The following is a 57550-nucleotide window of genomic DNA, read 5'->3' on the forward strand; positions in this document are numbered from 1 at the left end:
GGCTTGGAATTTCAAAATCGAACAGATTGGCATTTGCAGAGGCCTGATCTGTAGAAAAACTCGTTTTAGTTGTTCGTATGTATAGCACAATGCTATCCTCGACATGTGTGGGCCTGTGGCGCAGTTGGGAGCGCGCCTCAATGGCATTGAGGAGGTCGGGGGTTCGAATCCCCCCAGGTCCACCAATTCTTTTTTCTGAGGCAGCATGAGCCTTCCAATTTATTGCCCTCGTTGCGGATCATTACTTTCAAACAAATACGAAGGCGGTAAGCAGCGTCCTGCATGTGACTCACCTGGGTGTGGATACTTTCATTTCACGGATGTCTCGATTGGATGTGGTGCAGTAGTAATACATGAAGGACGAGCATTATTGATTCAACGAGGACTTGAACCTGGACGTGGTAATTGGCAAATACCAGGTGGGTATGTGGAGGACGATGAAGAGATAGCATCAGCAGTTGAGCGAGAAGTATTTGAAGAAGCTGGAATTAAGGCTAATGTCGAGAAAGTTATTGGATTTCGGCATTCAGCTAATCTAAATGGCTTGTCATCTCCGAACTTATATGTGGTATTTAGGTTGAAACATTTATCAGGAGAACCTCGTTTCGATGGCGAAGAAACAATTGATGCCGGGTATTTTTCAATGAGCGAAATAGAAAATAAGCAAGGGATACAAACTCTATCCCTGTGGGCTATCAAATTAGCTTTTACCAGTGATCGCAATATGGGGTTTGTATCGCAAGATTCCTTTTTTGAACCTAGGGCTGGAAGGACAGTATTTGGTATTGAAAGCTAAGTTGACTTAGCGACCCAGATTAAGTCATCTGAATCATTTGTTACAGGTCCCAAGTCAAAATCACCATATACCTCAAGGATGGATAGCCCAGATAAAGCAAATAAATGTTCCATTTCATATTGGAAAGAATATCGTTGGGGATAATCCCTATAAATTCTTTTATTAACTACTCCCTCTTCATCGAGGTACTCAATAATTAGCCTGATATCATTGATTTGCGTGAGTTGATCCCATTCATTCATACCCCAGACAACTATAGTGCCCCCTTCTTTGCGACTTACGTCCATCAGATGGATCGGGGTGTCGACGCTATGCTTATCGGCTAATTGTTCGATATCAGGGTTGAAGGTATCCATTACAAGTAAACCATCAGCAATCAGATGTTTGCGGATATTGTTTAAAGCTTTCTTTTGATCCACAGGATTAAGAACGCTTTGGAAAGAACGATAAGGTAAAATTATTAGCGCGAAACGTTCAGCAAGTTCTAAATCAAGTATATCTCCAGTCTGAAATATACACGTAGTAGATAATCCGAGTTTAGCGGCTTTACTATTGGCGAGTTCAATCATCTTAGGAGATACATCAATCCCTACCACATCAATACCTTGGGAAGCTATAGGGATACTGATTCGACCAGTGCCAGCACCTAATTCAAGTACAGGTCCACCTGTGGATTGTGCCTGACTAACGTAGAAAGGGATATCATGGGTTAATTCCGCGTAAACTTCATCATAAATACCAGCCCAGTCATCGTATGGAAATTCAAATGTCATTGCTTACTCACTGTAAGATATTATTGCGATGAGCCCATTCTTTGGAGCGCACGTTTGACACGTTCATCATTAGGAAGATTAGGATCGCGCTCAACGGACAGAGCTTGCCTTGCTTCAATTCCGGAGTAACCTAGTGCCATTAGCCATTGCAAAGCTGCATCGGTTTCCACGCGCGCTTCTTGAGGAATTGAGGAAAGCGGAATTTCTATTTCTTTTTCTAGCTTTTCTTTTAATTCAAGAATTATTCGTTCTGCAGTTCTTTTGCCTACTCCTTGGGCTCTCGAAATTGAAGTCGCATCGCTTGAAATAATTGAACTAGCTAATGCAGAAGGTTCGAGTGCACTTAACACTGCTAAGGCTGCCTTCGGCCCAACCTGGCTGACACCAATGAGCATTTGGAAAAGCTTTTTGCCCTGCTCGGTTGTGAATCCATACAATTGAAGATCGTCTTCTCTGACGACTAAGTGTGTCAGGAGTTTTACATTTTCTCCAATATCAGGTAAGGCTTTGATATTAGTTGCGGGAACATTTGCTTGTAAGATAAACCCATTCCCTACTCGTATAAGTACCGAATCGGCAGACTTTGATTCAATGATTCCTTCAATCCCTGAAATGATACTCAATTGCGCTCCACTAATTGCCTGTAACGGTTTTGGTAAATATGACAGAGTGCTATAGCAATAGCATCAGATGCGTCTTCAGGCATTTCTTCTTCCCCTAGTCCTAGCAAAACCCGTACAGAATGTTGTACTTGCAGCTTGGACCCCGCGCCGTAATTTGCGACTGTACTTTTTACATTTGTCGGAGCGTAACGGTATATGGACATTTCATTTTGAACAGCTAAAAGTAAAGCAATTGATTGAGCCTGACCTACTGTAACCGCGGACTTAGCACCACGAGTAGGCGCAACGAAAGGCTCTTCAATTGCGAGGACGTCTGGTTTCCATTCTTCAATGATATCGTGCAATCCTGAATATAATATTCCGAGACGGTTGGCGACTTCTTTTGAGGGCCCACCTTTTACTACACCCCAAGTCAAACATTGAAGCGCCTCGTTATTTTGGTCTATTACGCAGTAACCCAAAATCTTAGTTCCAGGATCTACCCCAAGTATCCGCATCTTGTTCCCTAAGCCAATCATATATGACTCATTTTATGGTTAAGCTACTGATCGGGGAATCTGTCGGAGTCACATATTGCCGTACTTTTCTAGCGCTTCTTCACTGAAATCTGCATTTGTGAAAACTTGCTGAATGTCCTCAAGCTCTTCGATATTGTCTAATAGACGGAGTGCTTGAGTCGCATGTGCATTCTCTAATTGCACAATAGCATTGGGAATCATGGTTACATGTGCTTGTAGAAGCTCTAATCCAGATTCTTTTATTACACTTATTATTGACTCAAGCGCGGAAGGCTCTCCGGTTATTTCTAAGAGTCCACTGTCAATTTTGAAATCTTCCGCACCTGCATCGATGGCAGATAGGGCAAGATTTTCAGATTGCTCATCAGTTAATCCTTCAACGCTGACCAAGGATTTACTTTCAAACATCCAAGCTACCGAACCTGCTTCGCCAAGGTTGCCCCCACCTCGACTGAAGACGGTGCGAATATTTGACGCGGTCCTGTTCCTGTTATCAGTCAGGGCCTTAACCATTATTGCTGCACCTCCTGGGGAGTAGCCTTCATACACGATTTCTTCAAATACAGAGCCGTCACTTCCTATCCCAAGTCCTTTTTTTACAGCTCTATCGACGTTGTCAGCAGGCATGTTCGCTGCTCGGGCTTTATCTATCATCAAACGAAGACGGAAATTCATGTCAGGGTCTCCACTTCCACCTTCTCTAGCCGCTACTGCAATATCTCTCGCAATTTTAGTAAATAGAGCACCTTTTTTGGCATCAAGTGCTGCTTTTTTGTGTTTGATTGTTGACCATTTTGAATGACCGGACATTTAAAACCCCTTTGTTCTAAATTTTACAGATTACAATCAGTACCTTAATGGTTGATTAGTATATTAAATTTTTTTGGTTAATTTTGCTTTTGTTTTTTTAGATTTAAGTTTTTTGGGCACATTGCTTCGCCATTCAAGGCCTTCCGGCAGTGAAATTTTCATCATGTTTGTGTTTACATCGACCATAAGAATTACATTCGCGACAGCGGGTATTAAAAGCTCGTTCTTATCATCTGTCACTACGTACACATCATTAGCTCCAGTATTCAATATCTCCGAAATGTTACCTAGTAGAACGCTATTCTCATCCAGTACGCTCATTCCTATTAATTGGTAATGGTAATAAGTATCAATTGGCAGTTTGGGGATTGCAGCAGTTTCTACGGAAATCGCGGAACCTTGTAAGTCACTTGCTTTTTGCCTAGTGGTTACACCTTCAAGGGACAGCAGGAGGTACTTTGGGCTGATTTCCTGTGAATTTGTGACGGTAAATGCTTGATCTGCAATACTAATGGACGCATTTATTTGAAACCGATTTGGATTGTCGGAATCGGTTTCAATTCTTATTTGTCCTTTAATCCCGTGAGGACTTACCACTTTGCCAACAATTACTTTTGTGGAATCTTTGTTTATCAAGAATTAATGCTAAAAAGGAGATCTATACGATTTCTAGATTGGCGCGCGTGTCTTCTTTCACTGCGGCAACTCTAACAAGAACGCGCATCGCTTGCGCGACTCGACCTTGGCGGCCTATTACTTTGCCTTTGTCATCTTCATGAACCTCAAGGCGTATGTATATCTGGCCATCCTCTTCTTCTTCCGTAACTTTTACGTCTTCTGGATGGCTTGCAATTGCTTTTGCGATGTATTCGACCAATTCTTTCATATTTAACCGGCTTTTTCTACCAGCCCTTGGGACTGCAGAATACGTCCTACCGTCTCTGACGGCTGCGCTCCAACACTCAACCAGTGTTTAGTTTTGTCTTGGTCTAACACTACTGTAGGAGGATTAGTAAGAGGGTCGTAATGCCCAACTTGATCCACGAAATTTCCGTCTCGAGGGGCACGCACGTCCGCAACTACAATTCTGTAGCTTGGCCTTTTTTTCTTACCGACTCTACGTAGACGAATCCGGAGCATATACAACCGCCTCCATTAAATTAGAATAATGTTAGTAGATTCTAACACAGCTGTAAAAATAGTTTTATCAATGCTTAAGTACTGGCATTATTTATTATCAACGAAGCCAGTCCTAGGAAAAGTAAGAATCCCACTATATCTGTAAAGGTTGTTACTACAACCGCAGAGGAGATTGCAGGGTCTTGCCTTATTTTTCGAAGTATTAATGGGATACTTGCGCCTACTACTCCTGCTATCACCATATTTCCAAACATTGCTACGCCAAGAACCAATCCAATAAGTGGATTTCCAATCCACAAAGAGCAAATAATTGCTACAACCAAACCAAGGTAGATTCCATTCAATATACCTAAGGTTGCTTCATGTAGAAGTAATTTTCGCCCGCGGTTCCCAGGTAATTCACCTAAGGCAATACTTCTTACGGTCAAGGTTAATGTTTGAGTTCCACCTATTCCTCCTTGACCTGCAACTACAGGAAGAAAAACCGCGAGTACAGCGGCTTTAGCTATAGTGGATTCGAACAATTGAATTATTCCTGCCGCTGCAAAAGTTGTAGCTAAGTTGATAACTAGCCATGGTGCTCGTCCGCGCAAAGATTTGGAGATGGATGCCTGAGGTTTTTCGGTACTCATCCCTGCGATCTTGAACATATCTTCAGAGGCTTCAGCCTCAGCAACATCAAGTAAGTCTTCAGAATCAATCACGCCTACTAATTGACCTGATGGGTTAGTAACACCTAGGCACTGAAGGTCATATCGCTCGATGATTCTTACGCATTCTTCCTGGTCGGCGCTTACGCTGACAGTTATAGGGATCGGTTTCATAAGTGTGGGAATAGGCGTGCTAGCACGGGCTAATGCTATTTTTTTGATGCTGAGATAGCCAACGGGACGAAAATTATCGTCAATTACAAACATAATATTGATATCCGTTGTTGCTTCGGAAGCTAGCCTTAGTGCATCCAAAGCTACACCAGCGGTTCTGGTAGCCTTTACTACGTTATACGGAGGAAGCATTAATCCACCAGCGGAATCATCGGGGTAAACGATCAGCGATAGAACGTCTTCAGCATGATCCATTTTGTCCAACGCTGCTTGTGCATCTACTTCGGGTAACGCTCGTAAAATGTCGGTAGCGACATCAGCAGATAGTTCATTCAATACTGTAGTATTGATAGTTTCCGGTAGCAGCGAGTAAATTGAAGCTGCTTCGCTTGGGTCAAGCGTGCTAAGAATTTCTCTAATGGATTCCACCTCTAGAGTTTTTAGAAGACTGTACTGCAATAGCCTTGGCATTTCGATTAAGATCTCAGCTTTGTCTACCGGATGGAAACTAGCAAAAAGATCAAGGGCGTTTTCATTCAATTCTTGTTCTAATAAATTGATGATTACATCTGAAACTTTGCTTAGATCCACAGTTTTGGTCGAATCACTAACAGAGATATTGTGTAATGCAGTTTCCGAAAAATTTTCTTCGCTCATGATTACTCCAATAAAATTCCGACTAATACAAAACATTCTATAATCTAGTTTTGTTTTATGATTCATTTGGAATAATAACTATGATGGTTACAGTATCGGATTTAGGTGAATATGCTTTAATTGAGCGGGTTGAAAATTTCATTCAACTTCGTCAACTAGAGCATCGGCCGGAAATTAAGCTAATTGCGGGTATTGGGGACGATGCTGCTGCATGGCAAGTCTCGGGAATACAGGTTACAACTACCGATTCAATGGTAGAGGATGTACATTTTCGCAGAAGTACTTTTTCTTTTTTTGATATTGGCTGGAAGAGTTGGGTTACAAATTTAAGTGACATCATCGCAATGGGGGCCACTCCTTTGGGAGGCTTAGTCACTTTAGGTTTACCTGAAGATATGTTGCTTGAAGATTTCGATTCTCTCTATGATGGAATACTAAGTGCATGCAAGGAATACCGAACTGTGGTTTTAGGAGGGGATATCGTAGCTTCCCGTGCCCTTTTTGTAAGCGTAACTATGATTGGTTCTTGTGAAAAAACACCTATCTTGCGGAGTGGTGCACAAATCGGAGATGTAATTGCGGTATCCGGGTCTTTGGGCGATGCACTAGGAGGCTTACAGCTGCTGGAGCAGGGCAGTGCAATTAACACGGAAGCTAGCAGGAGATTAATTGAAAAACAACGCCGTCCCAAAGTTAACGTAGATTTTGCTCAATTGTCCAAAATACTTGGAATTCATGCAATGATGGATTTGTCCGATGGATTACTGATTGACCTCGCTAAATTAGCTCACTCCTCTGGTGTAGCAACGCAAATACAGGCCTCCCTAGTACCTATTTCTGATGAATTACAGAAAGAGTTTCCATTGAAAGCAGAGGAAATGGCTTTGAATGGCGGAGAGGATTACGAATTACTTTTGGTAGGAGCGAAAAATACTCTTCAGGATTTTGTGAATCGCCATCCAAAAGCTGCAATTATTGGTAAGGTTATCGAAGGCGAGCGTGGAAGCGTTACTGTTTTTGACGCGTCCGGTTTTGAAATGGAATTAAGTGATTTAAATTGGGAGCACTTTAAGTGAAATTTTACTCTAATAGCCCTGAAGAAACTCAGGCTTTGGGTTCGAGAATGGGAGCTTTAGCGAATAAAGGCGAACTCTTTTTGCTGAGCGGAGAGTTAGGCTCGGGGAAAACAACATTCGTTCAGGGATTTGCTTGGGGTGCTGGCGTTGAAGGTTACGCTCATAGTCCGACGTTTATATTGGTTAATCAATATCAAGGACGTATAAAAATTAACCACGTTGACCTTTATAGGGTCGAAGGTGGCAACTTAGAAGCACATGACCTTGGGTTTGAAGAAATGCTAGACGAAAGTAGTGTTTTAGTTGAATGGTATGAAAATGCCGAAGCTATTTTCGACGATGATCACATAAGAATTGAGTTTTATCAGGGGGTTAATGGCTCTGAAAGCCGGGTAATTGAGGTTAAAGCTAAAGGGCATTATTACGAACAGTGGATTGTAACTTTAACGCAAAAAGTGTTTCCAAATGAAAAATAATCAATACCTGATAATCGATACGTCTACCAAAACTGGTTCGGTTTGCATATATGCAAATGGTGAAATTCAGAGGGTACATATATGGGGTTCCAAAAATAACCATACTGCAGAATTATTACCAGCTATAAAAATGCTTATGGACTTAGAGTCAACTCGCATATCTGAATTTAACGGAATTGTTGTATCGATTGGTCCAGGCGGATTTAGTGCTATTCGTACGGGAATCGCAGTTGGGCAAGGCTTGGCTATGGGAGCTTCCTTGCCGATAGTTGGGGTAAACTCACTTGAAACTTCGGCATACTCCTTGAGGCATATTAACAAGCAAATTTGCTCGCTAATTCCTGCAGGGAGAGAGAACATTGCATGGTGCACTTATGCGATGGATTCTTCTGGATGGCGCATAATCACTGAAGAAAAAATTACAAAAATTTCTGAATTTGTTAAATCTCAATCATCAATTGAAAATACTTGTTTTTGTGGAGAAGGACTGACTCCAGATATTGTGGAGCTACTAGAGGCACATTATAAAATTGAACTTCTGAGAGTAGAAGATTCTCCTGTATTAGCAAGACTAAAAGGAGCTATCGAAATAGGCATTAATTTGCTTAGTAGTCAAGAAAATTTGACGAATAATATAGAACCTAAATACCTTCGCCCTCCTTCAATAACGTAATCTTTAGACGGGCTGCTATAGTATTAAGCGCAAAAGTCCCGTAATAATTAAGCTTAATGATTTATGTGCATATTTTCTAAAGGAGAAAACTTTGGCTGAACGAACACTTGTACTTCTAAAACCTGACGCCGTCCAGCGTGGCTTAGTTGGCGAAATTGTAGGTAGATTGGAAAATCGTGGATGGAAAATAGTGGGCCTAAAATTCATGCGAATGACAGATGAGGTAGCGAGAAAGCATTATGCGGAGCATGTCGAAAAACCATTTTTCCCTGGATTGGCTGCGTTTATGATGTCGCGTCCTATTATTGCGATTGCTCTTGAAGGGGAGAACGTTGTGGATGCAGTTCGCAAATCTATGGGTTCGACTAATCCCCAGGATGCTAACCCTGGAACAATACGAGGAGATTTAGCTGTAAATATCGGTAGAAATCTAATTCATGGGTCTGATTCAGTAGAATCAGCAATCCGTGAATTAGCAATTTTTTTCAATGGCGAAGAGCTATATGAGTATGAGCGTGAGGCCGACAATTGGGTTACTGAATCCTGACCAATTCTCTTCCGGTGCGCCACACTTCTTCTAGTTTATAGAAATTGCGCTGCTCCTCACTAAAAACATTTACTACTATGTCACCGAAATCAAGAAGGACCCACCCTGAATTGGATGATCCTTCTTGATGGTGCAGGTGTAATCCATCCTTTTTTATCTTTTCAGCGATATCATTACCTAGAGATTGCACTTGACGCGTGCTGGACCCACTAAGCATGATCATGTAATCAGTGAAGCTTGAAATATCTTTTACGTCGAGAAGGACAATGTTTTGAGCCTGCTTATCAGAAGCAAGTTCGATAGCGTTTCTAGCTATCGACGCAATGTCTAAAGCGGTAGAAAATTGATCAGCCATTGGTAGATTATAGGGCAGATAGAGATTAAGAGTTTATTAATGACAAACAGAGAAAGAAAAAAAACTAACCTACCTCGTGTCGTAGTAGCTATGTCTGGAGGCGTTGATTCTTCTGTAGCAGCGTATCTTTTGTCACGTGAAGGATACGAGGTTATAGGAATTACAATGCGCCTTTGGTCTGCAGATGAGGATGTAGAAATTGCGGCTGATCATCAAGGCTGTTGTTCTATAGATGATATTGAGGATGCTCGTAGGGTTTGCCAGTCAATCGGAATACCACATTACGTATTGGATGCCAGGAACGAGTTTCAGGAACACGTCATAAAATATTTTACTGATGAGTACCGAAAGGGTCGTACACCACATCCCTGTATTGCATGTAATGATCGGATAAAATTCGATTTTTTGTTGAGCCGTAGCCAAATGATGGAAGCTGAGTACATCGCTACCGGTCACTACGCGCGCATTGCACTAAACCATACTGGGCGATTTATGCTTCGTGAAGGAGTTGATCGATTGAAAGATCAATCATACGTGCTATTTGGTTTGAGTCAGTCGCAGTTAAGTAAAATTTTATTACCGATTGGTGGCTACACAAAGGGTCAAATAAGAGATTTTGCATTTGAAGCTGGATTGCATATCGCAAATAAATTAGATAGCCAAGAGATTTGCTTTATCCCAAGTGGCGATTACCGTCAATTTATTAAAGATAAGACGGAGCCAGCTCCCGGCAATATTATCGACAGTGAAGGTACAATTGTGGGCTCTCACCCAGGTGTAGAGTTCTACACGGTTGGTCAACGCCGAGGTTTGAATATAACTCCTAATCAATTAAATTTACCTGAAGGGACAAAAATATTTGTTACCGGGGTAAACCCAATGTCTAAAACGATAATGGTAGGAACTTCTGAGGATTTAATGGGCCATGGCGTTTTGGTTGATCGAGTAAATTATATTGATGGCGTCGCTCCTCATGGACCAATCAATATTGATGCAAAAATTAGATACAATGGAATTAAGTCCTCCGCAGTCCTGTACCCTGATGGTGAATCTGCAGTTTTGCGATTTGATGATCCTCAACGTGCAATTACACCTGGTCAAGCTGCAGTTTTTTATGCAGATGATTGCGTATTAGGTGGCGGTTACATAGATGGACCAGTGAAATAAGGACTATAGAGGGTCAGAGTGGTACCAACTCAAGATGAAGAACTGACCTTGAATCTTGCAGGCTTCGTCTATATTGCTGGTGTAGATGAAGTAGGACGAGGGCCGATTGCTGGACCCGTTGTTGCGGGTGCGGTGATTTTGCCTAGCTTATCGAATATTGAAGTCCAAGACATATTTTTGATTCGAGATAGCAAAACTCTCTCTAAGAAACAGTTACCTCAAGCTGATCAACTTGTTCGCAAATATGCCTCTTGTATAGGAATCGGTGAAGTCAGCAACGTAGAAATTGACGCAATTGGAATAGCCCCTGCAGTTCGAAAAGCAATGCACTCAGCTTTAGACCAATTGAGTATTCCCCCTGATCATATTTTGTCTGACGCATTCCCTATAGATTGGAGGCATAAACCCTGCAAGCCTATTATTAAAGGAGATGCGCTTTGTACTGTCATTTCTGCAGCGTCAATAGTGGCAAAAGTATATCGTGATCGAGTTATGGATTTATTTAATGAAGAGTACCCAGGTTATGGTTTTGATACCCACAAAGGCTATGCTTCATCGAAGCATTTGGACGCTATAGATAAAAAAGGAGCTACTCCTATTCATAGGCTAAGCTTTTCTCCATTCAAACCTAGATTGTTTTAGCTGGTTTTTGGGTTTAGTAACGCAAGGCCAACCACATTAGGTCCAGTATAGGTTCCAATTACAGGTCCAATTCTACCTGTAATTACAGGCTTGCTGGAAAGAGGAGCCAGAAAAGTCGTTAACTGGTCGGCTTCTTCACCTTCAGCTTGATAAATAAAGGCAACTTCTTCAAATGGGGCTCCCTCAGATGCAATATCTTGCAGCCTCTGTACAGCTTTTTGGCGCGTTCGTAGCTTCTCGTAGGGATGTACTTCTCCGTCAACGCATTTAAGAATGGGTTTGACTGAAAGTAACGATCCTACTAAAGCTTGTGCTTTTCCAATTCGCCCTCCTTTTTGGAGGTATTCCAACGTATTGAGTACAAAAAAAAGATCGACTCTGCTAGCTACATCTGCAGCGGTGTCTAGGACTGCTTGAACATCTGCGCCTGAATTAGCAGCCTCTGCCGCAGCCTTAACCACAAGGGTTAACCCAAGCGAACCAAGCTTGCTGTCCATAAGCTGTATATTCGCATTAGGGAACTCTTCTCGTGCTAACCGAGCTGAATTTAAGGTTCCGCTTAATTTATCAGATATATGTATAGAGACAATGTCATGCCCTTCGTCAACTAACGGGGTGTAAGCTGAGATAAAATCCCCGACAGATGGCTGTGTAGTTCTAGGTAAGATATTTCCATTCTGGAGTCGATCAAAAAACTCATCAGATTGGATTTCAATTTTATCTTTAAACGCGTCTTCACCGAAGAAAACGGTTAAAGGTACGACGGTTATACCTAAAGATTTCGCCAGTTCCTCAGGGATGTCGGAAGTACTATCTGTCACTATCTTTATTGCCATGATGTCTCCTAATTACTCGATTGATACAAAATACTGATAAAAAGGCTGATTCCCTTCAATAGTTTCAAATTCGCATGAAGGGAAACGTTCTGAAAGTAAACTTGCAGTAGATTGTGCTATCGCAAGATTTATTTGGTCTCCAAAATAAAGCGTTACTAACGAATCATCCTGTGCTAGGGAGCATTCTAGCATGGTAATTAAAGCTTTCTCGGCAGAGTTTTCGGCAGATACCAATTTGCCGTCTACTAAAGCTATGAAATTACCTTCTGTAATAGAGATGCCGTTAATTTCAGCTGAACGTGCGGCGGTTGTGATTTCTCCAGATTTTGTTTCGGAAATTGCGCGGGTCATTGCGCTCAAGAGATCTTCGTTGGATTGATCGGGATTGAAGGCAAGTAGGGCATTGATCCCCTGCGGGATAGTTGTGGCAGGTAATACAAACCCCTTTCCTTCGGACATTTCAAGAGCCTGTTCTGCTGCAAGTATTATATTGCTATTGTTGGGAAGAATTATCGTGAATTTTGCGTTTGCCTCTGTAATTGAACTTAATATTTCTGCAGTGCTCGGATTCATTGCCTGACCACCCTCAATTACTACAGCGGCTCCTAATTCTTTAAGAATAGTGGAGATGCCTTTGCCAGCGGCCACGGCTACAATTCCAAGCTCAGCCAGAGGACGTTGAGCCTTGTCGTGCTTTTCTAAAAACTCAGCGTACTGGAGATCCATGTTTTGGATAGTGATTTGGTCAAGATTCCCCTTTTGCGTGCCAAGGTTTAATAATTCACCTGGGTTGTAGGTATGTGCATGTACACGAAGGAGCTTGTCATCTCCAATGACCACTGTTGAATTAGCTATATGCATAACTTCTGATCTGATTTTGGATGGATTGAATTCGCTACCATGTATCACAAATTGAGTACAGTACCCGTACATTTCATCTTCTGTATGTTCAAGGAAATCCGTGTTAATAGCAGTAGGATTTAGAGAATTAGAGCCTGTTGCTGCAGAAATTTCAAAGTTCACTTGTTCTGAGCCAACAAAGGTTAACGCACCAGCAAAAAACGCAACTAGCCCTTGCCCTCCTGCATCAACTACACCGGCTTCTTTTAATATGGGCAGTTGCTCCGGAGTTCGCGCAAGGGCAACAACAGAAGATTCATATGCATTTCGCAGTACATCAACTAAATCACCTTTAGTATTTTTTGCAGCTGTTGCAGCCGCTTTCATTACGGATAACATGGTTCCTTCAACTGGTGTACCGACCGCCAAATAACCTGCGTCAGCTGCATGTGATAGTGCACTCTGCAGGTTACTTCCATGGCACTCTTTACAACCCGAAAGGCCATTGGCCATGCCTTTAATGAACTGTGAAAAAATTACACCACTGTTCCCTCTTGCTCCTAGAAGGGCACCTTTTGCCAAGGATTCAATTAAGGAACCAACTGTTTCTTGCGGTAAAGAAGTCGCAACCGAATCATTAGCAGCTTGCAACGTTAGTAACATATTAATTCCAGTGTCGCCATCAGGAACGGGAAATACGTTCAATGAGTTTATTGCATCTACGTTAGCCTCAATGAATTTTGTTCCTGATAGAAATAGCTGCTTTAATCCTTCGGCATTTAATGAAGCAACGTGTTGATTTGTCATGTCTTGGCTACCACTCACCATTCTGTTAATATATTTCTAGGGCGCTAAGCGCCCAAATTTTATGGCTGGCACTATTGTTACCAGCAAAATGGAACTTATGGCAAGTTGTGATGTATGCGGAGCTCGTCGCAGAGCTGGCAAAAATGTTAGTCATTCAAATAGACACACAAACCGCTGGTTTCTTCCAAATATACAGCGGGCTACCTTAATGCATAAGGGTAAAATGCAGCGATTGCATGTCTGTACCCGTTGTCTTCGGACTGCTCAAAATAAGCGTATGACGGTTTCTAGTTAGATAGCGCATCTAATTTCTTAATTAACTGATACTAATTCGATTTCAAAAGTTAGGGCTTGACCTGCTAGTTCGTGATTTGCATCAAGTGTTATAGAAGCGTCGTTAATTTTGATTACGACTGCTGGAGCCCCATTGGAAAGTTGTACTCGATCACCTTCCTTTAAACCTTCGGGGGCACCCTCTGAAGGAACTTCAAATATCAATTGTTCATTTTTTTCACCGTAAGCCTGCGCCGGCTCCATCCGGACTTTAACGCTTTCGCCAACAGCTAAACCAAGGACCGCGTCATTGAATCCTGGGATTACTTGACCTCCACCGACGGTAAATTTCAATGGTTCACCTCGATTCTTTGAAGAATCGAAAATCTGACCATTATCTAAAGTTCCATGATAATGAACCGACACAATGTCTCCATCAGTAGCCATAATTACATCCTCCGTAACGTTGATGATTGTTTCATTTTCTTTACGTGGTTTAGATTCTTCAGAGCACGCAATAAGCATAAACGATATTGTTAATGCTAGGACTATCACCGATGCATACTGTATTGCTGCATGTTTATTATGCTGGATCATTAGGTAATTGCTGAAATGCTATCTCGCATTTTAGCTATAGAATCTTGTATTGATGAGTGATCATTGTATATCGCTGAACCTGCAACAATTACATCTGCTCCTGCGTGAATTACACGATCCACATTATCAAATTTTATTCCGCCATCAACTTCCAGTTCAGTACTTAAACGCTTTTCATCAATCATCAAGCGTAATAATTTAATTTTCGGAAGAACATTTTTTATGAATGATTGACCACCGAAACCAGGGTTGACTGACATAGCCAGGACCAAATCTATATGGTCCAGAACATCTTCTAAAGAAGAGGCGGGGGTGGACGGATTTATTGATACGCCTGCTTTTGCTCCTAAACCTTTTATTAAATTAATTACAGGCAGTAATTCATCTACTGCTTCGCGGTGAACAGTGATTTTGTCCGCTCCTGCTTCAATGAATTCTGGTATAAGGCGATCGGGTTTTACAATCATCAAATGCACGTCTAGTGGAAGGCTGGTATTTGCTCTGATTGCCTTGACTACGAATGGTCCTATAGTTAGATTTGGTACGAATTCGCCGTCCATAACATCAACGTGTATATAGTCTGCCCCAGCCCTCTCGGTTTCTTTTACTACTTCTCCGATTCGACCAAAATCTGCAGATAAGATAGAAGGTGCGATTTTAATGGAGTTCATTGTTTACACCTAATCTTTTTTTTGCATCTGCTATGGCTTTAAGAACTTGATTTGGGGAAGTACCTCCGGTCAGATCTCGTGAGGATGCACTCGCAAATGGGGTTATCTCATATATATCTTCAGAGAACAAGTTCGAAAACTCCAACAGCGTATCTAAAGGCAAATTGATTATGGATATTTTTTCAACTGCAGCCAAATCACACAGATTACTTACAATCGAATGCGCTTCACGAAATGGTAAACCTTTTGCTACGAGATAATCAGCGAAATCAGTAGCTAGTAGCGAGCTATCTTCTGCAGCAGATTGCATTCTATTCGTGTTGAACTGGCTATCCTTCAGCATTCCGTTCATTACTTCACATGCTGCAAGCAGGGTAGTGTGCGTATCGAAAAGGCCTTGCTTATCTTCTTGCAAATCTCGGTTGTAGGTTAATGGTAGCCCTTTTAATGTAGTTAACAGTGCGATTAGATTTCCGTATATTCTTCCAGTTTTACCGCGAGTAATTTCTGCATAATCAGGGTTCCTTTTTTGTGGCATTATTGAAGAGCCGGTTGTCCATTGACTACCTATTTGCAAAAAATTAAATTCAGATGACGACCAAAGGATGATTTCTTCTGCCAAGCGAGATAAATGCATTATGCACAATGATGCACTTGCAAGGAATTCAACTATATAGTCCCTATCTGCAACTGCATCCATAGAGTTGGCAGTAATTTCGTCAAACCCTAGTTCTTTTGCTACCCATTTGCGATTAAGGGGGTATGGAACCCCAGCTAATGCGCCTGAGCCTAGTGGCAAAACATTAACTCTTTTACGGGCATCTTTGAAACGAGAGGCGTCTCTATCAAGCATTTCAAAATACGCTAGTAAGTGATGGGCCAAAAAAACTGGCTGTGCCCGTTGTAAATGAGTGTAACCTGGCAAAAGGGTTCCTGTATGGTTACTAGCGAGGTCTACTAGCGTTGTTTGCAATTCATTTATACAGCTCAACAGGCTATCTATCGCATCACGGACATAGAGTCTCGTTGCGGTAGCTACTTGATCATTGCGTGAACGGCCGGTATGTAGTTTGGCTGCGGGATCTCCAATTAGCTCGTAAAGACGAGCTTCGATATTCATATGAAGATCTTCATATTTCGCCTGCCAAACGAATTTCCCCTCATTTATTTCTTGTTCTATTAATTCAAGGCCAGAAACAATTGCTGCTGAATCGTCATGCGTAATTATATTTTGATTACTCAGCATTTTTGCGTGCGCGATGGAAGCTTGTATGTCGTATGCATACAGCTTCCAATCAAAACTGACAGAGACTGTGTAGTCTGAGAAATTTTGGTAATGATGTGTTTTGTATTCACTCATGATATGACCATTGTACTAGGGATTTGAGGAATTATTGAGATTGAACCCTAATTTAGCCTCCAATGCAGTAAATGCATGTGATGGATCTTCTTCTCCAAGGCCAGCGTCCAATACTGAATGCCAAAATAACCTTGAAGATTCAAAAACAGACAATTTAAAACCCATTTCACTTGCAAGTGAAAAAGCTAAATCTTGATCTTTAGTTGTGAGCCAAGCTGATCCGTCCTTTCCAAACTGCCTGCTCAAAATTCTAGGTATGTTGCGTTCCCAAGTCCGACTAGCTCCAGATGCAGTACGGATTACAGAAAATAAGGATTGAAGATCAAGCCCAGACTTTGCTGCAAAAATAAGAGCTTCCATTGCAACTGCTAAATTGGTTGCCATTAGCATATTGTTTACTACTTTGGTAAGTGAACCGGAACCCGAGGGCCCCACCAATTCCACAGTTTTTCCCATTGCACTTAATGCTGAGCTCGCTTTGTTGAACGCTCTAAGTTCTCCTCCACACATTATGGTCAGCTCTCCTTTTTCAGCGAAAGGCCCTGAACCAGATACCGGGGCGTCCAAAAAAGAAACTTGTTTTTTTAAGGACTCATCGTAAAGCGATTTTGCAATTTCAGGATGTATTGTGCTGTGATCAACAATGATTAGCCCAGGTTTTGGGTTTTTAAGTACCCCATTTTTACCATTAATTACATCAACAACTGTTTCAGAATCAGGCAGGCAAGTGTGAATGAAATCTAATTCTGAGCCCATTTGATCAAAAGAAATGCCCGCAACTGCACCTGTTTTAACAAGTTCTGCAACTTTTTCTTGGCTGCGATTTTGGACAGTAACATGAAACCCTTTTGTTATGAGATTCATTACCATGGGTTTACCCATCCGGCCTAGTCCAATCCATCCTATTCGCATAAAATCCTCCGTTTAATTAATTGTAATTGCAATTGCTCCCATTGCAGCAAGGAAAATACCAAGAAGAACCAATGGGCTAAACGCTTCTGTCTTGCGATTGAATAGAAACGCTGCTCCTAAACCGAAGAAGGTCATAGTTTCAGTTAGTGGTGCTACTACAGATGTATCAGCGGATTCAAGTGCGGCAAACCTTAGAATTTGAGCTACAGTCATTATTGCTGCAGTTAAAAGGAACAGCTTAGCTGCGGTACTATTAATTTGCCTCAAGCTTTTCGCCCGTGCAGGTATAAGTAACGACGTTAAAAGCACGATGGCAGTTGCACTATGAGCTACGAAGGCTCCAAGTAGGTACATGGAAGTGTCAGCTAGAACCCATCGTAGTAAAAATGTAGATCCACCATAAGTGGCTGCGGCAGTTAGGCCGAACGTTATTCCTCTTGCTATTTGTAAAGAACCAAGTTTTACAGTAGGAGGGCGCGCAAATGCTATAAGTGGGGCGATAATCAGAAGACCTATGCCTATCCCTCTAGTTACGCCAACGATTTCACCTAAAAGTGAAACCCCTAGTATGCTTCCAAACAACGCCGATAAGACTCGGACGGGTGCAGTTAAATTGGCACCTACTGCTTGTATTGCTAGAAATTGAGAAAATCTCCCACCAAGGAAATTCATTATCCCTGCAATACTTAATACTATGTATTCAGTCGTGGTAAAAACACTCAGATCCGTAAATTGGCCCGAAGTGTAGGCAAGTAAAGCAAATACAGGAACCGACAATACTATTGATATGACGATACCGTCATACGCGGAAGCCAGTAGTACGCTTCTACGTACGATCGCCGTATTAAGTCCAAGCATCGCTGCTGCAGATAGGGCCAGTAATGCTCCATCCACTGTTAAGTAGCTTCTCCACCTTGGATTTCAGCTTGGGTTTTAACAGGCAAGCCGAAGACTGATATGAATCCTACCGAAGCTTGATGATCAAAGGTATCTCCAGCATCATAGGTTGCCAAATTGTGCTGATATAGGGACTCGTCACTGCTACGACCAACTACCGTGCTGGTTCCTTTGTGTAAGCGCGTTCTAACAATGCCATTCACGTGGCTTTGGCTGTTTTTTATATAGGCATCCAAGTTTTCCCGGTGCGCCGTGAACCAAAGTCCGTTGTAGACAATATCCGCATATTCTTGTGAAACACGATCTTTAAACCTTGTCTGTTCTTTGCTTAAGCACATTTGCTCAAGCGATTTATGAGCCTGATGGAGAACATGCCCGGCGGGAGCTTCGTAGATCTCGCGTGACTTGATTCCGACTAACCTGTTTTCGATATGATCAATACGGCCGACTCCATGTTTTCCAGCGATTTCATTTAAATTTTCAACTAGGCTTACGCTCTTAAGTTTCTCTCCGTTAATGGCTACTGGTATCCCTGTTTCAAAAGTAATTTCAATATATTCTGGTGACTCTGGAGCATCTGGGACTGATACTGTCCATGCATAAGCGTCCTCAGGAGGCTCCATCCAAGGGTTTTCTAGATCCCCTGCTTCAATGCTTCGGCCCCATATATTTTCGTCTACCGAGTAAGCACTACGCTTATTTATTTCTAAAGGGATTTGGTTTTTTTGTGCATATGCAATTTCATCGTCTCTTGTCATACCCCATTCTCGAGCAGGTGCGATCACTTTCATTGCTGGAGCTAGCGCAATTGCACTGACATCAAAACGAACTTGATCGTTTCCCTTTCCAGTACAGCCATGTGCTATTGCAAACGCAGATTCTTCTAAGGCAATGCGTACTAAATGTTTTGCAATTAATGGGCGACCTAACGCCGTTGCTAAAGGGTAAACTCCTTCGTATAAAGCACCCGCTTGAAGCGCAGGCCAAACGTATTCGTCAATGAATTCTTCTCTCGCATCCAGAATGTCTGCCCGTATTGCTCCAATATCTAAAGCTCGCTGCCGCGCTGTTTCAAGATCTACTTTTCCACCAAGGTCCATAGTTAAAGTTGCAATATCTGCGCCATAATGTTCTTGGAGCCAGCGGATTGCGACAGAAGTATCAAGCCCTCCACTATATGCAAGAACTATCTTTTCGCTCATGAAATATTCCTTTCATTCATTTATCTGCTTGACAGAGTACTTTTAAGAGCACTTTCAAGCTTGGTAATGCATTCATCGATATCGCTTTTGTTGATAATAAGGGATGGCATAAACCGAATTGCATCAGGTAATACAGGGTTCAATAATACCCCTTGTGCATTAGCTGCACTGACTACCTCACGTGCAATGGGCGAGTTGAACTGTAAAGCAAGCAGAAGACCAACCCCTCGTACTCCAACGATATCCTCATTATAGTTATCTTTTAATTGCGTAAGTTGCTCAACAAGGTATGAACTCATTGCAGAGCAATGTTCTGGGATATTTTTCTCAATCATATGCCGAACTGTCGCATTCGCTGCAGCTGTGGCCAGAACGTTACCCCCGAATGTGCTTCCGTGGTCGCCTGGTTCTAGGACGTTACAATTTTCTTTACAAAGGAATGCGCCTATTGGCACTCCATTTCCAAGCCCCTTGGCTAAAGTCATTATGTCTGGTTCAACACCAAAATGCTGATATCCCCAAAGATGCCCGAGCCTACCCATTCCTGTTTGTACTTCATCAAAAATCAATAGGATATTCTTCTCATCGCACCACTCACGTAATCCTTTCAGATATCCTTCCGTAGGAACGTTAACTCCCCCTTCACCTTGCAGTACTTCAACCATGATTGCGCAAGTTTGATCGGTTGTTTCTTCTTGGATTGCATTTAAATCGTCATAAGGTACGTTTGAAAATCCGGGGGCTAATGGCAACCAAGCTTTTTGATATGCAGGCTGCCCCGTTGCCGCTATCATTCCAAAGGTTCTACCATGAAAAGAGCTAAGTGTTGTAATTACATTTTGAGCTCCACCTCTGTGTAAGCGTCCATACTTACGCGCGAGCTTAATAGCACCTTCATTTGCTTCCGCTCCACTATTTGCGAAGAAAACCTTATCCATACAACTGTTTTCTACCAACGCTTCTGCAAGTTCGAGTTGAGGGACTGTGTAATAAAGGTTGGACATTTGCAAAAGCTTAGCTGCTTGCTGAGTTATCGCATTTGTTACAGAAGGGTGGGAATGACCAAGATTGTTCACTGCTAGCCCTGATGTCATATCTAGGTATTCTTTTCCATTGACATCCCATACACGCATCCCTTCTCCGCGTTCAATTACGATTGGTTGCCTATTGAACGTATGCATATAGTATTGCGATTCTATTTCTTTCCAATCAGTAGCCATTATTGCCTCCATTGGCTTGGTGTGAGGAAGCCAGGATTGTGTCGATTTTACCTTTTTATCAGGTGATTATTGCAATCAAATAACTATTTCAGTACATATCAGAGTTTGATTCAGATGATCTAGCAATGCGTTTGCTTTCGTTCCATTTATAATTGAAGGGCGAACTCCGGCGACCCTTGCCTTATGACAGGCTTGAATTTTAGGAATCATCCCTCCATTTATAACTTTTAAGTTGATAAGCGAATCAATCGAATCAATTTTTATTTCTTCTAATATTTTACCGTTTCCATCAAAAACACCGTCAACATCAGAGAGAAAAATCAAATTCTTGGTTCCATAAGTTGCTGCAATTTCCCCCGCAATCGTGTCAGCGTTTACGTTTAAAAGCTGGTTTGGTCTCTCGATATCGACTGCAATTGGCGCAATTACTGGTACTAGCCCTGCAGAAAGTAATGAAACTAAGATTGATTCATCTACTTCAATAGAACCTGCAACAAAGCCAAGGGATGCATCGGTGACTTTTCCTTGAATTAAACCGCCATCTACACCTGTAATACCTATTGCATTTATCCCCAATGCTCTCAGTTCCGCAACTATTTTTTTATTAACTAATCCTGATAGGACTGAAACTGCCACTTCAAGACTTGAGGCATCTGTGATGCGCAGTCCGTTCGCGAATTTCGCTTCTATCCCGAGTTTATTCATCCAATCAGTCAGTATTGGCCCTCCGCCATGTACAACAATTAAAGGATTGCCGTTCTTATGGAGCGATGCAATATCAAGAAACGAAGTATCATTTGTTCCAAGAGTACTTCCACCGATTTTTATAAGAATTGAAGAACTAGGATTAAGCATTTTCAAGTAATTACTGTTATCTAAGTAGTGTAGGCACTATTGAAGCGCACGTATTCTTCTGTTAGTTCGCAGCCCCATGCAGTTGCAGAACCGCTTCCCAGTCCTAGCTTTAAGGTTAAATTAACTCGCTCGCGACTCATTATTGCGATAACGCTATCTCTGTGGAAAGGTATCGGAGTCCCAGCTTCCATTATAGTGATGTCGTTTATTGAAAAACTCACTTTACTTACATCTAACTCTGCCCCACTATAGCCGGCTGCTGCGACCACTCGACCCCAGTTTGGGTCATTACCGTGTATTGCAGATTTGACTAATGTTGATCCTGCAATTGAGCGCGCAGCTAACCTGGCTTCTTCCACGGAACGAGCCCCTTCAATACTTACAGAAAAAACCTTAGACGAACCTTCCGCGTCTTTTACCAACTGGTATGAGAGATAGTCGCATAATTCTTTCAATGCTTCACAGAAAACATCAGCTTCAGGGGTTCCACTTGTAATAGATTTTTTACTGGCTGCTCCATTTGCAAGTATTAGAACCATATCGTTTGTGCTTGTATCTCCATCGATGGTTACCATGTTAAACGTATCATCACAGGCGTTTTTTAACGCATACTTCAGTAATGATTCCTCTACAGCTGCATCGGTTGTAAGAAAAGCCAGCATAGTTGCCATATTCGGATGAATCATCCCTGATCCTTTTGTGCACCCTCCGATTGTAATGGCATCTCCGTTCAGTTTGAATTGTACGGCTGCAGATTTTGGAACTCGATCGGTCGTCATAATTGCACGCGCAAACGCATCTCCCCCTTCAGGGCTCATCTCAATATTAGGTATACCGCTTCTAATGAGAGCCATGGGGAGCTCAACTCCTATTACTCCCGTTGTTCCGATAGCCAATTCAATAGGGTCCACTTCAACATGTGCAGCTGCGTGTTCAAGGGATTCTTTTGCATCAATCATGCCTTGCGTTCCCACGCCAGCATTGGCTATTCCACTGCTAACAAAAACTCCCTTAACTTTTCCATTTTTGACATTATTACTAGTTAATTCTACCGATGGAGAAACGAATTTATTTGTGGTGTAGATTCCCGCAGAGATGCATTCTTTTTCTGAGAGCAAGATACCCACATCCATTTTGTTTTGGGCATAAGTTTTTATACCTGCATAAGCAGCTCCCGCTATAAAACCGTGGGGTGTAGTAACATTTCCCTCAGTAACTAAATTGGTTTCCATGCTAATCAGAATCCTTCATCACAATTTCATTACACTAAATTGCATATAGTTTCGTACAATTATCCCATAAAATTCTTTGTTTGGTTTCTTTGCTTATATCTTCATGACTGAGAAATTCGTTAACGGATTCAGGGAACTCAGAATCGTGATGAGGATAATCGGACGAAAAAACAATATTTTTGTTGCCAATTGCATCTACGGTATAACCTAGCTCAGCCTCGTCGGCTTCCGTTCCTACGTAACAGTTCGACTTAAAATATTCACTGGGCAATTTCGTGAGAAAAGGTGCGTCCCAATCTTTATATAACTCGTAGTCACGATCCATTCTTCCGAGCCAGAAGGGTACCCATCCGGCATTAGCTTCGAGGTATGCAGCTCGTAGCTTAGGGAAATTTTCGAAAACCCCGCCACATATCATACTTATCACTGCTTTCATCATGCCTATTGGATGAGAGCAGGCGTGAAGCATAAGCCGGTTGTGCCCAAATTCAGAACCGTCTTGCTGGTAAATTGACCCTGTACCTTCATGGAACCCAACAGGTATATTTAATTCTTCTAGTGTTGCCCAGAGCTCAGCGTAATCGGCACTATGAAAATTCACACCATTGACAAAATTCGGGCGCATATAAATACCTACTGCCCCTAATTCTTTGACGGCCCGTATAGCTTCCTTTACTGCCTCTTTTGGATCGTGCTGTGGCACCATAGCCGCTACCTTCATTCTCTGAGGGTCTGTTTGGCAAAGGTCATATAACCAGTCGTTATACGCTCGGCAGACCGCGGACGAAAGTTGGCCATCAACATTGTTTAATCCATTGGGTATGTATAGACAGACGGTCGGGTACATTACCGCAATGTCTATTCCTTCAAGGTTCATTGCTTCTAGCTGAGATGGTCCATTGTATCCCTGTAAGCGCATTTTTGCTGTAGCATCGTCAGTTTTTGCACTCATCCCGTACATACGGTGAGGGTTATCTACATCACAGCTTGGTAAGCGCTCCCCCTGGAAAAGGAATACGCCGCCTCGCTTCCCTGGCGCGCGTGAAATTTGAGGCGCCCATGGCCGGAAGCGTTGATCGAGGTATTTTTCGAACATATCCGAAGGTTCGATAACATGCATGTCCGAATCCATTACTTTGAAATCATTGCGAGACATTTTTTCTCCGTTCTAAATAAACCGGGTACGTTTACTTTTCGATTTTTGTGAGGTGGATGTTGGTAAAGATAAGGAAGATAAGTTTTCATACAGTAAATGATCAAAAGTCGTTCTGTCAGAGCCGTTAATTACCGCCTGTTCATGGGCTTCTTGCAATGCCAATGGATAACCGTTTCCTTTGGCTGTTTGAGAAATGATGCATGAATGGGCGAATTCAATCCCCTCGCTACTTGTCCATTCAGGTATCTCTAATCTTACAATTTCGCTGCCAATGTTCACATAGAAAAAACGTATTTTGTTCTCGCCATAATAATCTAGGACTATTTTCGAAGTGCTTGAGAATACAGATGATCTTTCATTGACTCCCAAGATCCTCCTGAAGAGGTCCGAATCTTTTATGTTGGCTAGGGATTCGCAATTACGAAGCCCTTTGGCCAGTTCTCTGCAATTGGAATCACAATTTACTGTGTCCCATCCGCATATACTTGAAGAGATCCGCATTGCGTTTACAACTTCAGAGCTTCCAGGGAAGCTGATGTGACTCGCAACTGCAAACACTCGCTGATCTGAAGCCTTTCTTAGTCGCTCCATCGCAGTAAACATTCGTTTTTCAATGAATTCAGACTTGATATATTCTGGGAATCCTTCCAATCCCCATAGGATCAAGCTTCCATCTAGTAGTGCAAGAATAGGGACATTTTGTGGGCACTCGTCAACAATATCTGCAAGAGCCTCTATCTCCATAATTGTACGGGTTAGGCCCATTAGCGCTCCTTTAATTGGGAGTTCTCCGATACCTTTTGGATTGATGATGTTTAAGGCTGATTGCTCTGCGCAAAATAAAGGGGAATTGCGCAGCGATGCTGATGATTCAGCACCATACTTTATTAACGCACTGCCTATATTGATTAGGTAGCATTGTATTGACGAATGTCGATCTATATCGATATGAGAGCCATCTACTGCCGCAACAATATGATTTGATAATAGACCGTCGGGAGATTTGGATAAATTAATGAGTGTAGGAATTTGAGGAATTAACCAAGTTGTTTTACTTTGAAGACGTCGCTTTTCAAGGGAATTTGGGTTTTCCTCATTGAATGCTTTCACTGCAGTATCTAATGCCTTGGTATTATCCGAGTACTGTTTTTGTAAAAGAGAAGATGCGTTAAAAAGTTGTAATGCCGCTTTGTTGATATCTAATGACATATTTAGATGGTCATTAACTAAGGGTGTTCATGCAAGACCTATTCGCCTACTTTTATAGCAATATTCGTGCATCCCCATTACGTCTTGTGATTTTTTGCTCATCTAGACACTCCAAGATTGCTAGCGCGTATTTTCTGGATGTCGAGAATAAATCACGGGCTTCTGCTACCGTGATACTCCCGTGATCTTTGATGTAATTAGAAATTTTAGTTTTTAGATTTTCGTAATTATCTTGGGTAAAGCATATGCCCTGAGTCGAGCGAATTAATCTTCCTTCCGAAATTAGCAATGCTTGTAAAGACAGTTCAATACTTGGAGGCTCTAGCATAAACGGATCCTTTTGAAGGGCATTAAAATAATTTTCTATTTCGATGATTTGACTTTCAGTAAGCGATATTTTGTGACTTGATGATACGAGTAATCCCGCTTCATTCTGGTAGATCCCAACTTGAGTTAAGTTAGCTAGGACTATGGAAGAAATTGGGTTGCTGAGGTTTAGCTTGCCTTTCATTTCCTCTTTGGACATCCCGCTTTTGAGCGGGTTTGCACGATGGAAATCTTCAAGTTCTTTTTCTCCTTGTAATTCCAGCTTAGACCAATTGCTAGATTTGTAGATTAGCGAATTAGAATTATCTTGGGCGTCGATGCATATAAGAGGTTCCACAGAGGAGTAGGAATTAAGTACTATTCCGCGAATTTCAGATGCTGATATGTTTAATTTTTTTGACAAGTCGTTTAAGAATACAGGTTCAAAAGATTCTAATTCGCGGTAAATATTTGAAATGGGCTGATCGGATTCAATATTTTTGAGGGCGGTAATGACCGCTGGACTATTTCGACGATGTCGCTTTGCATCGATTTTTATCACCGTTCCTCCTCCAATAGTTGTATCAGCAGAACGGATAATGAATCGATCGCCTTCAAGCAAGTGCAGCTTTTCATTTAAGGTAATTTGCGCCCAAGCGGTTGATCCCGGTGATATTTCATTAGTATCTAATAAGCGAATTTTTGCTTGAGTTTCGGATGTGTTTGAGTGAAAAGACACAGGGAAATTATGGCGAATACTGTGTGGTGCATCATTGAGTAATTTTAGATTTGTGTCTATTGCTGAGGTTGACCTTGCCCAGCCGGGCAGCATGACCACGCTTCCTCGAGTTATTTCATTTGCGTTTATTCCCCCAAGATTTAAAGCTACTCTGTTTCCAGGACCAATGAGTTCAACTTTTTTTTGATGGGACTGTATTCCTCTAATTCGGCCGTTAATGGCCTGAGGTTGCACCTCAATTGACTGCCCAATTGCGAATTGGCCATCTATTAGCGTTCCGGTAACTACTGTGCCAAATCCAGAAATGGAAAATACTCGATCTATGGGAAGCCTGGGTTGGTTTTTGTCCGTATGGTTTTCAGATTCCGATAAAAGATCGTCGATAGTGTTTTTTAGTTCATTGAGACCCCATTTTTTGGTTGAAGAGACAATTCGTATAGGAGATTTTGAAAGCGGGGTATCGGTTAAGGTTTCTGTGATTTCTAATTCAACTATCGATAGTAAATCTTGGTCTACAGTGTCGGACTTAGTTATGACTATAATCGCTTTTGAAATCCCCAAAAGGTTCAGTATTCCAATATGCTCTCTTGTCTGAGGCATTACGGACTCGTCCGCAGCAACGATCAATAATGCAAGATCAATATTCCCTACACCTGCGAGCATGTTCCGAATAAATTTTTCATGCCCTGGGACATCCACGATACTGACTTCGCGACCACTCGGAAGTTCCATCCATGCGAAGCCTAGGTCTATGGTCATACCGCGGCGTTTTTCTTCATCAAGCCTGTCAGGGTCGATTCCTGTTAAAGCTTCTATAAGTGTTGACTTGCCATGGTCTACATGGCCAGCAGTTCCTATTACATACATGTGATCAGGATAGCAAAAGGTCAATTATTATTCTGCGAAAAACATACTGGATCAAAAAAAATTATTTCCTGTGTTAACCTTGTGCGCTGCAAGAGGTAATTAGAGTCTCTTTTAAACCGGGAGGGTTTTATGGCAGTTCCTTTGGTGGATTCTACAGCTGAATTTGTTAATTCGGCATACGAGAAAATTGAAAAACGATTAGAAATAGTGCGAGGGCGCTTAGGCAGGCCCTTAACTTTTACAGAGAAAGTCTTATTGGGTCATTTGGACGACCCTGCTGAGGCAGAGTTATTACCAGGGGAAAGCTATTTAAATTTACGGCCAGATCGCGTAGGACTCCAAGATGTCACCGGCCAGATGGCTATCCTGCAATTTATGCAGGCCGGGAAGGAAACCACTGCAGTACCCTCTACAGTCCATTGCGATCATTTGATAACAGCTTTTGAAGGAGCGCAGTCAGATACAGATTTGGCGAAATCAGAGAGTAAGGAAGTTTTTGAATTTCTTCGTTCTTCGGCAGCGAAATACGGACTTGGCTTTTGGGGCCCAGGCTCAGGGATAATCCATCAGGTTATTTTAGAAAATTATGCTTTCCCTGGATTAATGATAATTGGTACAGACTCCCATACTCCTAATGCTGGAGGAATCGGCGCTTTTGCCTCTGGTGTAGGTGGCGCTGATGCTGTTGATGTCATGGCTGGTTTTCCGTGGGAAGTGCTGTATCCAAAATTAATAGGGGTAAAACTCACCGGGTCTCTCAGCGGCTGGTCCGCGCCCAAAGACGTCATATTGAAGCTAGCGGGCATATTAACTGTCTCAGGAGGTACAAATGCAGTGGTGGAGTACTTCGGCCCGGGTACTAGTTCGATAAGTACTACTGGTAAGGCAACCATTTGTAACATGGGTGCAGAGTTAGGTGCCACAACTTCTATATTCCCTTATGACAATAGAGGGAGTATATATTTGCAAGCGACTGAAAGACCTGAGCTAGCTGAAATTGCGGACAAATTCCAACACTTGCTTGTAGCAGATGCTGAAGTGGAAGAGAACCCTGAAAAATTCTTTGATAGGGTTATTGAAATTGATTTGAGTACGTTAGAGCCTCATGTGGTAGGCCCTCATACACCTGATTTGGCAAGGCCTATCTCTGAATTAGGCCAAGCCATAATCTCAGAGAATTACCCTGAGAAAATTTCCTCGACTCTTATTGGTTCCTGCACAAATTCTTCGTATGAGGATGTATCGAGAGCGGCTGAAGTAGCAAAGCAAGCAGCAGCTCATGGTCTAAAGGCTGCAGTTGATCTACTGGTAACCCCTGGTTCAGAGGCCGTTCATGCAACGATTCAAAGGGATGGGCAGATGTCTACTCTTGAAGATTCAGGCGCTACGGTGATGGCCAATGCTTGTGGTCCATGTATTGGTCAGTGGAAAAGAACTTCAATTAATAAAGGTGATGTGAACGCGATTGTCACTTCATTTAATCGAAACTTTCCTGCAAGAAATGATGCAAATCCATCCACAATGAATTTTATTGCAAGCCCTGAGATGGTAATGGCATTTGCATTAGCAGGCAGACTGTCATTCAATCCACTTGTGGATAGCTTGATAGGCTCGGATGGCAAGGAATTTAAATTAACGCCTCCTGGCCCTGCTCCTGAAGTACCTGAGAATGGATTTGCTGGCAGAGGATTTGGGTATGAGGCTCCTGCCGAAACTGGCAGCAAGATTGAAGTTAATGTTGATCCTAATTCAACTCGGCTACAAGTACTTTCGCCATTTACCCGCTGGGATGGTAATGATTTTGAAAATCTCCAAGTATTAGTCAAGGCTCAAGGTAAATGTACGACAGATCATATTTCTCCTGCGGGTCCTTGGTTGCGATTTAGAGGGCATTTAGATCGCCTGAGCGACAACGCTTTTTTGGGTGCTGTTAATGCCTTTACTGGAGAAGCAGGGGAAGGATTAAATCAAATAACAGGCGAAAGGGCTGCATTCCCTAAAGTGGCACGTTACTACAAGGAGCAAGGGTTAAGCTGGGTAGCTATCGGAGATTATAATTACGGAGAAGGCAGCTCCCGAGAACATGCTGCGATGTCGCCACGTTTGCTTGGCTGTAAAGCAGTGATTGTAAGAAGCTTTGCAAGAATTCACGAAACTAATCTAAAGAAGCAAGGGATCGTACCGCTTAGTTTCAGTGAACCTGATGATTATGACAAAATCCTTGAAGCCGACACTATAAGTGTTCAGGGTTTAGACGAGCTAAGCCCAGGAAAACCTGTTAGGGCGGTGATCCATCATTTTGAAGGCGGGGAAGAGGAAATTGAATTAAGGCATACGATGAGTGAAGAGCAAATCGAATGGTTTAGAGCCGGAGCAGCTCTCAACATACTAGGAAAATAAAAACTCTATAACCAATCCGAACTATTAATGTTAAGGTTTGGTAATGGTTCCAGAGGTGCATCCGGAATTTTCAAATAACCCGTCGCGTTTAGGTGCTTTAGCCTTTCGAGATTTTCGTTTTTATTGGGTTCATGGCTTACTTCAGGGGATCGCGCGAAATATGCGCGAGTTGCTGACGTTTTACCTTGTTTTTGAAATCTCAGGCTCAGCTTTACAGTTGGGAATTACTGGTGTTTTTCAAGGAGTGCCGATATTAATTTTTGGCCTTCTTGGTGGCGCAATGGCGGATTCTTTTGACCGTAAACGTTTATTAATTTACACGCAATTGGCGAATGTATTGTTTCTTGGAATTATCGCTATATTGGTTTTTTCGGACACCATAATGGTTTGGCATCTTTGGGTGCTTGCAAGCCTTGCATCTGCTGTGAATGCATTGGGCCGCCCTGCTCAGAGAGCATACCTACCAAGGATGGTTCCTCGAGCCCACGTAATGAATGCAATTACTTGGTTTGGAGCGTTGAGCCAGGGGACTCTTTTTGTAGGGCCGATGTTGGCTGCAATTCTAATCGCTTCAGTTGGCGTAGGATGGGCATTTACCAGCAATGCAATAATTTTGCTCTGCGGGGCATTTGCTACGCTTGCAATCAGAGCGTCGGGTGCTCAAGAAGGGACTCCGCCTAGGGTTTCACTTAAATCTATATGGGAAGGTGTTCAATTCCTTCGTACCAAAGAAGTTCTTTTTGGTTCGTATTTACTAGATTTTGGCGTAATGTCATTTGGTTTTTTCCGACCTTTAATGCCAGTACTTGCAGTCGATGTATATCAAGTCGGTGAAATTGGATTGGGACTGTTAACTGCAGCCCCTGCTGTCGGGTCAATAATGGCTTCTGGCATATTACTTGTGGTTGGCGATATTCGGAGGAAAGGAGCTGCAGTAGTACTTAGCTATGTAGGTTATGCCGTTGGTTTGATCGCTTTAGGATTTTCACCATGGTTTTGGATGGCCCTGTTAGTTTTGGTAATTTTAGGTCTGATGGATGTAGTTAGCTTTACTGTAAGGCAAGCCCTCATACAATTAGTCGCACCTGATAAATATAGAGGCAGGGCCGGTAGTTTTTCCACAATACTTGCTGGTGTTGGTAATTCTACGGGATCTGCCGAGATGGGGGCCTTAGCAGGCGTAATCGGCGCTCCTTTTGCTCTTGTTATTAATGGCATTATCGGGCTTGCAATCACGGGCTCTGCTGCAGCAAAATGGCCCGGGTTATGGTTATACGATGAGGATAAGGAAAGCCATGGTATGGACTAACCCAAGTAATACTATTTTGCGGCTTTCCCTTGGGACGCAACCTGCGCCATAGCTTGTTCAATAGCGGCTTGATCTCCTAAGAACCTACTTCCTTTTGTCTGTAAATTCTCATCTAATTCATATACTAGAGGTACGCCCGTGGGAATGTTGAGGTCTATTATATTGGACTCAGAGACATTATCTAAATATTTAACCAAAGCCCTTAGGCTGTTCCCATGAGCAACAATCAATACTTTTTGGCCTGATTTTATAACTGGCGCGATAGTTTTTTCCCAATAAGGTACAAATCTAGCAACCGTATCTTTCAATGATTCAGTGAGAGGAAGATCGGATGATTTAATCGATGAATACTTAATGTCTTTGCTGGGGTGTTGTTCATCAGTGCTTTTTAATTCTGGTGGTGGGGTATCGTAACTTCTTCGCCATATGAGTACTTGCTCCTCGCCATGTTCTGCCGCAGTTTCAGCTTTATTGAGCCCTTGCAGTGCACCATAGTGTCGTTCGTTAAGGCGCCAATTACGGATTACAGGTATCCACATTAAATCCATCTCATCCTGCACAATCCAAAGTGTACGGATCGCTCTTTTGAGCACTGACGTATATGCAATATCAAATGTAAATCCTTCTGCAATTAGAAGTTTGGCGGATTCACGTGCTTCTTTGCGCCCATTCTCTGTAAGATCGACATCTGTCCAACCTGAAAATCTGTTTGTGAGGTTCCACTCGCTTTCCCCGTGCCGTAAAAGTACTAATTGAGGCATTTTTCTTCCTTAAATATTCGTAGATGCCACATTTGGCGTCTCTGCTACAAACCGCATAAATGCTTCATTCCCCAAAATGCGGCCATACTCCGTCAACCGTAGATAGGTATTATTCCATTGTAGTAGCCCAAGTTCTAAGCACTCCGATGTGGCATCTGAGAAGGCACTTGTAATGCTGATACCAAATCGCTCCTTAAATTCTATGTCGCTAACTCCCTGATTAAGCCTAAGCCCCATCATCATTGTTTCGACCATTGCTGTTGATGCGTCAAGTTTTTCGCAAGAATCAATTGCGCCTGCTACACGAATGGAATCGTAGCTAACTCTATTATCTATTGTCCATCCTTGGATTCGTTGTATATAGGTACGCGGGGGATTTAAATTGGCAAATCGTAGCCCAAATTCCCCTGTTTCTTCTGTTCCGTAAAGATAGCTATGCGCACCAGGTCCTACTCCCAAATACGGGTTACTTTTCCAGTATGCAAGGTTATGGGAACTTTCTTTATTTGGTTTACTCCAATTGGATATTTCATATTGGTGCATTTGGTTTGAGGCTAACAAAGACTGAGCACTTGAATACATTTCTGCAGCTAAGTCTGCATCCGGTTCTGGAATTTTGCCAATTTTCACATCATTTTCAAGAGGAGTACCTTTTTCTAAGGTGAGAGCATATGCAGAGATATGCTCAGTGTCTAAAGCTATTGCAGTTTCAACAGACTGAGCCCAGCTTGAAAAATATTGATTAGGTAATCCAAACATTAAATCTAAGCTAATATTGTCAAACCCTGCTTCGCGCGCGTTCTTTACTGCGTCGATTGCTTGTTGAGAACTGTGTCTACGTCCCAAGAGTTGAAGTTCATTGTCATTGAATGATTGAACACCTATGGAAATCCGATTAAATCCAGATTTTCGCATCGTTTGTAGCCTTTCCCTACTACAGTCGCCTGGGTTAGCTTCAACAGTTTGTTCAATGGAAGGATCTATTTCAAAAGACTCATTAATTGTACGCATTAACAATTTGACGTCAGGTGTCGGTAAATAGGAAGGTGTTCCGCCTCCCCAGAAAACACTTGATAACTTAGGACTCCCAAGCCAATCAGCCCATTTTGCGATTTCTTGGTTAAGAGCGTTGATGTACTGAGGCATGAGTGATTCAATACCTGAGTATGTATTGAAGTCACAATAAGGACATTTTGTTTCACAGAAAGGGATATGGACGTATAGTGCGATGCTCTTATTCATTTCTGAAATTATGAATCAAACTCATCTTTCTAAACATTATTAAGGAAATTTACCACGTCGCCATCTTGCATAACGTAGGTTTTCCCTTCGGAACGTAAGACTGCTTGTTTTCTCGCTTCTGCTATGCTTCTTACTCGCGACAAGTCTGTGTATGCAATTACTTCAGCACGGATAAAACCACGTTGAATGTCAGAATGGATTTTGCCTGCGGCTTCGACTGCTGTCATTCCATTACGTATAGTCCATGCTCGAGTTTCATCTTCTCCAGTGGTTAAGAATGAAATAAGACCTAGTAATTCATAGGAAATTTTAACCATCCTATCCAGGCCAGGTTCTCCTGCATCAAGTGTGTCTCGAAAATCTTGCTCATCCTCGGGGTTCATTTGCCCAAGCTGCATTTCTAAGTCCCCGCATAACGCCGCTACTCCGATAGTAGAGCTTGCGAAAGTATTGATCATTGAATTTTCGATTTCGTGTGTTTGGTGTATGTCATTTTCGTCAATATTGAAAACAATTATAAGTGGTTTAGAACTAAGCAATTGAAAATTCTCTAATAAAGGGGCAGCCTCTTCTGGTAATTCTTGGTCCCGAACAGGGATCTCATTTTCTAACCCTTCTTTGATATTTGTGATGAGCAGTTGTTCTTTGTTAAGTAAGTCCTTATCCGCTTGTTTCGCAGATTTTAATTGATTCGATATCCTCTCTTGTCGGCGTTCTAAAATTGCTAAATCTGAAAACATCAACTCTAATTGAAGGGTAGATGCGTCACGATAGGGATCGATAGAATCCTCAAAATTGGGAACAGAAGGGTTTTCAAACGCACGACTTACTAGGAGTAAGGCTTCACAGCGCTGTAGGACATTCAGATACTCTCCCCCAATGCCTTTTGTTTTTCCTAGCCCATCTGGAGATGTCGGGATATCAATATATTCAACTTCTGCATATATTATTTTCTTGGGATTTGAAATACTTGCTAAATCTTCGAGTCGAAAGTCTGGAACTTTTGCCACACCGACGTTAGGTCGGGCCCCACTTGACTTAAAGGAAGCTGTTTCGGCATGTCCCTTAGTAACGGCATTAAAAATAGTAGTTTTCCCTGATTGTGGGAGACCGAATATACCTATAGCCAAAGGTAAACCTCGAGGGCAAACGTACGACCCTGTGCTTTGGGGTCGCCAACACTAAGATTTTAGCACACGTTAGGTAAGGGCGCCGATTAGGAAAACGATAGAGAATGTGACCAAAATCGCAGCGATCACAATTCCGATTGGAGGCCGACCAAGGAAGGCCAATGCCGCTTCATTACCATTGCGCTGGGCGTAGCCAATACGTTTTAGGATTCCGGCCCATCCTGCTGCGGGTACCATTGCAAGCAAGCTTAACTTGCGAGCAGTGAAGTGGACCAAGCGCTCAAAGAAGGTAAAGAATTGCTCAAGTGGGCGTTGGATCAATACTCTTACAGGAGTCTGGGCTTTTCGGTAGAACCAGTCGGTATCAAGTGTTACTGAAGACTCGCCCTTGAGCTTGTGCCGAAGCAGCCAGGCTCCAATTGCTGTAAATCCAAGCATTTGTAGAGTACTTACGACGTGATCTGAGGTATAAGGCTCGTAGTGATTCGCGTAGGGTAGTACATCATAGAGTGCACTTGGGTAGACACCAATGCCAACGCATAGAGCAGCGGCAAAGAGCATTGCAATGATCATGCCGCGGGGAACTGGATTAACTTTTATGTCATCACGTCGTGGTCCAAACCAGATGAAATAAGGAAGCTTCAGTCCCGTGTGTAGGAACGTACCGACGGATGCCAAGTACAATAGTGCCACCACCCAGGACATATGCTCCTCTTCCGCAGCAAAGATCACCATCGACTTCGACACGAACCCGCTAAACAAAGGGAATGCTGAAATGGCAAAAGCACCGATCATGTAGAGAACCACCACAGTCCGCATACGGTCAGAAATCCCTCCGAGAGCCGTAAGGGTTCGACGACCGGTCGCGTATATCGCTGCGCCCGCTCCCATGAAGAGCAAGCCTTTGTAAATGACATGTGCAAAGGCGTGTGATGCTGCACCATTCAGTGCGACCTCAGTACCAATGCCTACCGCGGTGACCATGTAGCCTACCTGGCTGATGATGTGGTAGGCAAGCAGTCGCCGTATATCATTCTCTAGTACGGCAAAAACTACTCCATATAGTGCCATGATCACGCCTAGGAAGATGAGGAGTTCCCAACCTGCGAAGCCACGAGCTAGTACATAGACAGCCGTCTTTGTAGTAAAGGCACTTAGGAATACGCTGCCCGTGATTCCCGCTTCCGGATAGGCATCAGAGAGCCACGCATGGAGGGGAACGATAGCAGCGTTGATTGCGAAGCCACCGAGAATTAGCCATCCAGCGACTGAGCCTTCAAAAATTGTGAAATCGAGTGATCCGCCAGCCCCTAAGTGTAACAGGATCCCCGCTAGTAACACGCTGCCGCCGGCCATGTGTACGTAGAGGTATCGCGTTCCAGCCGCTCGTGATTGGGGGAAGCCTCCGGCCCAAATCAGGTAAGCAGATGTCAACGCCATAAGCTCCCAAAAGAGTATTAGCGTAAGGAGGTCTCCGGCGAAAACGACACCGATAGATGTGCCAGCATATCCCAGCGCTGCAGACTGTTGGAAACGGTCATTGAGGTGCCAGGCGTATATGCCACCTAGAGTTGCGGCGATTGCAAAAACATACCCGAAGACAAGGCTGAGACCATCGACACGCAGGGGCTCAAGCTCAAGTGAAAGCCAAGTTAAGTTCCACGAGGAGCCATCATCAAGCACCCAAAATAATTGTCCGAGGACGAGCAATGGCGCCCCGATCGTGATCAGCCTGCGGATATTCAAGTTGGGAATAAGTGTGACCAAGGCGGCTGCAACTAGCATTATGATCACGGGAGGTAGGCTACTCATTTTCTCGATTTTCCTCCACTGTATCGAGATGATCTCCAGTATATGGATCCTTGGTACGCATTAGAAACGCGTGACCTAGCCACTTAGAGATCCAAACTATGCCCAGGCAGGCAAACAGCCCACCAGCAGCCCAGAATAGAAAGTTTTCGCTGCCCCAAAATAATCGGTGTCGGTAGTCAACCAAGAACGTTTCCGCTCCCGCCGAGATTACCAAGCCAATTATTATGGCAATTAAGCTGCTTCGTTCTATTCTCATTGGACACCACCAACGATCGTGCTATTGAGTCCTGATGCGGAATCAGCTACTGCGTGGGCAAGGTTATAGAAATGGAAAGGAAAATCCGGTAATACACCTAGTACGAGTGCCAGAACACCCGTGATAGCTAAGGGCATCACCATACGCATATCAGCCTCGCCATAACGCGTGTGATCGGGCGAGGTTCGCATGAATGCGCGAAGTATGATGGGGAATAGATAGCCTGCACTAAGCACCCCGCTGACAAGATACACGGCGAGGAAAACCTGTTGCCCTACCTCAGCAGCACCCCATCCTAGGTACATCTTGCTTGTAAAAAGAACGAAAGGCGGAATTCCAGCCATGCTTAACGAAGCTAGAGTGAAAGCCCCCATGGTTATTGGCATTTGCCTGCCAATGCCGTCGAGTTCACTAACGTTGTCCTTATGGGTTCGAACATGAATAGCCCCCGCTACAAAGAAGAGAGTAATCTTGGTCACTCCATGCCCGACGATGTGGAGTAAGGCTCCTGTGAGTGCGATGGGTCCTAGAAGAGCGACTCCTAGGACTATGTATGAAAGGTGGCTGATGGTTGAATAAGCCAACCGGCGCTTGAGATTGTCATGCCTGAGGGCAAGAGTAGAGCCAATAACGATCGTCGCTCCAGACATTACTGCAACGACAATCCATGCGCCCATCTCTTGCAGTAATGCGGAACCAAATACAAATACCATAACACGGACAATTCCAAAAACTCCTGCTTTTACGACTGCTACTGCGTGAAGAAGAGCAGAAACAGGCGTCGGGGCGACCATCGCGCTTGGTAGCCAACTGTGTAGTGGCATGACTGCCGCCTTGACTCCCACACCTAGAGCGAGCATGCCGAAAAGTCCCCACTGAGTTGCCTGATTGAGGCCTGCTTGGTGGAGGAACCCACCAGCTGAAAACGTGGCATCGATGCCAAGCACATGCATCCAGGCAGTCGCGCCGATTAGAAGGAGCCCTCCGGATAATGTGTAGGTCAAATACTTTCGACCTGCAACGATGGCTTCTTCCGTTTCCCTGTGGGTTACTAGAGGGTAGGTAGACAGAGTTAGCAATTCATAAAATAGCACAAATGTGAGGAGATTTTCCGCGAGAGCTACTCCAATTGCCGCGCTAATACTGAGGGCAAACGCAGAGAAGAAACGCGTTTGTTTATGTTCGTTCCCACCGCGCATGTAGCCTACTGCGTACACGCCAGCCAATATCCATAGACCTGATGCAAGACCGCCGAAAATCATGCCCGCTGGGTCAGCACGTAGCGCGATATCGATACCAGGTGAGAGTTCAATGATTGTCATTTGCGCGAGTCGGCCTTGACGTGTTTCGTTCAGCATTAACAAAACGACTGCGACGAGTAGGATTGCGGCTACGGTCGACCAAGAATCCCTGAGGTTTGGATGACGGGACGTCGTTAGAGCAATGAGCATGGCGGCACCGACTGGGATCAGGACAGCGATTAAAGGTAGAGGAGATGAGAAAATTTCGTTCATGACACCCCTGGCCTCAGGATGTTATCAATGATGACTACGTTAAAGACACCGATTGCCACAATTGCGACAGCAAGTATGATTAAAGGTGCCCACACATCAATCTGAGATTCTTTGGCACGTGCAACTTCTGTGCGTATAGCTGAACTAGGTGTCTCATCGTGGCTATCATGAACTATGTTGGATTTCGCGGGTCTAAGATAAGCCTGCTCTAGCACCTTGAACAAATACACCGCGGTTAGCAGGCTACTTAGGAGTACTACGACTACTACTGCCCAATCGCCTTGATTCAATCCTGCTTGAATCATGTACCACTTACTGAAGAATCCAGCAGTAGGAGGTATTCCCACCATCGAGATTGCAGCTAGGGTGAAGGCTGCCATTGTAACGGGCATACTTCGCCCCAAACCCGCAAAATTATGGACCTTTTGTAGCCCAACTTGTAGACGTATTGACGCTGCTGCAAGAAAGAGAGTCGACTTCATGGCAGCATGATTAACGATATGCAAAAGTGCGGCAACGAAGGCAAGTGGCGTCGCGAGACCAATTCCAACCGCGATTAAGGCTAACTGACTGATGCTGCTATATGCCAACATCCTACGAATATCTGTTTGGCTTGCTGCGGCAATCGAGCCAAATGCAATTCCGATAAGACCAAGGATGACGAGTGCATCGGCGACAGGGACAATGTCAGTAAGGTATCCATGAGGGAACACGCTCAAAAACATTCTTAACATAGCGTATGCAGCGACCTTGGTCATGATGGGAGAGATGAGTGAGTTCACAGAGGAAGGAGCATGCTGATATGCATCTGGTAGCCAAAAATGCATGGGGACAAGCCCCATTTTGAGGCCTAGCCCTGCAAATATGAGGACGGCACCAGCTTGAACAGCACGTGTGGCTTCCGCATCGGGAAGTAGTAGGCGAGCCTCTTCCATATTTAAAGTACCTGTTGCGAAATAGATGAAACCGACACCCAGGAGATAAAAAGCCCCTCCGATGGATCCGATGATTAGATAGCGAAACCCTGCGAGCATCGCGTTACGGCCACCAATGAAGACCAGAGCGTAGGCGGAGAGAGAGGAGATTTCAAGGAAGACGAAAAGGTTGAATAAATCTCCAGTTACAACGATTCCCGTCAGACCTCCCAAAAGGAGGAGCACGAGAGAGTAGAAAATTCCGGTACTACGGTCAGCAGATTCTTTCAGGACCCATCGGCGTGTTGAGATAAGCACTAGGAATGAAACTGTGGTGATCACAACGCATACATATGCCGCTACTTCATCGACGACGTATTCGATCCCGACTGGTGGAGCCCACCCTCCTAGATCGTAGTACAAGGTTCCATGTGTTAAAACTCGATCGAGTGCCAAGAATGAGGCGATCGTAGAGATAAAAACTCCACATAGTGTGGCTGCAAAAACCGAGCCCCCCCAAACTTGTCCAAGAAGCGGCGTGAGCAGCGAGAAAATTAGTAGCGTCATCGGGATGATTACAGGTAATTGATCCATCTTACTTCCTAACCTCTTCAAGTAAAATAGATTCGTCCAAGGTTCCGAATTCGCGCTGAATTCGGACTAGAAAACTGAGAGCGACACCTGTGATTGCAACCCCAACTACAATTGCGGTCAGCATTAAAACGTGAGGTAATGGATTTACGAAGTCTTCAGGGTGCGGATGAGCCCCACTATGTAAGCCTTCAATTATTGGAACCGAACCCCCTTCTCGCATCGAACCTGATATAAAAAATAGTATTATTGCGGATTGGAATATATTCAGGCCTATTATTTTTTTCAGCAAGCTACGCTTACCTAGCATGCCATAGAGCCCAATAATGAGTAGCAACATTGTTGCCCAGTAGGGGAATCGTTCTGAAATCAACTCAATCATTCTTAGGATCCTTTGATAAAAGGTCAAAAATGATCACAAGTACGCTTGCAACTCCAAGGAATACTCCGAGTTCTATAATCCACATTCCCATAGCACGATTTGTTCGATTCTCTCCTGCAAATTCGTTAAACCATTGCAGAGGAATAGCTGCATAATCAAGATAATTGGCTCCAAAAAGCTGAGCAAGAATGCCTGTAACAACGTATATCCCTAATCCAGTGCTTGCCACAACAATTAAAAGCGGCATAGGGAGACTCTTTAATCCTTTAGTCTGGGTATTACCCCCTATAAGACGAACGAGTATGATTGCCGACGCAAATATGGCTCCTGCTTGAAAGCCTCCACCTGGGCTAGATTCGCCATGTATTAATACATAGACGGCGAAAACAATCATCAGTGGAACTAAAAAGTTTTTAGCAATAAATCTGAGTATTGTGCTTTCGTAAGGTTGATTCATTTTTTACGAGGATCCTTCTTTTTTCTTCCATGACTGCCTAGTACCAGTAGAACAGCAAGCCCAGCCGTAAAAATAACAAAGGTTTCTCCTAAAGTGTCATACCCTCTGAAGTCGGCCAAAATTGCAGAAACAATATTGGGGACATGGATTTCTGTTTCTGTGAGTTTCGTGAATTCAGGTGAAAGATGCACATTAGCAGGAGATTGAGGATTTGCTCTAGATGGCAAATCAGAGGTCGCCCACAGCAGCAAAATGAGAACAAAAGTTAAAAATGTAAATGTTAGCCACTTCAATCGACTGACCTCCGTCGCAACACACTTATTGCTGCGGTAAGTAGTACTCCAGTCACTCCTGCGCCTAAGGCAGCTTCAGTTAGAGCAACGTCTACAGCTCCCATAAGAGCTAATAATGATGCAGCGAGAAAGCTATAAACAGAGAGTGAAGCCACTGCAGCAATCATGTCTTTAACTTGCAATGCAACTATGGCTGAGGTAATTAATAGCCCAAACAAAAGTAATTCAATCCACCAAATCATTTTCTTTCCTTTCCGGTTTCTTGAATCCAAGGCTTTAACCCGGAACGAGTTGCTGCTCGTATCAATAAATGTGCAGCGAGTGGGTTTGCGATAGTAATAAAAATTATTATCAGCAGGAGCTTTAACCTGAGTAATATGCTTGCATCTAGAAATAGTAAGCCGACGATAATTAGGGTGATGCCCAATGTTTCAGTTTTCGAAACGGCATGAACCCTAGTGTAAAAATCGGGTAGCCGAAGTAAGCCTATTCCAGTTATGGCGAGGAAGATTAGACCAAGAAAAATTAGTATGCTGCTTACAAGTTCCAAAGTTAATCTTCCTTATGGGTTTCTAGGTACTTCCCTATAGCTACGGTTCCTATGAAGTTAAGTAGTGCGTAAGTAAGCGCTAAATCAACAAACATATCAGGCCGGTTGAATACGTAGCCAGTTAGAATCAAAATCAGAACAGTATTTGTTCCCACCGCCCCGCTAGCTAATAGGCGATCAAAAGTGGTAGTGCCTCTAATGAGTCGAACAAAAAGCAAAAAGCTAATGAAAATGACTGCTGCAAGAACAGCTATCACCAATGTGTCGAGTTCCATCATGCTTGCCCTACTTCAGCGGTAATATCGATTAATTGAATTTCATGTACTTTGGGGTGCCCAAAAATTTTTGCGATTTTATTGTGTATGTCTGCACTTACTAATCCATTCCGTGTAGTAGAGGAAAGGCAATGAACTGTGAAGATACCATCAGAGGTATCGATAGTTACTGTTCCAGGGGTTAAAGTAATAGATTGTGCTAAGAGGACTTGGGTTGCTTCAGATTCTAAGGATGCCTCAAATTGAACTATCGTAGGCTGGACGGGCAAACTTGGATGAAGAATTAATTTTGCTACATGTAAGTTCGAAAGTAGTATTTGCCAGAGTAGCCAAGGTAAATAGATCAGGATAAATTTTATGGTCCCCATGGTTAACCCAACTAAGGAAGGGAAAGATCTACTTTTGCTTGCGATAAGCCAGTTTGCCATAAATATTGCTAAAGTAGCGGTTAACAATCCCGAAGCAATGAATTCTGGCTCGGTGTGTCCTGACAAGATGAACCAAACGCCAAAGAATATTGTTACTTGTATGAATAAAGTCAGTATTTGCATAGCATGTGGGAGATTCTACCTTGCAGTCAGAAACGCTCCGATTGAAGGCTATGAAGTGGCGGCTTAGCTGTCAAGCGGAAATAGAACTATAATTGCAACGAGGTTCGATGTGAGTATTAATTTTGAAATTGGGAACTCCCAATCACCTAAGGGCCACGCCATACTTTATTTTGGGAGCTTGGCATCGGGGTTTTCTGCTACGTATGTAGTCCTGTTACCTATCAAGATGGACATGAGCAAATATCTGCCGCCTTTGATGGCTGCTCAACTAGGTTCTGAAGCAAATGATTTATTAATGGGGGGCACTGATGTTTTTGCGGTCCCTCCTGTACCCGAAGAGGTAACGTCTGAGGAATATTTGAAATACTTGGCTGAAATTAGAGGCGACGATTTAGTTTGGGGAGGTGAAATAAATCTCACACAAACACAGGTCGCGATGCAAAGCACATCAGAGGCAGTTCAAGAATATAATGCTTTATTTCAATCTTTTCTGGCTACACGATCTGAACCACTAGCTTCAAATAATTCTCTTGAAGGAGCTTTAAGTGAAGATAGTGTCCAAGGTGTACTCTATGAATTCATGAATGAAAGAGATCGATTAGCAGAGATGTCGAAACTTGTTGGGACAATGCGATTCGCGCTTGAATCGAACGATTTATCACTAATCAAAGACACGGACGCTTCATTGGGGATTCTGACAAATACCTTTGATGAATCATTTTGGGGCGGGCGTATCCGATTGGCAGCGCAAGATCCCTCAGAGTTAGCTTCTAAGCTTGTGCAGATGTACGTTGATCGGTGTTATTTTTTGCTTGATAACAACTTTGGAGGACTTGAAGAAATAGAAAAACAAATCTCGCTGTTGGGAGGGGATTTACCCCCAAACCAGGATATGCGCGCATAGACTGATAGCGTTAATAATTTTCCATGCGTGTAATTTCGCCAAGTCGGTGGAGTTCTTGAAAAAATTTCAAGGGACTATCAAAGTTAATTTGGATACCAGACATATCGTATATCCTGCTTTGTACGCCTGCCATGTACGTTTCAGCATCTGGAGATGTTGGACCAAAGATACTAGCGTTATTAATTACATTAACTAAATCAATCCAATTTTCTGCTGTGTATTCTTTACCGTCTACATAGCGAACATAAACAGTCATATGATCTCCTTCTAATCGTAACTCATTGAAGCCCAGTTCTCTCCAGATTTAATGTCTATTTTCAAAGGGACACTAATCTTTAGGGCATTTGGCATTATTTCCTTTAGTAAGTCACGCATAGTAGTTTCTTCGTTAGTGGGAATCTCAAAGACTAGCTCATCATGAACTTGTAGAATCATCTTCGAATTAAGAGAATTGCGGTTTAGTTCATTTTGGATTTTAACCATTGCTTCGTTGATTATGTCTGCTGAAGTTCCTTGAACAGGCATATTCACGGCAATTCTTTCACCTGCCTGTCGAACTGGGTAAATAGGTGATTTCAATTCAGGAACATATCGTCGTCGCCCTAACAAGGTTTCAACATATCCTTTTTCTTTTGCAATATTTATAGTGCTGTCTAAATAGTTTTTTACTTGAGAGTACGTTGAGAAATAAGACTCGATAAATTGAGCTCCCTCCTCTCGAGACAATTCTGTTTGCTGCGAAATCCCAAATGCGCTAAGGCCATAAGCCACGCCAAAATTCATTACTTTTGCTAATCGTCGCATATCTCTTGTTACTTCACTTATGGGGACGCCATATATCAAGGATGCAGTGGATGAGTGAATATCTTCATCATTTTCGAATGCCGCTAAAAGTGCGGGATCTTGAGAAAGATGAGCAAGTGCACGAAGGTCAATTTGTGAATAATCTGCACTGAGCAGAGTCCAATCAGAAGGAACTTGAGGGACAAAAGCTTCTCGCACCCTTAGTCCTAGTGCTGTTCGAATAGGTATGTTCTGCAGATTCGGCTCTGAGCTCGCCAGCCTGCCAGTAGCTGAACCTGCTTGGTTATAAGTGGTGTGAATTCGCTTGGTATGAGGATTGATGTAATCAGGGAGCGCATCTACGTAAGTGGACTTCAACTTACTTAATTCTCGATGACGCAATATGGGATCAATTACTGGGTGTACTGAACGCAAATTTTCCAATACGGCTGCGTCTGTAGAGTACCCGCTTTGGGTTCTTCTACCAGGAGGCAGTTTAATTTCATTGAATAATAAATCTGAAAGTTGCGATGGTGAATTTATGTTGAATTCATGGCCAACAGCATCAAATGCAGCTTTTTGAGCAAAGGCGATTTCGGTTGTAATTTCTGTATTTAATTCCTCGAGCTTTGCTTGATCAACAGTGATCCCATTTACTTGCATTTGGACAAGTACGCTGATTGCAGGGATCGTATATTTGTCGTTGTATTCATGTAGATTCTGCTTTTTTAGATCTTCTTTTAGTGCGTACTCTAATTTTCTTATATTGGTAACGTTAGCTGCCGAATAATTAGCTAAATTTTCGAGAGGAACTGAACTGTATGGGATTTGCTTTTTCCCCGTGCCAGTGAGTTCATTTAATTCAAGAACTTCAATGTTGAGGCGGTTGAAAATCAGGGGCTTAAGGTTGTAATTTTTTTGCCCGGCTAAATGCGCGGCTATTAGGGTATCGAATGAAACTTTTACTGTAGATGGATTAACTCCATTATTTGCTAGCAAGGTTAAAGTATGATTCAAATCATGACCTATTACTGGAAGGTTCTCCATGTGGGGTTGGATTCTAGTTAATACCTCATTTTTGGTTAGTTCTTGCTCAGCATTAAATAAGGGAATATAGAATGCTTCTGTTTTTTGGCTTAATGAGATGGCAATCCCCACCAAGTTTGCGCGCATTGGATCGGGATCATCACCGTGGGCTTCTAAGCAGATGGAGGATGACTTAGTTAGGTCGGCGATAAAATCAGAAAATTCATTAACACTAACTAGTATTTTTAAAGGAATATCAGGGGTTAATGGTGAGGCTACTTCCTCATGAATCCCAAGTGTTTGCCTTTGCTCAAAGGACTGTGGGATTTTTGAAACCATTCTACTGAATTCGAGTTCATGGAAGATACTTAATACCTTATCGCGGTGGAACAAGCCAAATCGTGAATCTTCGTAATTAAAGTCTGTTTGGGCATTCCGCTCTATTGTTACAAGATCTTTACTATCTCTTAATTGATCAGCGTTATCACGAATTAGCGTTTGAATTCGAGGGGGCGCAACTTTATCTAGGTTAGATAATAAATTTTCTACAGTTTTAAACTCAGAAATTAACTTTATTGCAGTTTTAATCCCTACCCCGGGAACTCCTGGGATATTATCTGATGTATCTCCAGTCAGAGCTTTTACGTCACGAATTTGGTCGGGTTCTAGCCCTCCGTACCTTTCGGATGCTCCTGCAACGTCATATATCTTCGTGTCTCCAAAACCTGTAGTAAGTGAAACTCTTACGTGAGGTGAGACTAATTGTAATAGATCGGTATCACCTGACAGTATTAGAGTATCTATTTGGTTTGAATCTGCCCAAGTTGCAATTGTGCCAATAACATCGTCAGCTTCGAAACCCGGTGTTTCTAGGATAGGAATATTAAATGCTGACATTATTTGCTTCACTCTATCAACATTTTGAATAAGCCCTTCGGGGGTAGGAGGCCGAGTGGCTTTGTAGTCTGGGTACTTTTCATGGCGGAAAGTAGGACCTGGAGGATCGAACGCAATCGCGACATGAGTCGGTTTATGCTCGTCTAGCATTTTGAAAAATGTGTTCGTAAATGAATAGGCACCGCGTATGTCTTCACCGGTAGCACGAACAGTCAAAGGTCGTGCTTTTTGCATTGCAAACCATGACCTAAATACCATTGCATGGCCATCCATTATTACTAGATAAGGCTTACCTTTAAGAGTCGGTGGTTCAATTATGCCTGATTGTAAATCTTTGGGCGGCTTATTTGCTGCATCCCTTGAAAATAAAGGTAAGCTGATTTCACGATCTACCATTTATGAACCTCTGTTTAGAGGCTTAAAAAAACTGTGAAGGAAATTTCGTTCATGAGCCCAACGATGGGTTCTTTTTACTGCTTCATCTGAAAGAGTAGGCTCACTAGTAGTAACTTTTATGGCCTTATACCCCTTAGCTGGCAGTAGTGGAGCTTGGTCTGAAACGTTAACCAAATAACCTTGTGACCTCAGCCAATCTCGTAGTTGCTCGAAGCCCTTCGCCTTTCTATTGGGGGTCACGTAGACATAGAAATCTTTAGAGCCTGCCACTTCATGGAAATGCTCATCAGCAATTTCTTTTCCTTTGCCTGATCCTTCTCTAAGTTTTGATCTATTCATGCCTTGTTTATATACCATGCGGATTTCCATTTGGGCGAAGTATAGAAATAATCTTAGTAACCCCGCTGCCAGTCAACCTCGTTGATTAATTCTTTACCAGAGATGAATCGACTAATATTTTCCTTGAGTATGCCTACTGAAAGATATTCACGCTCATCTACATGCCCAGAATTGTGAGGCGTCATTAGTATATTAGGAAGCGACATTAATTCGGGTTTAGGTAACTTTTCCCATTCATTGTCATAAACATCAAGGTACGCTCCAGAAAGCTTCCCTGATTTTAAGGCACCAATCAACGCATCCTCATCAATTAATTCACCTCTACCGACATTTAATATCACCGTACCATCTTTCATAGAACTGATTGTTTCGGCATTAATCATTCTTCGAGTGTCATCAGTTAGAACTGGAGATAGAGCCACGAAATCAGAATCTGCAAGCATTTCTTTAAGATCGCTAGGTGGAAATAATACGTCTACATTTTCAACGTCGTACAAACGTTCAGAGGTAGATCGCTTTGAGGCGTAAACCCTCATACCAAGTAATTTTGCCAAACGTGCTATTTCTTGGCCTATTCCGCCAAGGCCTATGATTGCGATAGTTTTGTTTGATATCAATTTGAGATTGTATGCTTTTGCATCAAATTCACCGAGTCTAGTTTGATTGGTAGCGATACCCAAATTTTTTGAAAAATAGAAGCATGCGCCAATGACCATTTCGGCTATCGGTAAGGTATCCACAAAACCTCTTGCAGAACCTACTTTTACATGTGATCCCCAAAGGTCTGAATATCTTAAATCAGAAATTCCAGCAAAAAGATATTGTGCGTACATTAAGTTCGGCATTCGATTAAGAAGATGTTTCGGATAGGGCAACGTGAATACAAGGATATGCGCATTTTCAAGCAATTCATTTAATTCAGACTGAGAAAGATTAGTTTCCCACGGACGTTCTTTCCAAAGGCCGGAAGTAGGAGGGTGCATACCTCCGGAGTCTACGAAGGCTTGACCCGGCACCGCATTTATTACTAGACGTTCAGGACTAATTTCTTTCAATTCTTCTATTGGAGCCCGGGTGGGATCCATAAATAAAAGGACGTTTAATTTTTCAGGAATGTTGAGCATATGTTTTTAGTTTTTAATCTTCCTCAAGCGTTGAAGTATCCCCTTCCGGAAGTCCCAATTCTCTAGCTTTTAATAACCGACGCATAATTTTCCCGCTTCGAGTTTTTGGCAAGCTATCAATTATTTCAATTTCACGTGGTGCAACTGCTGCAGCTAGTTTTTGTCTAGCGAATCCCATTAATTCTCGTTGAAGTTCAGTGCTTGGCTCATACCCCTCTTTCAGGGAAACAAAAGCTTTTACGACTTCCATAGCTATAGGATCTGGTTTTCCTATAACGCCTGCTTCAGCTACAGCAGGATGTTCGATTAGTGCTGATTCAACTTCAAATGGACCAACCAGATGCCCTGCCGTATTTATTACGTCGTCTGATCTGCCAATGAACCAGTAATAGCCGTCAGAATCTCTGTAAGCTTCATCTCCAGTCAAATACCATCCTGCTACGAATCTTGAATCGTACCTTTCTCTTTGCTCCCAGTAATCCTGGAACATTGAGGGCCATGGAGTTTTGACCGCTAGATTTCCCTCCTCACCATCTGATTTTTCATTTCCTTCAGCATCAATGATTCCAGGGAATATACCTGGTAGAGGTTTTCCCATTGAACCGGGCTTTATTTCCGCAGAGGCATAATTAGCAATCATTATTGCTCCAGTCTCTGTTTGCCACCAATTATCGTGAAATGGCATGCCTATTGCGTCAACGCCCCATTCGACTGCTTCTGGGTTTAATGGTTCTCCCACTGAAGCTGAAAATCTTAAATTTGATAAATCAAAAGACTGCGGTAATTCTTTACCAGATTTCATGAGCATGCGTATTGCGGTAGGAGCTGTATACCAAACAGAAACTTTGTAATCTTGTAAAATTTGATACCACTTGCGTGCATTGAATCCACCCTCGTAGATTACCTGAGTTACTCCATTGGTCCATGGCGCAGACATGCCATAGGACGTACCCGTAACCCAGCCTGGGTCTGCAGTACACCAGTAAATGTCATTTTCATGAAGATCAAGGCACCATTTTCCCGTAAGGTAATGTTGTATAACCGCATTGTGTCGATGAACCGCACCCTTAGGTTTCCCAGTTGTCCCTGATGTGTAATGCATTATGGAGTAGTCGTCTCGAGTAGTAGCGATCGGGCCGAACTCTTCTGACGCATCTGACATTAATTTATAGTAATCCAGATTATTTGGAGCAACTGGCTCGGACGATCTTCCGTTTTTATTTACTACTATTATGTGTTTTAAGTTAGGAAGACTTGGGAAAATACTTTCTATTTTCTTAAGTAACTCAGGTTGAGTTACAAGTACGCTTGCTCCGCTATTTTCCAATCTATCCTTTACTGGGTCAGGCCCGAATGCTGAGAATAATGGACCTATAACACCTCCCATTTTTAAGGTCCCAAAAACAGCAAAATAAATTTCTGGGATTCGTTCCATGAAAGTGAAGACACGTTCTCCTTTTTTTACTCCTAAATTAAGCAGTGAGTTGGCAAATTTATTAGTTTCTATTCGCATTTGATCGTAGCTGTAGGTCTCTTTTTCACCATTCTTACCTTCCCAGATCATCGCAAGCTTCTCACCATTACCTTTGGCAACATGACGATCAATGGCTTCGTATGCGAGATTTAACCCACCGTTAGGTAGCCAATCTAATTCTTTCTCGACATCTGACCAATCAAATGACTCGCGAGTATTTTGATAGTCGGATAAATTTGGATCGTCTTTAGCTGACGTTGGCTTCATTATTGTCTGGTGTTTTTGCATTTCGACTGCCTCCTAAAAACTCGTCGGCTTATACTAAACTCGGTTCGACGCTAAATCTTTTTCCTAAATGGATTAACTCTGAATATACTGCGCTGCTCATAGGGATACCATTTTTTAATCTCTCGCGTTTACGCTCAAATTCCAATTCTCCGCTAGCATAAATGCGAGAAGTTTTTGGGCTCGGCGCTGAAGCGTGAATCATTTGTACTAGGCTATCAACTCGAGTTTGGAATTCGCTTAGCGCGATGAAACGTTGGATATCAATAGCGATGTATGTCCCACTAGATACTAAAGGGTCCGCCCCAAAATTTTTTAAAGGAGGTGTATCTGTCCCGAAACTCCCACCAGATAAAACTCCACTGAGAATCTCTATAGCTGTAGCTAGACCGAATCCCTTGTAACCCCCAGCCCATTGTAGATAGCCGTTGGCTAATACTTCTGCAGCATCGCTCGTTGCTTCCCCGTTTTGATCTAACCCCCAGTCAAGGGGAATGGGTGTTCCTTTTTTTTCTGCTATTCGTAATTTCCCTGCTGCTACCATGGAAGTGGCCATGTCTAGAACAATTGGGTCTTCTTTTTCAGCTGGAAAAGCGAAGCTGATCGGATTTGTTGCAAGTAGCGGAGTGGTGCCGCCAAAAGCTGGGACAATTTGAGGACCGTTGTTCATTGCTATGCCAATAAAACCTTGATGAGCGGCAGTCATTGTGTAATAGCCGACGAGGCCTGTATGGGTCATATTGCGTGCAACGCTCATTCCTATGCCATTTTCTTTAGCTTGTTCAATAGCAGTTTGCATGCCTAATCGCGCTCCTAACATGCCAAACCCATTATCACCATCAATCAGAGTGCAGGCATTATTTCGGCTTAAGATACGAATGTCGGCAAGAGGATTTAGGTAGCCGTTGTCACGCATTTGGACATACCCAGCTAGTCTTGTAGCCCCATGAGAGTCTACTCCTCGAAGATCTGCCTCCACCAGAACTGCTGCAATAAATTCTGCATCGCCTTCAGGAGTTTCTAAGGACTTGACGATTTTAGAGATGAAATCCGTAAGCTTCCTTGAATTTATCTGTAAGATTTCTGGTTGTTCCATTTTAAAATTTACGCTCACTCATATTTGCAAGGTCCTCCAATGCGTGGTTCTCAGGAGTTTCTTCTCAGCGGCGCGAATAAAAATATAAGCATTCCAGGCGTTGCGATAGCACCTGCTAGCCAGAAAATTGATTTTAGAGAGTCAGTAATTTCTACAACGAAACCCATAATTACCACTCCGATAGCAGCGCCTAAAAGGCTACTCAGAAACATTAATCCCACAGTTGATCCTTGTAAGCCCTCAGGAGCAGCGTCCATAGCGGTAGCATTGATTACATCTTGACTAGACCATAGGAATAATCCAGCCAATGCAAGGCTTAAGGTTAAAGCAATACCATCGCCCGTCATACCTATCACTAGCATGCTAATGCCTATGACGCCCATCGCTGCAACTATAGGTATTCTTCGTCCTATTCGATCAGAAAAATATCCAAGTAAAGGGCCAAGCCCAACTCCTAGAAGCGTCAGAAGTGAAACATGAAAGCCTACGCCAAAACTATCCATTCCCAGATCTTGAGCGAGATAGACTGGCATAAAATTTAACAATCCAAAATGAGAGAAGGATCTTGTGAAATTAGCATAGGCTAGGCTTGTGTAAACCGGGTACTTTAAAAGCCCAACAGTATCGATCAATTTAGTTGAACGAGTAGGTACCTCGGGCTCCGGCGCTTTTGCACCAGCTAAAAGCCAGTAAATAATGCCAGTAATTAATATTGCAGGCATGAAACTGATAAGGGTGTAGAATCGCCAATCATCAGCGAGCCAGGTTACTAGAATAAAGCCTACTACCAATGGCCCAAGGGCTTCGCCTGCACCGGATCCAGACCCATGAAATGCAATGGCCATGCCTCTTCTGCGGGGGAATCTGGTGCTAAGCATCGATATTGCAGGTGGGTGCCAGAATGATGCAGCTACACCTCCCAGCGAAGCAAAAGCGACTATAGGCCATAGCCAAGGGGTTCTACCTGAAAGCATCATAAACAGTGCAGCGAAAAAGAAAGATGCAGGGAGCATTAAATGCCAATAATTACGGAGCCTGTCAGATGCATATCCGACAAAAAAATTAGGAAATCCTCCTGCAAATTGCCTTATAAGACCAATTACGGTAAGCCCTGCGGCAGTAATTTCGTATTCCTCTACGATTAATGGAAGGAATACTGCAAAGGCAGCAATGTACCAATGTTTCAATCCATGACCTATAGCAATTGTCGCAATATATGTCGCGCCTGATGTTCTGAAAGAGCTAGGTTGATTCATTGGGGTTTACGCCTGCAATTGTATTTTTATCGGAATTTACAGGCTAATCATACTCAGATGAACTAAGGGATGTCACTTACCAAGTAAGCCTATTGCTTCATTAAGATCCAGTGTCCCTTTGTATATTGCTGAGCCAATGATAGCTCCCTCGGCTCCAATATTTTGCAGGATATTCAGATGCTCAATATTAGCAATGCCACCTGAAGCTATGATGTGGTTATCCCCTTGCTTCGAAGCATGAGTGATTAATTGCTCCAAAGCTTGAAAATTAGGTTCACTTAAAGTGCCGTCGCGCGAGATGTCGGTATAGATGAAACGCTTTACTCCAGAAAAAATCATTTGATCAAGGAGTTCTTTTGATGAGATAGCACTTTTACGAGTCCATCCAGATATTGCAACTTTACCGTCTTTCGCATCAATTCCAACAACCACTTGTTCATTGCCATATTTTGTTAAAGCTTGAGCAATTAATTGAGGGTTTTCTATAGCGGCAGTTCCTAAAACTACTCGATCGACATTGTCGTAATTTAAAGCTTCATCAATTTCAGATAGTGTCCGCAGTCCTCCACCCAGTTCTATAGGGATATCTATGGTTAGAGCAATTTTTTTAATGGTGTCTTGCTGTTCAGCTGAACCATTTTTAGCGCCATCTAGATCTACTAAATGTAATCTGGAGGCGCCTGCAGTCTCGAAGGATTTTGCAATTGGTATTGGGTCATCACTAAAAGTAGTTTGCTTTTCGTAATTGCCTTGAAAAAGCCTCACGACAGCACCAAAACGAAGGTCGATTGCAGGTATAATTTCCAAACTATTTCTGACGCACCATGCTTTCTGCAAAATTTTCGTAAAGCTTTAAGCCGATTGTCCCGCTTTTCTCAGGGTGAAATTGCGTGGCAATGACATTTTCATGCGCCAAAACACTACAGAATTCCACGCCATATCGAGTTGTACCCTTTAGCCATTTTTTGTCGGTCACTTCGGCGTAATAGGAATGTACGAAATAAAATTGATTGCTTGTATCCACATTTTTAAATATAGGATGGGCCCCTATTAGCTCAACGGAGTTCCATCCCATATGAGGGACTTTCCCAACTTGATTAAACCGCTTCACTGATCCAGGCACAACGCCTAAGCCCGCGCAGTTACCTTCTTCCGAATGATCTAGCAAAAATTGCAAACCTAGGCAGACGCCTAGAAAAGGATTCCCTGATTTAATCCAATCCAAAATAGGATAGATCAATTTGCGCTCTTCAAGGCCTTGAAGAGCACTAGGCAATGACCCTTGGCCAGGGAAAACCAAGGCTGCCGATTTTTCAATCCCTGATTTATCCGACGCTATAAAAGCTTGTTGGCCAATTTTCTCAAAGGCCTTCTGGACGCTCCTTAGGTTGCCTGCACCGTAATCAATAATGGCTATTTCACGCAAATTAATCGTTCTCTCCAGTGAGTATTTCGAATGGTAGATTCCTGTCTTCGTACCTTGCCATCATAAAGATCAAGTCTGAAACTCTATTCAAATATTTTAGAAGTTCTTGATTTTCGATCATATTTTGATTATTCATTTCTACCACACGCCTTTCGGCTCTACGTATAGTAGACCTAGCTAAGTCGAATGCTGCTGACGCAGCAGAAGCCCCTGGGATGATAAAGCTGCGTGGCAAAGTTATCTGACGTTCCAGAGAGTCTATGTCATCCTCAATGGACGAAGTCATCTTTTCTGTAATTACGCTAAAGTGCTTCAGAAAAGTGTCATATTCACTACGTAGGGTTGCGAGTTCTGCCCCAACGGTAAAGAGCTCTTTTTGTATTCGTTTAGTGATGTTTTTAAGTAGTGCCTCATTTGAAAGAGCCCGTGCTAATCCTAAGCACGAGACCGCTTCATCAGTGGTTCCATAAGCTTCGGTTTGTAAGTCGCTTTTGGAGATTCGCCCTCCGTACAAAAGGCCTGTTTTGCCTTCATCACCCTGCTTTGTATATATTTTGAACGAATTGTCTTCGCGTTTCATCTAATCCTGCTCATGTTTAAGGTTTTATACCCTAATCATACGATAGGTCCTAAAGGACATTAATGCCATAGAAACAGCTGTAAATTAAATTGACAATAACCTCTAATAACTATAGAATTTAAAAGTTCGCGTTCTGTTGGGCGCGTATTTTTTGTATGAGGCGTAAGCAAAAACAATGCCAACCGTAAATCAATTAGTCCGGCATGGACGTAAGAGAGTTACTAAGAAAACAAAGGCTCCTGCTTTGCGTTTTGTTCGTAACACCCTACGTAACCGTATTTACAGAGGCAGCGGAAGCCCTCAGAAATTGGGGGTTTGCGTTCAGGTTCGTACGGTCACGCCGAAGAAGCCGAACTCAGCTTTGCGGAAAGTTGCTCGTGTTCGCATGACTAATGGGATGGAAGTGACTGCATATATACCCGGAGAAGGGCACACATTGCAGGAGCACTCAGTAGTATTGATTAGAGGTGGGCGTGTTAAAGACCTTCCTGGCGTGCGTTACCACATTATCAGAGGCGCTTTGGACGCAACTGGAGTCAATGGAAGGAAACGGGGGCGGAGTAAATATGGAACTAAGCGTTCCTAGCTAGCTTGACTCCCGCTTACGGGAATGATTTTTGGCTCTGTGCATCTAAAGCATGGAGCTTTGTATTTGTAAGGATGAAGGGGAGAACGTAGTGTCACGTAGACGTAGAGCAGAGAGGCGGGTGCCCTTGGCTGACCCGCGCCACAGTAGTGTTCAGCTTTCGAGCTTTATCAACCGTGTGATGTTGAATGGCAAAAAAACAGTTGCGCAGCGTGCTGTATACCAGGCGCTAGATCAGGTTGCATCTGAAACCAATCGCGATGCCATGGAAGTTTTTGAGACTGCTCTTCGAAATGTTACACCTACAGTAGAAGTGAAACCACGTCGTGTCGGCGGTGCAACCTATCAAGTACCTGTGGAAGTTCCGGAGCGCCGACGCAGCGCGTTAGCTATGCGTTGGTTGATTAGATCTGCAAGAGCTAGGGGTGGGCAGCCTATGCGCTCCCGATTAGCAGCGGAGATTATTGATGCGTCTCGTGGCCAAGGTGCTGCAGCGCGACGTCGTGAGGAGATGCATCGCATGGCGGAAGCTAACCGAGCTTTTGTCCACTATCGGTGGTAATTGAAATGGCAGACGTAAGCAAAGTACGTAATATTGGATTTATTGCACACATTGATGCGGGTAAGACTACCGTAACTGAGCGTGTGCTTTTTTTCACTGGCCGGACTTACAAAATTGGAGAAGTTCATGACGGCACTGCAGTCATGGATTGGATGGCCCAAGAGCGCGAACGGGGAATAACTATTACCTCGGCAGCTACCCGTGCTGAATGGAAGGGATACCAGATTAATATTATTGATACTCCAGGGCACGTTGATTTTACTGCTGAAGTAGAACGAAGCCTTCGAGTGCTTGATGGTGGAGTGGTAGTTTTTGATGCTGTCGCAGGAGTTCAGCCACAGTCAGAAACGGTTTGGCGTCAGGCGGATCGTTATAAAGTACCTCGTATTTCATTTGTTAATAAAATGGATCGGATGGGCGCAGATTTCGAGAAGACAATGGATTCTATACGCCAAAGATTAAGCGCTATTCCTATTCCAGTACAGTATCCAATTGGTGCAGAGGATCAATTTGAAGGCGTTGTTGACCTGGTTAATGAGACCGCTTGGTTTTTTGATAAATCTGGTGCTCCTGGTGAACTCAATGAAGGTGAAATACCTTCAAATCTTTTAGGGAAAATCGCTGAAGTTCGGGCACAAATGATAGAACTTGTTGCTGAGAATGATGAAGCAGTTATGGATCAGTTTTTGACAGGAGAGACACCGTCGCCTGAGGAACTGAAAGCTGCTCTTAGGCGAATAGCCATTTCTAACCTTGCTGTTCCAGTAGTATGCGGATCTGCTTTGCAGAGCCTTGGTGTCCAGCTAGTCCTTGATGCTGTTTTAGATTATTTACCCTCGCCTTTAGATGTCCCCGCTATTATTGGAACGCTCCCCGATAGCGAAGAGGAAATTGAACGAAAAGTTGACGAAAGTGAGCCGTTTTCAGCATTGGCATTTAAGATAGTCACTGATCCATATGCGGGTCGTTTGGTCTATTTCCGAGTTTACTCAGGCTCAATGAAAGCAGGCTCCAGTGTTTATAACGCCACCAAGGGCGTTAAAGAACGTATGGGCCGCATCCTCTTTATGCACGCGAATCACCGCGAAGATTCTGATAGCATTTCGGTTGGAGAAATCGGCGCAGCGGTTGGACTGAAGAACACATTTACCGGTGAAACGATATGTGATGAGAAACAGCCTATTGTCTTGGAAACTATTCGATTTGCAGAACCTGTAATATCGGTTGCTATAGAGCCAGCAACGAGAGCAGAACAGGATAAACTTACTGATTCGCTGCTTAAACTGGCCGAAGAAGACCCTACATTCAGAGTTAAATATGATCAAGAAACTGGTCAAACAATTATGTCTGGCATGGGGGAATTACATCTAGAGATATTGGTAGATCGTTTACGTCGTGAATTTAATGTAGAGGCTGCCGTTGGAAGGCCTCAGGTTGCCTACCGAGAGGCGATCACTAAGCCAGCTAGTGCGCAAGGTAAATTTATTCGACAGACCGGTGGTCGTGGACAGTTTGGTGATTGTACTTTAGAGATAACACCTAGAGAGCCTGGGACCGGGTTTAAGTTCAATAATAAGATTGTGGGTGGGGCAATTCCCAGAGAATATATCCCTGCAGTGGGTAAAGGAGCGGAAGAGGCTCTGAGTACTGGAGTAGTTGCTGGGTATCCTGTCATGGACGTCGAAGTATCCGTAGTAGATGGTTCTTTCCACCCGGTTGATTCTTCAGAAATGGCTTTTAAAATTGCGGGCTCGATGGCTTTGAAAGAAGCACTCAGGAAGGCTGGGAGCATATTGCTTGAGCCTGTAATGGCTGTGCAGATAGTTACTCCAGGTGACTACTTAGGTGAGATTCTGGGTGATTTAAATGGTCGTCGTGGTCGGATTAAATCGATGGAAGCCCAAGGTGATATTCAGGCGGTTGATGCTGATGCACCTCTTGTAGAAATGTTTGGATATGCTACTGACCTAAGATCTGCAAGCCAAGGTCGAGCAAGCTATTCTATGGAATTTGGAAGATATGAAAAAGCACCAGAGTCAGCAGTGCAAGCAATTGTCGCTCGTGGAGCTTAAGAACGAATAGGGAGAAAGCAGTGGTTGAGCAATCAGCGAAAGCAAAAACTTCAAATGCGCAAAATCTAGTACCGAGTCAAAAGGTTCGTATTATTCTTCGTGCTTTTGATCATAAACTGTTGGATCAATCATCCGTACAGATAGTCGAAGCTGCTGAACGTACAGGGGCTGCAGTTGCTGGCCCCGTTCCTATGCCAACCAGAATCAAGCGATTTTGCGTTATTCGCTCGCCTCACGTTGACAAAGATTCACGTGAGCATTTTGAGCTCCGTACGCATAAACGTCTCGTAGATATACTTGAGCCTAATTCCAAAACAGTTGATGCATTAACTCGCTTGCAGATGCCTGCAGGCGTTGATATTTCGATAAAGTTGTAGGGTTATGATTGAAGGATTACTAGGTAAAAAAATAGGAATGACACATCTTTTCGCTTCTGAAGCGAAGGTTGTCCCTGTGACTGTGCTCGAAGTTGGTCCTTGCGTTGTTACGCAGGTCAGGACTCAGGCACGTGATGGCTATGAAGCAGTCCAGTTGGGTTACGGGAACGCAAAGCTTTTAAACAAACCTGCTTTAGGGCACTTATCTAAGGCTGAATCTCGTTCACGTCATTTAAGAGAATTCAAAGCGGATGATACTTCAGGTCTTGAAGTAGGACAGGAATTTACAGTTTCGCAATTCCAGCCTGGAGACCTTGTTGATGTTGTTTCGACCACAAAAGGCCGTGGCTTTCAAGGCGGTATGCGCCGTTGGGGATTCAAAGGTGGTAAGGCGACGCATGGACAGGGCGACCGAGGTAGGGCAGTGGGTTCCATTGGTGCCGGTACTGATCCAGGTAGAGTTTTAAAAGGCAAGAAAATGCCCGGGCACATGGGCGATAAACGAAAGACAATAAAAAGGCTCAGAGTTGAATTGGTAGATACAGATCGTAACTTACTGATGGTAAGAGGGCCTGTCCCGGGTTCCAGAAATACCATGGTTATGGTGCGTTACGCTCATGGAGCGCCGATAGCTGACCGTGTTCTAGCAGAAGAAATTGTACAAAATGACGAGCCCGTTGAAATCCTAGAGGCAGTAGAAGAAGAAACGCCTGAAGCTGCAGTTGCGGAAGAGTCTGCTGCGACAGAGGCAGTAGAAGAAGAAACGCCTGAAGCTGCAGTTGCTGATGAACCTAGTGAAGAAAAGGAGGCCAACTGATGCTATTGCCACAGTATGACCTCACTGGTAATAAGACAGGTCAGCTAGAAGTTAGTG

64 protein-coding genes, 1 tRNA gene and 1 pseudogene (2 of these 66 only partly in view) are annotated in these 57550 nt (G+C 43.2%); 19 read left to right on the top strand and 47 right to left on the bottom strand.

The window, feature by feature from the left end:
- The 3 genes from MK127_00560 to MK127_00570 form a co-directional block, all read left to right on the top strand.
- On the top strand, positions 1 to 54 hold the 3' end of the coding sequence (locus MK127_00560) for an amidase (protein ID MCH2531295.1). It extends 1350 nt beyond the left edge of the window; the window shows 54 of its 1404 coding nt (coding positions 1351-1404); its start codon lies beyond the left edge, outside the window; it ends in the stop codon at positions 52 to 54.
- A 55-nt stretch (positions 55 to 109) separates the two neighbouring features.
- Positions 110 to 185 (top strand) — tRNA-Ala (locus tag MK127_00565).
- Between the two features lie 20 nt (positions 186 to 205).
- Positions 206 to 796, top strand: coding sequence for an NUDIX domain-containing protein (locus tag MK127_00570; GenBank protein ID MCH2531296.1), 591 nt, complete (start codon positions 206 to 208; stop codon positions 794 to 796).
- Here MK127_00570 and MK127_00575 read toward each other — a convergent pair.
- The 8 genes from MK127_00575 to mgtE all read right to left on the bottom strand — a co-directional run bounded on the left by MK127_00575 (position 793) and on the right by mgtE (position 6141).
- A complete protein-coding gene (locus tag MK127_00575) occupies positions 793 to 1569 on the bottom strand; it encodes a class I SAM-dependent methyltransferase (GenBank protein ID MCH2531297.1) in 777 nt (258 codons plus the stop codon). The genes MK127_00570 and MK127_00575 overlap by 4 nt on opposite strands.
- 20 nt (positions 1570 to 1589) lie before the next feature.
- A complete protein-coding gene (gene ruvA, locus MK127_00580) occupies positions 1590 to 2192 on the bottom strand; it encodes a Holliday junction branch migration protein RuvA (protein ID MCH2531298.1) in 603 nt (200 codons plus the stop codon).
- Complete coding sequence (gene ruvC, locus MK127_00585) at positions 2189 to 2710, bottom strand: crossover junction endodeoxyribonuclease RuvC (GenBank protein ID MCH2531299.1); 522 nt, start codon at positions 2708 to 2710, stop codon at positions 2189 to 2191. Before ruvC ends, ruvA begins: the two co-directional genes overlap by 4 nt.
- Before the next feature lie 48 nt (positions 2711 to 2758).
- Positions 2759 to 3520: a YebC/PmpR family DNA-binding transcriptional regulator gene (locus MK127_00590; protein ID MCH2531300.1), complete on the bottom strand. Its 762-nt coding sequence runs from the start codon at positions 3518 to 3520 to the stop codon at positions 2759 to 2761.
- A 63-nt stretch (positions 3521 to 3583) separates the two neighbouring features.
- Positions 3584 to 4156 carry a ribosome maturation factor RimM gene (rimM, locus tag MK127_00595; GenBank protein ID MCH2531301.1) on the bottom strand — a complete coding sequence of 191 codons (573 nt, stop codon included), beginning with the start codon at positions 4154 to 4156 and terminating at the stop codon, positions 3584 to 3586.
- Between the two features lie 22 nt (positions 4157 to 4178).
- Positions 4179 to 4406 carry a KH domain-containing protein gene (locus tag MK127_00600; protein MCH2531302.1) on the bottom strand — a complete coding sequence of 76 codons (228 nt, stop codon included), beginning with the start codon at positions 4404 to 4406 and terminating at the stop codon, positions 4179 to 4181.
- 2 nt (positions 4407 to 4408) lie between these two features.
- Positions 4409 to 4660 carry a 30S ribosomal protein S16 gene (rpsP, locus tag MK127_00605; protein ID MCH2531303.1) on the bottom strand — a complete coding sequence of 84 codons (252 nt, stop codon included), beginning with the start codon at positions 4658 to 4660 and terminating at the stop codon, positions 4409 to 4411.
- A gap of 74 nt (positions 4661 to 4734) precedes the next feature.
- A complete protein-coding gene (gene mgtE, locus MK127_00610) occupies positions 4735 to 6141 on the bottom strand; it encodes a magnesium transporter (GenBank protein MCH2531304.1) in 1407 nt (468 codons plus the stop codon).
- Between the two features lie 50 nt (positions 6142 to 6191).
- On the opposite strand from mgtE, the gene thiL reads away from it, so the two are divergent.
- From thiL to ndk, 4 genes are all read left to right on the top strand, one after another.
- On the top strand, positions 6192 to 7217 hold the full coding sequence (thiL, locus tag MK127_00615) for a thiamine-phosphate kinase (GenBank protein ID MCH2531305.1): 1026 nt from the start codon (positions 6192 to 6194) through the stop codon (positions 7215 to 7217).
- Positions 7214 to 7693 carry a tRNA (adenosine(37)-N6)-threonylcarbamoyltransferase complex ATPase subunit type 1 TsaE gene (gene tsaE / locus MK127_00620; protein ID MCH2531306.1) on the top strand — a complete coding sequence of 160 codons (480 nt, stop codon included), beginning with the start codon at positions 7214 to 7216 and terminating at the stop codon, positions 7691 to 7693. Before thiL ends, tsaE begins: the two co-directional genes overlap by 4 nt.
- Positions 7683 to 8366: a tRNA (adenosine(37)-N6)-threonylcarbamoyltransferase complex dimerization subunit type 1 TsaB gene (gene tsaB, locus MK127_00625; GenBank protein MCH2531307.1), complete on the top strand. Its 684-nt coding sequence runs from the start codon at positions 7683 to 7685 to the stop codon at positions 8364 to 8366. The genes tsaE and tsaB overlap by 11 nt, the downstream gene beginning before the upstream one ends.
- Positions 8367 to 8457: 91 nt before the next feature.
- The gene (gene ndk / locus MK127_00630; protein ID MCH2531308.1) at positions 8458 to 8913 is read left to right on the top strand and encodes a nucleoside-diphosphate kinase; all 456 of its coding nucleotides are present in this window, start codon (positions 8458 to 8460) and stop codon (positions 8911 to 8913) included.
- Here the strand turns inward: ndk and rsfS are convergent.
- Positions 8900 to 9268 (bottom strand): ribosome silencing factor, encoded by a 369-nt coding sequence (gene rsfS, locus MK127_00635; GenBank protein MCH2531309.1) that lies wholly within the window; start codon positions 9266 to 9268, stop codon positions 8900 to 8902. The two genes, ndk and rsfS, sit on opposite strands and share 14 nt — an antisense overlap.
- Positions 9269 to 9307: 39 nt before the next feature.
- On the opposite strand from rsfS, the gene mnmA reads away from it, so the two are divergent.
- On the top strand, positions 9308 to 10435 hold the full coding sequence (gene mnmA, locus MK127_00640; protein MCH2531310.1) for a tRNA 2-thiouridine(34) synthase MnmA: 1128 nt from the start codon (positions 9308 to 9310) through the stop codon (positions 10433 to 10435).
- 18 nt (positions 10436 to 10453) lie between these two features.
- The gene (locus MK127_00645; protein ID MCH2531311.1) at positions 10454 to 11077 is read left to right on the top strand and encodes a ribonuclease HII; all 624 of its coding nucleotides are present in this window, start codon (positions 10454 to 10456) and stop codon (positions 11075 to 11077) included.
- On the opposite strand, the gene MK127_00650 is transcribed toward MK127_00645, so the two are convergent.
- Both MK127_00650 and MK127_00655 read right to left on the bottom strand, forming a co-directional pair.
- Positions 11074 to 11913, bottom strand: a complete 840-nt coding sequence (locus tag MK127_00650) for a DegV family protein (protein MCH2531312.1) — start codon at positions 11911 to 11913, stop codon at positions 11074 to 11076. The genes MK127_00645 and MK127_00650 overlap by 4 nt on opposite strands.
- Before the next feature lie 12 nt (positions 11914 to 11925).
- The gene (locus tag MK127_00655; GenBank protein ID MCH2531313.1) at positions 11926 to 13560 is read right to left on the bottom strand and encodes a DAK2 domain-containing protein; all 1635 of its coding nucleotides are present in this window, start codon (positions 13558 to 13560) and stop codon (positions 11926 to 11928) included.
- 97 nt (positions 13561 to 13657) lie between these two features.
- Between MK127_00655 and rpmB the strand changes: the two genes are divergently transcribed.
- The gene (gene rpmB, locus MK127_00660; GenBank protein MCH2531314.1) at positions 13658 to 13855 is read left to right on the top strand and encodes a 50S ribosomal protein L28; all 198 of its coding nucleotides are present in this window, start codon (positions 13658 to 13660) and stop codon (positions 13853 to 13855) included.
- Between the two features lie 17 nt (positions 13856 to 13872).
- On the opposite strand, the gene MK127_00665 is transcribed toward rpmB, so the two are convergent.
- The 12 genes from MK127_00665 to selB all read right to left on the bottom strand — a co-directional run bounded on the left by MK127_00665 (position 13873) and on the right by selB (position 27056).
- On the bottom strand, positions 13873 to 14280 hold the full coding sequence (locus tag MK127_00665) for a peptidylprolyl isomerase (GenBank protein ID MCH2531315.1): 408 nt from the start codon (positions 14278 to 14280) through the stop codon (positions 13873 to 13875).
- A gap of 149 nt (positions 14281 to 14429) precedes the next feature.
- Complete coding sequence (gene rpe, locus MK127_00670) at positions 14430 to 15101, bottom strand: ribulose-phosphate 3-epimerase (protein MCH2531316.1); 672 nt, start codon at positions 15099 to 15101, stop codon at positions 14430 to 14432.
- Positions 15088 to 16461 (bottom strand): argininosuccinate lyase, encoded by a 1374-nt coding sequence (gene argH / locus MK127_00675; GenBank protein ID MCH2531317.1) that lies wholly within the window; start codon positions 16459 to 16461, stop codon positions 15088 to 15090. The genes rpe and argH overlap by 14 nt, the downstream gene beginning before the upstream one ends.
- A gap of 15 nt (positions 16462 to 16476) precedes the next feature.
- Positions 16477 to 17373 (bottom strand): NAD(P)-dependent oxidoreductase, encoded by an 897-nt coding sequence (locus MK127_00680; protein MCH2531318.1) that lies wholly within the window; start codon positions 17371 to 17373, stop codon positions 16477 to 16479.
- Positions 17374 to 17385: 12 nt separating this feature from the next.
- Positions 17386 to 18267 carry a DMT family transporter gene (locus MK127_00685; GenBank protein ID MCH2531319.1) on the bottom strand — a complete coding sequence of 294 codons (882 nt, stop codon included), beginning with the start codon at positions 18265 to 18267 and terminating at the stop codon, positions 17386 to 17388.
- A 2-nt stretch (positions 18268 to 18269) separates the two neighbouring features.
- Positions 18270 to 19472, bottom strand: coding sequence for an argininosuccinate synthase (locus tag MK127_00690; protein ID MCH2531320.1), 1203 nt, complete (start codon positions 19470 to 19472; stop codon positions 18270 to 18272).
- A 20-nt stretch (positions 19473 to 19492) separates the two neighbouring features.
- Positions 19493 to 20692 carry an aspartate aminotransferase family protein gene (locus MK127_00695; protein ID MCH2531321.1) on the bottom strand — a complete coding sequence of 400 codons (1200 nt, stop codon included), beginning with the start codon at positions 20690 to 20692 and terminating at the stop codon, positions 19493 to 19495.
- Between the two features lie 75 nt (positions 20693 to 20767).
- Complete coding sequence (gene argB, locus MK127_00700; GenBank protein ID MCH2531322.1) at positions 20768 to 21547, bottom strand: acetylglutamate kinase; 780 nt, start codon at positions 21545 to 21547, stop codon at positions 20768 to 20770.
- 20 nt (positions 21548 to 21567) lie between these two features.
- The gene (gene argJ / locus MK127_00705; GenBank protein ID MCH2531323.1) at positions 21568 to 22779 is read right to left on the bottom strand and encodes a bifunctional glutamate N-acetyltransferase/amino-acid acetyltransferase ArgJ; all 1212 of its coding nucleotides are present in this window, start codon (positions 22777 to 22779) and stop codon (positions 21568 to 21570) included.
- A gap of 34 nt (positions 22780 to 22813) precedes the next feature.
- On the bottom strand, positions 22814 to 23935 hold the full coding sequence (locus tag MK127_00710; protein ID MCH2531324.1) for an amidohydrolase: 1122 nt from the start codon (positions 23933 to 23935) through the stop codon (positions 22814 to 22816).
- 12 nt (positions 23936 to 23947) lie between these two features.
- Positions 23948 to 25144 carry a DNA double-strand break repair nuclease NurA gene (locus tag MK127_00715; GenBank protein MCH2531325.1) on the bottom strand — a complete coding sequence of 399 codons (1197 nt, stop codon included), beginning with the start codon at positions 25142 to 25144 and terminating at the stop codon, positions 23948 to 23950.
- 52 nt (positions 25145 to 25196) lie between these two features.
- On the bottom strand, positions 25197 to 27056 hold the full coding sequence (selB, locus tag MK127_00720) for a selenocysteine-specific translation elongation factor (GenBank protein ID MCH2531326.1): 1860 nt from the start codon (positions 27054 to 27056) through the stop codon (positions 25197 to 25199).
- Positions 27057 to 27185: 129 nt separating this feature from the next.
- On the opposite strand from selB, the gene MK127_00725 reads away from it, so the two are divergent.
- The gene (locus MK127_00725; protein MCH2531327.1) at positions 27186 to 29456 is read left to right on the top strand and encodes an aconitate hydratase; all 2271 of its coding nucleotides are present in this window, start codon (positions 27186 to 27188) and stop codon (positions 29454 to 29456) included.
- 43 nt (positions 29457 to 29499) lie between these two features.
- Positions 29500 to 30765, top strand: coding sequence for an MFS transporter (locus tag MK127_00730; GenBank protein ID MCH2531328.1), 1266 nt, complete (start codon positions 29500 to 29502; stop codon positions 30763 to 30765).
- Positions 30766 to 30776: 11 nt separating this feature from the next.
- Here the strand turns inward: MK127_00730 and gpmA are convergent, their stop codons facing one another.
- The 14 genes from gpmA to MK127_00800 form a co-directional block, all read right to left on the bottom strand.
- On the bottom strand, positions 30777 to 31526 hold the full coding sequence (gpmA, locus tag MK127_00735; GenBank protein MCH2531329.1) for a 2,3-diphosphoglycerate-dependent phosphoglycerate mutase: 750 nt from the start codon (positions 31524 to 31526) through the stop codon (positions 30777 to 30779).
- Between the two features lie 9 nt (positions 31527 to 31535).
- Positions 31536 to 32768, bottom strand: coding sequence for a radical SAM family heme chaperone HemW (gene hemW / locus MK127_00740; GenBank protein MCH2531330.1), 1233 nt, complete (start codon positions 32766 to 32768; stop codon positions 31536 to 31538).
- 29 nt (positions 32769 to 32797) lie between these two features.
- Positions 32798 to 33898 (bottom strand): redox-regulated ATPase YchF, encoded by a 1101-nt coding sequence (ychF, locus tag MK127_00745; GenBank protein ID MCH2531331.1) that lies wholly within the window; start codon positions 33896 to 33898, stop codon positions 32798 to 32800.
- A gap of 69 nt (positions 33899 to 33967) precedes the next feature.
- Positions 33968 to 35710, bottom strand: coding sequence for a Na(+)/H(+) antiporter subunit D (locus MK127_00750; protein MCH2531332.1), 1743 nt, complete (start codon positions 35708 to 35710; stop codon positions 33968 to 33970).
- The gene (locus MK127_00755; GenBank protein MCH2531333.1) at positions 35703 to 35966 is read right to left on the bottom strand and encodes a hypothetical protein; all 264 of its coding nucleotides are present in this window, start codon (positions 35964 to 35966) and stop codon (positions 35703 to 35705) included. The genes MK127_00750 and MK127_00755 overlap by 8 nt, the downstream gene beginning before the upstream one ends.
- Positions 35963 to 37480: a monovalent cation/H+ antiporter subunit D family protein gene (locus MK127_00760; GenBank protein ID MCH2531334.1), complete on the bottom strand. Its 1518-nt coding sequence runs from the start codon at positions 37478 to 37480 to the stop codon at positions 35963 to 35965. Before MK127_00760 ends, MK127_00755 begins: the two co-directional genes overlap by 4 nt.
- The gene (locus MK127_00765) at positions 37477 to 38988 is read right to left on the bottom strand and encodes an NADH/ubiquinone/plastoquinone (complex I) (protein MCH2531335.1); all 1512 of its coding nucleotides are present in this window, start codon (positions 38986 to 38988) and stop codon (positions 37477 to 37479) included. Before MK127_00765 ends, MK127_00760 begins: the two co-directional genes overlap by 4 nt.
- A gap of 1 nt (position 38989) precedes the next feature.
- Positions 38990 to 39367: a cation:proton antiporter subunit C gene (locus MK127_00770; GenBank protein ID MCH2531336.1), complete on the bottom strand. Its 378-nt coding sequence runs from the start codon at positions 39365 to 39367 to the stop codon at positions 38990 to 38992.
- On the bottom strand, positions 39360 to 39824 hold the full coding sequence (locus MK127_00775; protein MCH2531337.1) for a cation:proton antiporter: 465 nt from the start codon (positions 39822 to 39824) through the stop codon (positions 39360 to 39362). The genes MK127_00770 and MK127_00775 overlap by 8 nt, the downstream gene beginning before the upstream one ends.
- Positions 39821 to 40117, bottom strand: a complete 297-nt coding sequence (locus MK127_00780) for a hypothetical protein (GenBank protein MCH2531338.1) — start codon at positions 40115 to 40117, stop codon at positions 39821 to 39823. Before MK127_00780 ends, MK127_00775 begins: the two co-directional genes overlap by 4 nt.
- Positions 40114 to 40359 (bottom strand): DUF4040 domain-containing protein, encoded by a 246-nt coding sequence (locus MK127_00785; GenBank protein MCH2531339.1) that lies wholly within the window; start codon positions 40357 to 40359, stop codon positions 40114 to 40116. The genes MK127_00780 and MK127_00785 overlap by 4 nt, the downstream gene beginning before the upstream one ends.
- Positions 40356 to 40667 carry a monovalent cation/H(+) antiporter subunit G gene (gene mnhG / locus MK127_00790; GenBank protein MCH2531340.1) on the bottom strand — a complete coding sequence of 104 codons (312 nt, stop codon included), beginning with the start codon at positions 40665 to 40667 and terminating at the stop codon, positions 40356 to 40358. The genes MK127_00785 and mnhG overlap by 4 nt, the downstream gene beginning before the upstream one ends.
- A gap of 2 nt (positions 40668 to 40669) precedes the next feature.
- The gene (locus tag MK127_00795; GenBank protein ID MCH2531341.1) at positions 40670 to 40945 is read right to left on the bottom strand and encodes a monovalent cation/H+ antiporter complex subunit F; all 276 of its coding nucleotides are present in this window, start codon (positions 40943 to 40945) and stop codon (positions 40670 to 40672) included.
- A complete protein-coding gene (locus tag MK127_00800; GenBank protein MCH2531342.1) occupies positions 40942 to 41493 on the bottom strand; it encodes a Na+/H+ antiporter subunit E in 552 nt (183 codons plus the stop codon). Before MK127_00800 ends, MK127_00795 begins: the two co-directional genes overlap by 4 nt.
- A gap of 109 nt (positions 41494 to 41602) precedes the next feature.
- On the opposite strand from MK127_00800, the gene MK127_00805 reads away from it, so the two are divergent.
- Positions 41603 to 42397, top strand: coding sequence for a hypothetical protein (locus MK127_00805; GenBank protein ID MCH2531343.1), 795 nt, complete (start codon positions 41603 to 41605; stop codon positions 42395 to 42397).
- Between the two features lie 10 nt (positions 42398 to 42407).
- Here MK127_00805 and MK127_00810 read toward each other — a convergent pair whose 3' ends face one another.
- The 10 genes from MK127_00810 to MK127_00855 form a co-directional block, all read right to left on the bottom strand.
- The gene (locus tag MK127_00810; GenBank protein MCH2531344.1) at positions 42408 to 42653 is read right to left on the bottom strand and encodes a hypothetical protein; all 246 of its coding nucleotides are present in this window, start codon (positions 42651 to 42653) and stop codon (positions 42408 to 42410) included.
- Positions 42654 to 42664: 11 nt separating this feature from the next.
- Positions 42665 to 45499, bottom strand: a complete 2835-nt coding sequence (polA, locus tag MK127_00815) for a DNA polymerase I (GenBank protein MCH2531345.1) — start codon at positions 45497 to 45499, stop codon at positions 42665 to 42667.
- Complete coding sequence (locus MK127_00820; GenBank protein ID MCH2531346.1) at positions 45500 to 45838, bottom strand: hypothetical protein; 339 nt, start codon at positions 45836 to 45838, stop codon at positions 45500 to 45502.
- A gap of 53 nt (positions 45839 to 45891) precedes the next feature.
- Positions 45892 to 46962: a hypothetical protein gene (locus MK127_00825; protein ID MCH2531347.1), complete on the bottom strand. Its 1071-nt coding sequence runs from the start codon at positions 46960 to 46962 to the stop codon at positions 45892 to 45894.
- Positions 46963 to 46975: 13 nt separating this feature from the next.
- Positions 46976 to 48724: an acetate--CoA ligase gene (acsA, locus tag MK127_00830; protein MCH2531348.1), complete on the bottom strand. Its 1749-nt coding sequence runs from the start codon at positions 48722 to 48724 to the stop codon at positions 46976 to 46978.
- 28 nt (positions 48725 to 48752) lie between these two features.
- Positions 48753 to 49817 (bottom strand): Ldh family oxidoreductase, encoded by a 1065-nt coding sequence (locus MK127_00835; GenBank protein ID MCH2531349.1) that lies wholly within the window; start codon positions 49815 to 49817, stop codon positions 48753 to 48755.
- A gap of 50 nt (positions 49818 to 49867) precedes the next feature.
- Positions 49868 to 51073 carry an MFS transporter gene (locus MK127_00840; GenBank protein ID MCH2531350.1) on the bottom strand — a complete coding sequence of 402 codons (1206 nt, stop codon included), beginning with the start codon at positions 51071 to 51073 and terminating at the stop codon, positions 49868 to 49870.
- Positions 51074 to 51145: 72 nt separating this feature from the next.
- Positions 51146 to 51880: a 1-(5-phosphoribosyl)-5-[(5-phosphoribosylamino)methylideneamino]imidazole-4-carboxamide isomerase gene (gene hisA, locus MK127_00845; protein MCH2531351.1), complete on the bottom strand. Its 735-nt coding sequence runs from the start codon at positions 51878 to 51880 to the stop codon at positions 51146 to 51148.
- A 1-nt stretch (position 51881) separates the two neighbouring features.
- Complete coding sequence (hisH, locus tag MK127_00850) at positions 51882 to 52499, bottom strand: imidazole glycerol phosphate synthase subunit HisH (GenBank protein ID MCH2531352.1); 618 nt, start codon at positions 52497 to 52499, stop codon at positions 51882 to 51884.
- Position 52500: 1 nt separating this feature from the next.
- Entirely contained in the window at positions 52501 to 53079 is a 579-nt protein-coding gene (locus MK127_00855) for a cob(I)yrinic acid a,c-diamide adenosyltransferase (GenBank protein MCH2531353.1), read from the bottom strand.
- A gap of 175 nt (positions 53080 to 53254) precedes the next feature.
- Here MK127_00855 and rpsL point away from each other — a divergent pair, with 175 nt between their 5' ends.
- From rpsL to rplD, 6 genes and pseudogenes are all read left to right on the top strand, one after another.
- On the top strand, positions 53255 to 53665 hold the full coding sequence (rpsL, locus tag MK127_00860; GenBank protein ID MCH2531354.1) for a 30S ribosomal protein S12: 411 nt from the start codon (positions 53255 to 53257) through the stop codon (positions 53663 to 53665).
- A 52-nt stretch (positions 53666 to 53717) separates the two neighbouring features.
- Positions 53718 to 54227 (top strand): 30S ribosomal protein S7, encoded by a 510-nt coding sequence (gene rpsG, locus MK127_00865; protein ID MCH2531355.1) that lies wholly within the window; start codon positions 53718 to 53720, stop codon positions 54225 to 54227.
- A gap of 5 nt (positions 54228 to 54232) precedes the next feature.
- Positions 54233 to 56299 (top strand): elongation factor G, encoded by a 2067-nt coding sequence (gene fusA / locus MK127_00870; protein ID MCH2531356.1) that lies wholly within the window; start codon positions 54233 to 54235, stop codon positions 56297 to 56299.
- Between the two features lie 20 nt (positions 56300 to 56319).
- Positions 56320 to 56676: a 30S ribosomal protein S10 gene (rpsJ, locus tag MK127_00875; protein ID MCH2531357.1), complete on the top strand. Its 357-nt coding sequence runs from the start codon at positions 56320 to 56322 to the stop codon at positions 56674 to 56676.
- A 4-nt stretch (positions 56677 to 56680) separates the two neighbouring features.
- A pseudogene (gene rplC / locus MK127_00880) lies at positions 56681 to 57301 on the top strand (50S ribosomal protein L3).
- Between the two features lie 191 nt (positions 57302 to 57492).
- On the top strand, positions 57493 to 57550 hold the 5' portion of the coding sequence (gene rplD / locus MK127_00885; GenBank protein MCH2531358.1) for a 50S ribosomal protein L4. Its footprint extends 593 nt past the window's final position; only the first 58 of its 651 coding nucleotides appear in the window; it begins with the start codon at positions 57493 to 57495; its stop codon lies off the right edge, out of view.

The organism is Dehalococcoidia bacterium, assembly GCA_022449765.1.
Classification (GTDB): Bacteria; Chloroflexota; Dehalococcoidia; order Lucifugimonadales; family Australimonadaceae; genus UBA2963.

Bases quoted from the DNA above. Each gene is read 5' to 3' on its own strand.
- MK127_00570 (MCH2531296.1), top strand. From the start codon at position 206: ATGAGCCTTCCAATTTATTGCCCTCGTTGCGGATCATTACTTTCAAAC.
- MK127_00575 (MCH2531297.1), bottom strand. From the start codon at position 1,569: ATGACATTTGAATTTCCATACGATGACTGGGCTGGTATTTATGATGAA.
- ruvC (MCH2531299.1), bottom strand. From the start codon at position 2,710: ATGATTGGCTTAGGGAACAAGATGCGGATACTTGGGGTAGATCCTGGA.
- MK127_00590 (MCH2531300.1), bottom strand. From the start codon at position 3,520: ATGTCCGGTCATTCAAAATGGTCAACAATCAAACACAAAAAAGCAGCA.
- MK127_00600 (MCH2531302.1), bottom strand. From the start codon at position 4,406: ATGAAAGAATTGGTCGAATACATCGCAAAAGCAATTGCAAGCCATCCA.
- rpsP (MCH2531303.1), bottom strand. From the start codon at position 4,660: ATGCTCCGGATTCGTCTACGTAGAGTCGGTAAGAAAAAAAGGCCAAGC.
- mgtE (MCH2531304.1), bottom strand. From the start codon at position 6,141: ATGAGCGAAGAAAATTTTTCGGAAACTGCATTACACAATATCTCTGTT.
- tsaB (MCH2531307.1), top strand. From the start codon at position 7,683: ATGAAAAATAATCAATACCTGATAATCGATACGTCTACCAAAACTGGT.
- rsfS (MCH2531309.1), bottom strand. From the start codon at position 9,268: ATGGCTGATCAATTTTCTACCGCTTTAGACATTGCGTCGATAGCTAGA.
- mnmA (MCH2531310.1), top strand. From the start codon at position 9,308: ATGACAAACAGAGAAAGAAAAAAAACTAACCTACCTCGTGTCGTAGTA.
- MK127_00650 (MCH2531312.1), bottom strand. From the start codon at position 11,913: ATGGCAATAAAGATAGTGACAGATAGTACTTCCGACATCCCTGAGGAA.
- MK127_00655 (MCH2531313.1), bottom strand. From the start codon at position 13,560: ATGACAAATCAACACGTTGCTTCATTAAATGCCGAAGGATTAAAGCAG.
- rpmB (MCH2531314.1), top strand. From the start codon at position 13,658: ATGGCAAGTTGTGATGTATGCGGAGCTCGTCGCAGAGCTGGCAAAAAT.
- MK127_00665 (MCH2531315.1), bottom strand. From the start codon at position 14,280: ATGGCTACTGATGGAGACATTGTGTCGGTTCATTATCATGGAACTTTA.
- rpe (MCH2531316.1), bottom strand. From the start codon at position 15,101: ATGAACTCCATTAAAATCGCACCTTCTATCTTATCTGCAGATTTTGGT.
- argH (MCH2531317.1), bottom strand. From the start codon at position 16,461: ATGAGTGAATACAAAACACATCATTACCAAAATTTCTCAGACTACACA.
- MK127_00680 (MCH2531318.1), bottom strand. From the start codon at position 17,373: ATGCGAATAGGATGGATTGGACTAGGCCGGATGGGTAAACCCATGGTA.
- MK127_00690 (MCH2531320.1), bottom strand. From the start codon at position 19,472: ATGAGCGAAAAGATAGTTCTTGCATATAGTGGAGGGCTTGATACTTCT.
- MK127_00695 (MCH2531321.1), bottom strand. From the start codon at position 20,692: ATGGCTACTGATTGGAAAGAAATAGAATCGCAATACTATATGCATACG.
- argB (MCH2531322.1), bottom strand. From the start codon at position 21,547: ATGCTTAATCCTAGTTCTTCAATTCTTATAAAAATCGGTGGAAGTACT.
- argJ (MCH2531323.1), bottom strand. From the start codon at position 22,779: ATGGAAACCAATTTAGTTACTGAGGGAAATGTTACTACACCCCACGGT.
- MK127_00710 (MCH2531324.1), bottom strand. From the start codon at position 23,935: ATGTCTCGCAATGATTTCAAAGTAATGGATTCGGACATGCATGTTATC.
- MK127_00715 (MCH2531325.1), bottom strand. From the start codon at position 25,144: ATGTCATTAGATATCAACAAAGCGGCATTACAACTTTTTAACGCATCT.
- selB (MCH2531326.1), bottom strand. From the start codon at position 27,056: ATGTATGTAATAGGAACTGCTGGCCATGTAGACCATGGCAAGTCAACA.
- MK127_00725 (MCH2531327.1), top strand. From the start codon at position 27,186: ATGGCAGTTCCTTTGGTGGATTCTACAGCTGAATTTGTTAATTCGGCA.
- MK127_00730 (MCH2531328.1), top strand. From the start codon at position 29,500: ATGGTTCCAGAGGTGCATCCGGAATTTTCAAATAACCCGTCGCGTTTA.
- gpmA (MCH2531329.1), bottom strand. From the start codon at position 31,526: ATGCCTCAATTAGTACTTTTACGGCACGGGGAAAGCGAGTGGAACCTC.
- hemW (MCH2531330.1), bottom strand. From the start codon at position 32,768: ATGAATAAGAGCATCGCACTATACGTCCATATCCCTTTCTGTGAAACA.
- MK127_00750 (MCH2531332.1), bottom strand. From the start codon at position 35,710: ATGAGTAGCCTACCTCCCGTGATCATAATGCTAGTTGCAGCCGCCTTG.
- MK127_00755 (MCH2531333.1), bottom strand. From the start codon at position 35,966: ATGAGAATAGAACGAAGCAGCTTAATTGCCATAATAATTGGCTTGGTA.
- MK127_00760 (MCH2531334.1), bottom strand. From the start codon at position 37,480: ATGAACGAAATTTTCTCATCTCCTCTACCTTTAATCGCTGTCCTGATC.
- MK127_00765 (MCH2531335.1), bottom strand. From the start codon at position 38,988: ATGGATCAATTACCTGTAATCATCCCGATGACGCTACTAATTTTCTCG.
- MK127_00770 (MCH2531336.1), bottom strand. From the start codon at position 39,367: ATGATTGAGTTGATTTCAGAACGATTCCCCTACTGGGCAACAATGTTG.
- MK127_00775 (MCH2531337.1), bottom strand. From the start codon at position 39,824: ATGAATCAACCTTACGAAAGCACAATACTCAGATTTATTGCTAAAAAC.
- MK127_00785 (MCH2531339.1), bottom strand. From the start codon at position 40,359: ATGATTTGGTGGATTGAATTACTTTTGTTTGGGCTATTAATTACCTCA.
- MK127_00795 (MCH2531341.1), bottom strand. From the start codon at position 40,945: ATGATGGAACTCGACACATTGGTGATAGCTGTTCTTGCAGCAGTCATT.
- MK127_00800 (MCH2531342.1), bottom strand. From the start codon at position 41,493: ATGCAAATACTGACTTTATTCATACAAGTAACAATATTCTTTGGCGTT.
- MK127_00810 (MCH2531344.1), bottom strand. From the start codon at position 42,653: ATGACTGTTTATGTTCGCTATGTAGACGGTAAAGAATACACAGCAGAA.
- polA (MCH2531345.1), bottom strand. From the start codon at position 45,499: ATGGTAGATCGTGAAATCAGCTTACCTTTATTTTCAAGGGATGCAGCA.
- MK127_00820 (MCH2531346.1), bottom strand. From the start codon at position 45,838: ATGAATAGATCAAAACTTAGAGAAGGATCAGGCAAAGGAAAAGAAATT.
- MK127_00825 (MCH2531347.1), bottom strand. From the start codon at position 46,962: ATGCTCAACATTCCTGAAAAATTAAACGTCCTTTTATTTATGGATCCC.
- acsA (MCH2531348.1), bottom strand. From the start codon at position 48,724: ATGCAAAAACACCAGACAATAATGAAGCCAACGTCAGCTAAAGACGAT.
- MK127_00835 (MCH2531349.1), bottom strand. From the start codon at position 49,817: ATGGAACAACCAGAAATCTTACAGATAAATTCAAGGAAGCTTACGGAT.
- MK127_00840 (MCH2531350.1), bottom strand. From the start codon at position 51,073: ATGAATCAACCTAGCTCTTTCAGAACATCAGGCGCGACATATATTGCG.
- MK127_00855 (MCH2531353.1), bottom strand. From the start codon at position 53,079: ATGAAACGCGAAGACAATTCGTTCAAAATATATACAAAGCAGGGTGAT.
- rpsL (MCH2531354.1), top strand. From the start codon at position 53,255: ATGCCAACCGTAAATCAATTAGTCCGGCATGGACGTAAGAGAGTTACT.
- rpsG (MCH2531355.1), top strand. From the start codon at position 53,718: ATGGAGCTTTGTATTTGTAAGGATGAAGGGGAGAACGTAGTGTCACGT.
- fusA (MCH2531356.1), top strand. From the start codon at position 54,233: ATGGCAGACGTAAGCAAAGTACGTAATATTGGATTTATTGCACACATT.